A 57,671-nucleotide genomic window follows, 5' to 3' on the forward strand; every position below is an offset into this window, starting at 1 on the left:
ATTAAGGCAATGCCCCCCGGAATTAGCAATTTGCGAAACGCTTTACGAGCGGCTTCTTTACAGACCTCACCGGCTAACACTTCTTTACTAACCGAGTTAATCATTTGCACACCATGGCTCACACCGATGGCAAATACGAGGAAAGGTACTAGAATTGACATAGGATCAAGACCGAAGCCAATCACTGTAAGTAAGCCCATTTGCCAAACAACGGCTATCACCGAGCATAACAATGGCAATAACGTAAGCATGATTGAGCGAGAAAAGAAGAACACCATTATCGCGGTAATCGCAATGGCAATAGCAAAGAAGATAACCACATCTTTCGCACCATCAGCCACATCACCTATCATTTTGGTGAAGCCGATAATATGAATGCTGGTACTTTCCGTTTCAAACTGGCCTCGCAGCTCAGTCTCAAGCTGTCCTGATAGCTTAAGCGTATCTAGCTTGTCTCCGGTTTTTGGATCTATATCCATTAACTGCGCACTTACCATGGCACATTGGAAATCATCTGATACTTGTCGGCCCACAATTCCGGCCTTTCCAATGTTTTCAGAAACCAATTGCAATGCTTCTGGTCTATCAGGACTAAAATCGGCTGGAATAACAGGTCCACCGGCGAAACCGCCTTCTACAATTTCAGTGAATCTTGTTGAAGAAGAATACAAAGATTTAACTTGTGAGCGATCAACCCCCGGTATAAAGAATAACTGGTCATGCACATTTTTAAGGGTGACAAAAAAATCTTTGTTAAAAATATCGCCATCGCGGTCACACACTGCTACTAACACGCTATTTGCACCACCAAAGTCTTTGCGATGCTTCATGTAGTTTTTCATATACTCATGATTTAGAGGAATATTTTTAGTAAACCCTGCATCTAACTTAAGTTGTGTAGCTTGGAATAATAGGAAAAGAGTTGTTGCAGCAAACGCCAAAATCACTAATAAGCGGTTACGAAAAATAAACAACTCAAAAAGGTTGATAAGTTTATTCATTATTGACTTTGCCTCCCTGAGTTCAACGTTTTCACACCCACTTCTGACACTGCAATAACGTTACTATTGAAAAGTACCGCCGACACTAAAGCTTTACCATCTTTGGTTTTCCCGAGGTCAACTTCCCCGTCATGCAAACGCAAGGTTGTACCGTTATTCCCAAGTAATAAAGCCGTACTTTCGTTAATCGGAAGGATTGAGTTAAAAGTAGAAGTGGTTTTCGAATCAATACGTTTCCACTCTTCCATATCTTTGGAGGATTGATACACAGAGCCACGTAGACCAGCAGCTAAAATGTTTCCATTTTCCAATGTTTTAATATCGAAAAATGAACCATAGTAACCCATATCAATACGCTTCCATGTTTGACCATAGTCATCACTGTATGACACTAACCCGGCTTCTCCAGCAAGTAGTAACCTTCCATCGTGATACGAAATACGGTTCAAATGCGGCAAAATAGACGACATTTCTTCACGATAAAATTCGGGATCTTCGTCCTTAAGTGACTCTACGTAGTCTTTATCGTCTGGGTGCAAGAAGGAAGTATGGTACTCACGAGCCCAGGTTTCTCCGCCATCAGTCGTTCTAAAAAAGACACCATAGGAACCAACAGCAATGCCATTACTATCATCTTTAAAATGAATATCCAGCAATGGACGTTGCAACTTAGGTAAAAATTGCTTAACTGACCATGACTCTCCACCATCCTTTGAGCCTAGGATGATGGCATCGTGTCCTACAGCCCAAACCGTATTTCCATTAATATAAACACTGGTAAGTAATGATTGCGTAGGAACGGTTTTTTGTGCCCAACTTTTACCATCTTGAGAGACCAATATATGCCCTCTTTCTCCAACAGCGACTAATTTTGAAGAATCCTTGTCGATGTCCAACAAAAGTGATTTCGAAGCCAACGGCGCTATAAAAGCATCGCCATTTGCTTGAGTGTCAGATAATGCGGCTCCGACAAGTAGCGTCGAAGTGAGGTAACAGGATACCGCGACAAAATGAGTTAATTTCATATCAGATAATTAAGTAGAGGATCCGTAATGGACCGAATTATGTTAATCCAATAATTTCTTGGGCATGTAGACTGATTAGGGTTTATTCATGTTCTTTTCACACCATTCCAGAAACTAATAAACCACAAGGCGTCAATCTTTACTAACGCAACAGCGACAAAAGATAGATATCAATTGTCGCTGTTGTTGAAGATAAATAAAAAGTTAAGATGTATTAAATTGCCAGTGTTAACGGCGACCTTCTCTTCTCAAAGCTTGAGGAGTAAATTCAATATCATTTAATTCGATATCAAACTCGTACATCTTTTCTTCATTATCCAAGCCAACCGCTAAGTAACGACGAGCATTCAAATCGTGGTTAACATCAAGTGTTGACCAATGAGTTGGAATCTCGTAATAGTTGACACCATATGCAACATTCACTCGGTATAATTCACCGCGATTGTCATACATGTCGGCAACTTGAATCTGCCAGCTATCTTCATCAATATAGAAAACACGTTTTTCATATACGTGACGCAGCCCTTCTTTTAGCGTTGCTTCCACCACCCAAACACGGTGCTTCTCATAACGCGTTAGGTCTGGATTGATATGCCCAGGCTTCAAAATATCATCGTATTTTACGTCGTTGCTGTGTAATTTATAATTGTTATAGGCAACATACATCTCCTTTTTGCCTTTCAATTCCCAGTTATAACGGTCAGGAGCACCGTTAAACATATCTAAATCATCACTGGTACGTAAGCCATCAGACGCCGTTCCCGGAGCATCATAAGCAACGTTCGGTGCACGACGTACACGGCGTTGACCGGTATTGTATGTCCACGCCTGACGAGGTTGTTTAACCTGATCCATTGTTTCGTAAACCAACAATGCTGTTCCTGCTAAGCGCGCTGGGACGGTTACTTTTTGTTTGAATTTAAACAACATGTTTTCTTCAAACAAGGTTTCTGGCGTTGCATCTTTTTGTGAATACTTCACCATCAATACATCGTCAAAACCAATGATCGTGTAATCGCCTGAAGCCGTTGGTGCGGCTTGCCCACCAAAACGACGGACACCTTGACCGCGATAGCGTAAGAGGTGATTCCAAATAACTTCTAAACCATTTTGAGGAATTGGAAATGGAACCGCTTTTGATGCGTTTTTCACACCGTTACCGCCCTCAACCAATTCTGCATTCATCGCATTGACTTTCGCAGCATCATAAATCCACTCTGGGTTTGAAGCCGTTCTGCGTGAGGGATAAACTGGCATTTTGAACGTTTCAGGATAGGTCTCAAATAGTTTTACCTGACCTTCTGAAAGGTTGTCAGCGTATTCTTTGTAATTTTTACTGGTAATAGTAAAAAGAGGTTTATCTTCCGGGAATGGATCAGGATGAAAATCACCCTCAGTGTATCCCTTTGGAGGCGTTGTGATACCGCCATTCCACGCCGGAATACTACCGTCCTTATTACCCGCTTTAAGCCCACCTAGCGGCGTGAGTTCTGTTCCTAATTTTGCCGCTTCTTCTTTTGATACCTTAGCATCAGCTACAGATACACTCAGAGCCAAGGTGATAGCGCTTGCTACTAGAGCTACTCTCTTCATAATAATTTCCCCCTTGGACTAAATAGCGTATTTAAAATTCAATGAAATAAAGTCACGATCTGACAAACCATTAGCAGCACCACCACCCCAAAACGCATTGTAGGAGAAAGTAGCTGACATTCTGCTTAGGTAGTCAAACGTGAATGAAATGTTTGAAGACTTGCGTCCTTCAAAGAATAAGAACATTGGATTTGGTGTGTAACCATCAACATCGTGAGAGAAAGTTGCTCTCACTTGTAAGTTAACACCTGATGCTACGTTGTTAAAATCCGCTAACGCAAGTAAACGGTAACCCCACGCATCATCAGTGGCAAACTGCCCTTCTACTTCTGGACCGTTAGATAGACCAACATGCAAACCATTTCTGTTGGAAATGATGCTACCATCATCGGCTCTCAATGGCTCAAGGCCTCCAGAGCGGAAAGTGCCCGGTACTTCTAAACGTAATAAGCTCGGATCTGGCATGTCACGAATATCGACATAACCTACTTCACCCAATAATACGAGGTTATCTGTTCCCCACGTTGGTCCGAACAAATGGCTCACCGTAAATTGTGCCTGAACGGTATCAGACTCAATATAACCTTCTAAAAACTCGCCGGGAACTGGCGCACGACCAAGTATGTAATTATCAACTTGTGAAATACCTGCCAAATCTGGACGCAAACCCGCCGCAGCTAATTGCTCAGGAAATGCTGCATAGAGTACTTCTACATCGTCGATTTGAAGAGGTTCATCTACTCTATAGGCAATTTCACCCGCAACCGATGTTTCACCAATATTCGTATTAAAGCTGAAACCATAAAGCTTAATGTCTTCTGGGAAGAAGGCTTCAACCTGTGGGAACGCCGCTAAATCGGTGATATTTTCATAGTTAATTTCATTTGCAGCTAAATAAGCGACACCTTGGCCTAAACCAGCCGCTGTGTAATTAGCCGCCGTACCACCTAATAAAGGTCGCTTGCTGTGGTAGTTGATGTGATAAAAACCGAATTCAGTATCGTTCAAATCAGGCGCTAAATAACTTAGCTTAATACCGTACTGGCCTTGATCATCTGCATCGTTGTAGAAGTTATCGCTATAGCCGCGAATTGCTACTTTTGTTGCATGAGAAAGCAAGGCTGCAGCAGCTAATTGTGGGTCAAGACCTCCGCGAATTTGATCACCCAAGTTATTTAAAGAATTAATTAGGAAAGCTGCGTCGGTATCAGGGTTTCGAGTAAATGCCAATTGGATATTATTTAAATAACCACCATCACCTGCGAAATCGTTGGTAGAGAAATAGCTACCCGATGGAGGCAAGATGCTTCTCTCATATTGGTATTGATAATATGCTTCTAGGCCAATATTTTCAGTCAAACCAATTGAAGCGTACAACGTGCCTACAGGAATAAACACTTCTTTTAATTCTGCACCCGGCGCTCTTGCACGCGCAACGTCAATTGGGTTTACGGTATTAATACCATGCTGAATGAAGGTGCTTTCACCCCAACTAATAACCTGATCACCTAAACGAACAGAAATGGGCATATCACCAATATAAAAATCCGCGTAAGCAAAAGCGTCGAGTAAACGAATATCCTTACAGAGATTTTCACTTGCACGATCATCAGCACAAGGGTCGTTAGGCTCGTTAAATCCGGCTAACTGACCTGAAAGAGGATTGGTCCACGCACGAGTACCATCTTCAAGCTCCATATCGTAAAAATACAAAACACGGCTAAAGAAGCCGACATTTTTGTAATTTAACTCGATATCATGTGTGCCTTTTAGCAAGATAGAGAAGAACTCACCTTCATCAAAATTAAGATTGCCGTTGTCCGAGTTTGCAGAATAGGCCCCCACATCTGAGTTGATGGCCCATATGTCTTCACCAGAGTAAATAATGTTGTCGACCATGTTGTAACCGGTCCAATCTAAGTTGGGTTGGCTACTTTTTGCAATCCTGTTGTAATCGCGATCTTCAATACGCATTCCCGCGCCAATAGAGAAAGTCGAATCGATCTTAAAAGTTAGATCGCCTTTTTCCCATTCAACGGCTTGCACCGGCGCATGGATGGAAGCTAACGCAATAGCTAACCCCATTGCTAAAGGTGACTTTTTGATAAAACGTGACCCTATTTTCATATTATTAATTCTCCCCTGTCTTTGCAGGATGGGTTGGTGTGCTCTCGTTTCCAAAACCCTAAACCTTGAAGCCTAGCTGATTAGAAAATGTTCAAAACAGTCCAAATTCTCACTAGACACTTCAAAAAACTAAGGTTTAATGAGCGCCGGAGTCCCAAGATTCCTGAGCGCGCAAAAAGATTAACAAAATAATTACATCATTTTAAATCTTACGCAAGAACTAATCCTACCAGTTAGGATTTGCTAAGAAAACTCCTTAACATCAAGTACTAACTGACTTTTTCAAATGAACTTACCTTGTTATCCATGTCGGTAATAAGTCGAAACCGTCCTCTAATCCCCATTCTAGTAACAAATGGTCGAAGATTTGAAGAAGGTAAGCGAACTCTCTCCCCTGATTCCGATTGAATAAGAACAGAATTGTTACCAGGCATATACAAATTTTCGCATTCCGGGTAACTAAGGTTTATTGAAAAAAAGAAAGTAGCCACAAAAAAAATCCTTAACGATTAAATCTGTAATGCTTTAGTCACTTTTTCGAATATATCCGAGCTTAAATCGGGCTCATCAGCGATCCTAATTAATTGCCCCTGCATTAAGTCTCTACGTTCTCCCTGATATTTTTTCCATTGACTTAACGGCGTAATAATTCTAGACGCTACTTGAGGATTTATCCTGTTTAATTCGATAACTGCATCAGCGACATAGCGATAACCTGAACCATCATTCTTATGGAAGCCGAGTGTATTTCTAAAAGCGAACGCTCCCACCACTGCTCTTACGCGGTTTGGATTAGAAAGTGTATACTGTGCATGAGAACTAATTAGCGCGAGTCTTGACAAAATATCATCCGATTCCACCTCCGCATGTAAGGCAAACCACTTATCCAAAACAAGCACATCATCACGCCATTTTTGTTCGAATGAAGCCATTAAATTATCAAAGACCGGTAAGTTATGTTTCTGAGCAGCCTTTAATGCCCCTAAAACATCGGTCATGTTATCCGCTTTTTCAAATTGGTTAACAATAACGTTGGCGTTGTCTTGGTTACTCGCCAAATTTGATAAACAAACGTTTTTAAAACGACGCTGTGCAACTTGTGCAGGCTCATATTGATAATCAATTGCAGGCATTTGTAGGTATTCTTGTAACATTTTGTTAGAAAAATGTTTAGCGATACGCTGCTTCATATCCGATATTGCTGAATACAAGTGATCGACGTCGATGCTATCAAGCAATTGCGCGACAGAATCAAAGTTCGGCACACTGAAAAGTTCAGCTAATAATGCTAAATCAGCAGGCTTTTCAACCAACACTGTATCTAAAATTGATATTATATTTTCCGACTTCTCATTGTTAATGGCTTGTTTGTTTTCAACAGCCTCTAATATGGCGTCAAGATACAGCTTTTGCCCAGCTTCCCAACGGGAAAAATCGTCTGTTGAATTTCTAATAATATGAGAAAGTTCATCAATACTTTGTTCGAAATGCACTTTGACAGGGGCGCTGAAACTTCTAAACAGATCAACAACAGGCTTTTGCTTAAGATTTGAGAATTCAAACGACTGGGAATCCTGCGTTAACTCCAAGACCTGATGTGTATCGCCATTTGCATTTAGGGCTTCCGCTTCACCATTCGCATTCAGCAAACTGATGTCGACTGGGATATGCAGCGGGCTTTTCTCCGTCTGATCGGCTGTCGGTTTGGTTTCCTGAGTAAGCGTTAAAGTATACCTGCCGTTTGCATCATCAAAATCTTCCTTCACTGTCACTTCGGGAGTACCGGACTGGGAATACCAGCGTCTAAATAACGTCAAATCTTTACTATTCGCTTGTTCCATGGCCGACACGAAGTCATCACAAGTAACAGCTTGCCCATCATGTCGCTGAAAATACAAATCCATGCCTTTACGAAAACCTTCAACACCAAGCAAGGTGTGCATCATGCGAATAACTTCTGCTCCTTTGTCGTAAACAGTCACGGTGTAGAAGTTATTCATTTCGATCACTTCATCCGGGCGGATTGGGTGAGACATGGGACCGGAGTCTTCCGCGAATTGATGCTCTCGCATGACTTTTACTTGGTTAATGCGGTTAATCACAGGCGACGACATATCGCTAGAAAATTGCTGGTCGCGGAAAACAGTTAAACCTTCTTTTAGGCTTAATTGGAACCAATCACGGCAAGTAACACGGTTGCCCGTCCAGTTATGAAAGTATTCATGCGCGATAATGGATTCAACATTAAAGAAATCATCATCGGTCGCTGCTTGGCTATCAGCGAGCACACATTTACTATTAAAGATATTAAGCCCTTTATTTTCCATTGCCCCCATGTTGAAGAAATCCACTGCAACGATCATGTAGATATCTAGATCGTATTCAAGTCCAAACGTATCCTCATCCCAACGCATCGATTTTTTCAGAGACTCAAGGGCATGATGAGCTCTTGATGCATTGCCAATATCGACAAAAAGCTGTAACTGAACCTCCCTACCAGACATAGTAGTGTAGGTATCCTCAACAATATCAAACTGCCCTGCTACTAAGGCAAATAGATATGAAGGCTTCTTAAACGGGTCGTGCCACTTTACCCAATGCTTACCATTATCCAACTCGCCTTTTTCAATACAGTTACCATTGGCTAATAAAGATGGATACAGGGTTTTATCTGCATAAAGGGTGACACTATAGGTTGCTAACACATCGGGACGATCGAGAAAATAGGTAATTTTGCGAAAGCCTTCTGCTTCACACTGCGTACAAAACGTTCCGTTTGATAAATATAAACCTTCAAGACTGGTGTTATTTTCAGGATCAATCTGATTTTCAATTTCCAGCACAAACTCATCAGGCAACGCATTTAAAACTAATTTACCCTGTAGTGCTTGATAATCGGTATGGACTTCCCCATTCACCTTGACCGACAACAGAGTCAACTGCTCGCCATCAAGCACTAACGCTTCTTGATGCTCGCCATTTCGACGAACATGAGATTTCGCCATCACTTTCGTTTCATTTGGCTCTAGCCAGAATGTCAGGTCAACAGTATCAATTAAAAATTGGGGAGGAACATAATCCAATCGTTTTTTTGCCACGGGTGCAGTATTCGTCATAGACCTTTCTCCTGAATGCTAATTCGCCGTTTGTGCTACGTCTTTCTCAGCACTCTGTATAGGCGGCTCAATACGTAAAATTTTAATACCAACAAAAGCATAGATAATGGCTAAAACTGGATTTATCAAATTAAACAAAGCATAAATCGCATATTCGAAAGGATGGACCGCCAACACACTGTGCATATAAGCACCACAGGTATTCCATGGAATGAGCGGTGATGTTAGCGTTCCGCCATCTTCAAGGCTTCTCGACAAATTAAGCTGATGCAGCCCGCGCTTGGCAAATTCTTCTTTATACATTCTGCCCGGCATAATAATCGACATATATTGATCTGCTGTGATCAAATTCGTACCAAAACAAGTTAGGATAGTTCGAGTAACCATATCGCCAGCGGATTTTGCGCCTTTTAGGAAGGTGCTTACCGCGCGCTTCAATAGTCCGACTTTTTCTAAAACTGAGCCAAATGTTAAGGCGCACATGATCAACCATATCGTCGTTAACATATTCGCCATCCCGCCACCGCTTAATAAGTCGTTGAGTTCCGCATTTGAAGTATTAAACTCGACCCCCGCATACAGCGTTTGCCAAACCACGGTTAACCCACCATAGCTCGCTACGTCACTACGAGAAGCAACTTCCTGAATGACTTCCGGTTGAAATACAATTGCCCAAAGTCCACCAAGTAAGGCTCCAATAGATACCGCTGGGAACGCAGGCATTTTCTTAATCGCAAGTGTTAACAACACCACAAGCGGGATTAACATTTGCCAACCAATATTAAATTCTTGATTGAGCAGTATTTGCATTTCTGCGATTCGTTCAGAAGACGCTTCACTTGAGGCGTTAAAACCGATAATCGTAAAGATAATTAGTGCAATAAGCATACTTGGAATGGTTGTCCAAAGCATGTAACGGATATGTTCAAATAAGTCGGTTCCTGCAACAGCAGGAGCAAGATTCGTTGTTTCAGATAATGGCGAAATCTTATCACCAAAATACGCACCGGAAATAACAGCTCCCGCAGTAATGGCTTCAGACATGCCCATGCCATTTGAAACGCCCATTAACGCCACACCAACAGTAGCGGCGGTTGTCCAACTACTACCAATACTCATGGCCACCACTGCACAAATTATGCTGGTCGCGGTGTAGAACAAAGACGGGTTAAGTAACTCTAAGCCATAATAGATTAGTGTTGGAACCGTACCTGACAATAACCATGTGCCAATCAAGGAGCCTACAGCCAATAGAATAAGGATTGCACCCAATGAAACGGTAATGCCCTTAATTATTCCCTCTTCTATGTCTTTCCACTTGTATCCATTCTTCATGCCAATTAACGCACTTACCGCCATCGCTAGCAGCAACGCTATTTGGTTTGGGCCACTTGAAGAATCATTTCCAAAAAGAAAAACAGAGGAAGATAAAAGGAATACGAGAAAGATGATTGGGATCAAAGAATCAAGTAAAGAGGGTTCTTTATAATTCTGCGTCATAAATTTGAACTCTGGTTGCGTTTACAGCTAAAAAGCAAATGCAGGTAGTTGGAATTGCTGCCAAGTACCTGCTCGATGAAATTAGGGTTGTTATGGGTTTAGTACAGAACGCACAAACATAAGCAATATAACGATAGGACAGACAAACTTGACGTACGTGGGCCAAATCTTCCAAAACAGACTAGACTCAATGTCCTCATATCCCTTTTTAAGCTCTTGTAGTTTGCTGTTCCGATTCCATAACCATCCAACAAAAACACATAATATTAATCCAAGTATCGGTTGACTGTATTCAGTTGTTATCGACACCACAAGGACAAATAACGCATCGAAGTTTAACGCGATAGTAATACTAATTGCCATAATAATACCCGCAATTAGCCAAACCGCTTTCGGACGACTTAACGAAGTATCTTCCACGACATAAGAAACCGGCACTTCCAACATAGAAATAGATGATGTGAGTGAGGCAATGACCATTAGGGCAAAAAATGCTAAGGCGATGATGTTACCAATGGAACCCATCGTCTCAAACAAAGCGGGTAAGACAGTGAGAATAAGCTGATCACCGTTTATCAAACCACCGGATTCATTAAAAATCTCAACGCCGTTATGAAGTGCGACGTACATCGCAGGAATAATCAACAAGCCAGCTAAAATCGCGACGCCAATATCAACAAGTGCAACGGATGCCCCCAACACTGGCAAATTCTCTTTGTCGTTTACATAGGACGCATATACCAACATAGTTCCCACACCTAAGGACATAGAAAAGAACGCCTGTCCCATCGCACTGATGAGCAGTTCTGTGCTAAAAACAGCAGAGAAGTCGGGGGATAAATAAGCTTCGAGTCCGGCTTGTGCACCATCAAGGGTAGCAACATAAACGATCAGGATGGCAATGATAACAAAAAGCGTTGGCATCAACCTGACTGACCATTTTTCAATACCGTTGCTCACACCACCAACCACAATGCCGGCAGTTAACACAATAAAGATAGCGCTAAATATACTGTTTCTGGAATCCGAAAAAGCGCTCAGCCACTGAGAAATGTCTGTCAGTCCCGCAATATCAGTTAGCGCTTTTAAGCAATATGAAATCATCCAGCCAGCCACTATGGCATAGAACGACAGGATGAGAGAAACGGTAACAAAGCCCCAGAAACCAACGCCTCTAGACCACTTTTTCCCAGTAATTTTCTCAAAAGCATCTGCGGTATTTGATCTTGTTGCTCGCCCTATTACTAACTCAGCCATCAGAACAGGATAAGCCAATACAAACGCCAGAATAAGATAGACAACAACAAACGCTGCGCCACCGTTACTTGCCACTTGAGTCGGAAAGCCCCAAATATTTCCTAGCCCAACAGCGGAGCCCGCAGCCGCTAAAATAAATCCCAATCTGGAGGAAAACTCACCCCTATTATTCATTGATTATTTCCCGAATTAATTATTATTTTACACGGTTATTAAGTGGCTGAAATCCTAACCAATTTAACGAATTATTAACAGTTCCAGACCCAAAATAATTGCTTCGTCCCGCTGTAAACAAGGCTTTTTGAACAAATAACATTCAAAAAAAAGGCGAGCACTTAAGACTCGCCTAATAGATTTTTGTCATCCGCTAATGCGTGTTGATGGCATATTTTCCTGTTTCTACCACATCCAGCATAATAAGAGCAGTTTCATCTAAGAAAGCGTCTATTTCTTCCACTTCCTCAGGAACATCATCTAAATTTTCGACAGGCTCTTTACCCAATCGCTTTAAACGTTCATTGGTACGAGTTAATTCTCTTAATTCATCTTCTTCTTTATCTGCCAGACGCTCTGCCTCAACCAAAGAAATAAAGTCCTTATCTTTTATTTCTTGGTAACGGGCAATATCATCGTAGACATAGCTAAACTCAGGATTTTTAGCAATTCGACGCTGATGGCGTTCAGTTACCAATTTGATGGCATCTTCACTATTTCCAAACGTTGTGTAGGATGCTCGCTTAATACTATCCCAAGGTAAAGCCGACTCTGCCTGACTCTCTCCCCAATCATCTGCATCAATTGGTGACGGTAACAACACATCAGGAATCACGCCCTTATGCTGGGTACTACCACCATTAATACGATAGAACTTCGCAATTGTATATTGAACGTGGCCAAGTGGATTGTCATATAAATCGTAAATGCGACCCAATCCTCGATGTTGTTGAACGGTGCCTTTTCCAAAAGTTTGTTCACCAACAATCAAGGCTCGACCGTAATCCTGCATCGCTGCGGCAAAGATCTCAGAAGCAGAAGCGCTGTAGCGATCAACTAATACTGTTAACGGTCCTTCATAAAAGGTAACGCCATCTGTATCACTTTCAACGTCAATGCGCCCTGCACTGTCACGAATTTGAACAACAGGGCCTCTATCAATAAATAATCCTGAAACAAGTTTGGCTTCTGTAAGTGAGCCGCCCCCATTACCGCGTAAATCGATAATCACGCCTTCGACATCTTTTGATTTCAAGCTTTCGATTTCTTTTTTAACGTCTACATGCAAATTATTGTAAAAAGAAGGAATCGAAATAACGCCTACTTTCTTACCTTTATGCGCGCCATCTTGGGGAACGATAACATCAGATTTAGCAGCTCTATCTTCTAACTTGATTTTATCTCGCGTAATAGGAACAACAATTGGCTCACCTTCTCGCGTAGGTTTCACCACTTGAAGTCGCACTTCTGTGCCTTTTGGGCCTTTAATGAGGTCGACAACTTCGTCCAAACGCCATCCGATTACATCAACGAACTCTTCACCTTCCTGAGCAACCCCAACAATTTTATCTTTAGGTTTAATTTTGTTTGAGAGATCAGCTGGTCCTCCCGGAACGATACTGCGAATAACAGTGAAATCATCTTCGCTTTGTAACACAGCACCGATGCCCTCAAACGACAAATTCATTTCCATTTGAAAACGATCTGCTCGTTGTGGTGACAGGTAGCTAGTGTGCGCTTCGATGGTTCGCGCAAAGGAGTTCATAATCGTTTGAAAAACATCCTCACTCTTGGTTTGAGTTAGACGTTTACTAGCACGCTTATAACGCTTAGTTAATAAGTCTTTAATTTCTTCTTCAGATTTGCCTGCCAATTTCAAGTTAAGTGCATCGTACTTAACTCTCTGCCGCCAAACTTCATCTAGTTCCGCTTCAGATTTCGCCCAGTCTACATCTTCGCGATCATAGTAGTATTTATCGCCTTCCTTACTAAAATCAAATTTAGAGTCAAGTAAGGTCAGGGCATATTCAAAACGTGATATACGTTTCTCTAAGCTCTTTTGATAAATTGTATACGCGTCTTTCAACTTACCTTTATACAAGGCATCATCGAAGGCATGTTGATACTTTCTCATCGCATCAACATCGGCTTGTACAAAAATAGATTTATTAACGTCTAAAGATTGAATGTAACGCTCGAAAATCGCTTCAGAAAAGGAATCGTCTAGCTTTATTTTTTTATAATGCGTTCGCAAAAATTGTGCTGAGATCCGTTTAGAAGCGACCGCGTGTTGCGATTCTTGCTCTAAATTTGGCAGTGAATAGTCTTCCTCTGCCTGTTTTTCTTTAGCACATAAACTCGTGCTCAACAAAATTGATGTTGCAACTGCCGAGACGCGAAGCATTTTTTTCATATTACGACCTTTTAGCTTTTGCCAATCGCAACTTATCCTCTGTCACTCGAATTTGCATTCCAGATTGAAGTTGCACTTGGACTCCATCCTTACCAACCTCAGTAATCACAGCGGGCATAGGTGCTTTTCCTACTTTCACTGTTACTTCTGTACCACTGATTAATTGTTCAGCGGTTAATTTCTGAGGAATGACTTTAGTTGGTTTCGGTTTACCAGTAGAAGTTCCATTTAGTTTAGCTGGCTTATCACCGTTTTTCTTATTCGTTACCGGAGCTTTTGCGAATTTCTGCTTATTATTCGCCTGCTTACGGCGTTCTGATGCCTTTTGCTTGCTCTCTTTTAGTTGTAACAAAGCATGATCAGCATGTTCTTTCTCAACTAAATCTCCTTCATTACCTTGAAGATCTACACGAGCCACGCCTTCTTTTACAGAATAAAGATAACGCCAACTACTGGTGTAGTGACGTAATGCTGCTCTTAAGGTGGTCTTACTTAAGCGAGATTCTTCTTTTAACGCTTCTGCGAGTTCTTGGAAGATACCGATTTTTAGCGGTTTGGCCTCCCCTTCGATAGAAAAACATGAAGGAAATGATTCAGCCAAAAAGGCAATGACTTCTTTACTGCTGGAGAATTTCTCAGAACTATCCATTTGGTTATTTATCAACATTAATCTGGTTCAAATGAGTTTGCATCATCCCAAGTTGCCATCAAATGGTCAACCCAATCACTTAAATCTTGAGTATCAATATCCAGTAAATGCTGGTCTTCAAGCCAGACATCCCATACTTTTTGGATTTGATGTTCAAGAGTTTCGACGGGTATATCCTCTGGCGATCTGTCATAAAGCATAAACAATAGATCGTTTAATCTATCAGAAGCTGCTTCAGCCAGATCCTCCCAAGCGTCCAGATCAGCTGGCGTTGAGAGGGCAACATGGATGTCTAATAATGATTTCAAGCAATCGCCGCCTGCACGATTGCTACGACTTTTGATAGACCCTCTAAATCTTCGTTGTCAAAACGTGAGAATTTGGGACTATCGATATCTAAAACACCTTGCACTTCGTCGTTAACGACAATCGGCAACACAATTTCAGAATTTGAGGCTTGGTCACATGCTATGTGACCTTCAAACTGGTGGACATCCTCTACAATTTGAGGTTTTTGGGTTTTTGCGGCTGTACCACAAACACCACGTCCTAACGGAATTCTGACACAAGCAGGTTTCCCTTGAAAAGGACCAAGAACAAGTTGCTCGCCTTTAAGGAAGTAAAAACCTGCCCAATTAATATCCGGTAAAGCATTCCAAATCAACGCACTCACATTTGCTAAGTTCGCGATAACATCGGACTCACCTTCAAGCAACGCTTTCGTTTGCTCTTCTAATTCCACGTATAACTGCTGTTTATTTTTCGCCATATAATAAAACTCTTAATCATTGCCACCTGCGGCAACACTTACGTAAAGACCTAAGTTACGCAATCAATCATTCAACTAATATTCCAACTCAAATACCACTTCAACTCGCGCATGAAGATCGACCTCACCGGGCATAAAGCCTCCCGCACTATCAGCGACGGCCATACTCTTCTCTAGACGAGGTGCAAAACTTTGTGCAGAACCAAGCTCTTTTACACTAACCGCTTGGCCTATTTTAGCCCCTACGTTTTGAGCAATTCTTTCTGCGCGCAAAGCGGCATTTGTCATCGCCAAATCAACTGCTTGTAAATATCCCAACTGAGGCTGAGATACAGAATAATTGAAACCGTCAATTCCAGTTGCTCCGCCTTTTACAAGGCGATCAATGAGGTAATCAAATTTATCTAACTCATCAAAACTGACTTTTATCTGGCGATACAGACGAAATCCCTTATTTTCCCGTTGGTTATTCACATATTCATACCAAGGCATTATTTGAATATGTAACGACTGGATATGTTTTTCTTCAACGCCACTTTCTAATAATACTTTTACCAAATGTTCTGTTTTTTGAGATAGTGCTTTATTCAGCTTACTCACATGTAAGCCTTTTTCTTCTATGGATAAATTAAAATGAAATCTATCAGGCTGCTGTGAAACGTAAGCCTCTCCAATCACAGTGATGGTTTTGAGTGGCTCCGCGTAACTCACGAAAGCGATACATAACACCATTAACGACAAACTAATCTGTTGTGTAACACGCAATATTGACTGTCTCATTTTTTCACCTCTTACTATCTGGCTTATGTAGGGAGACAACTTTTAGTAAAAAGTATTAAGCTCACGAAGTTTGACCAGAAGACATAATCAAGCGGGATCGGGATATTACCATTTAAAGCCGAGCGCACAAGTGCTTTGTCCTTAAGATGTGTAGAAAGAAATGCAGAAATAAAAAAGGCCAGTCTGAAACCAGGCTGACCTTAATGTTATTGATAGGCTCAATTAACCACGGCTTTCAATTGGCTCAACAGAGCGCAATTCTTCACCTGTGTATTCCGCAGAAGGACGAATAATGCGGTTATCTGCACGTTGTTCAAATACGTGACCCGCCCAGCCTGTCACACGAGACATGACAAAGATGGGGGTAAATAACGGTGTAGGGATTCCCATGAAGTTGTATGCACTCGCGTGGAAAAAGTCTGCGTTACAGAACAGTTTTTTCTCACGCCACATGATTTCTTCACAACGCACTGATACTGGATACAACACCGTATCACCCACTTCTTCCGCTAATTTTTCAGACCAAAGCTTGATGATTTCGTTACGCGGGTCTGATTCACTATAAATGGCATGACCAAAGCCCATGATTTTGTCTTTATTTTTCAACATCGTCATGATGCCTTCTTCTGCGTCATCAGCAGAATTCCAGCGTTGAATCATTTCCATTGCGGCTTCGTTTGCACCACCGTGTAAAGGACCACGCAAAGAGCCAATGGCGCCCGTGATGCATGAATGTAGGTCGGATAATGTTGACGCACAAACACGCGCGGTAAACGTAGAAGCGTTGAACTCGTGTTCAGCATAAAGAATCAATGAAACATGCATGACTTTTTCATGCAGCTCAGATGGTTTCTTACCATGTAGCATGTGCAAGAAATGGGCACCTATGCTGTCGTCGTCCGTTGCCGTTTCAATCTTCACACCGTCGTGACTAAAGCGATACCAGTAACAAATAATACTTGGGAAAGCCGCCAATAAACGATCAGCTTTATCTTCTTGCTCAGAAAAGTCGGTTTCCATTTCTAAGTTACCGAGCATAGAGCACCCTGTACGCATGACATCCATTGGATGTGCTGATTTAGGGATCTGCTCCAATACTAACTTCAACGCTGCTGGAAGCGCTCTCATGGTTTTTAACTTAGTTTTGTATTCAGTCAATTCCGTTGCATTTGGCAACTTGCCTTTCAATATTAAATAAGCGACTTCTTCAAATTGACATTTTTCAGCTAATTCCTTTACGTCATAGCCACGGTAGGTTAAACCTGAACCGGATTTACCTACCGTTGATAATGCGGTTTTACCTGCTACCTGACCGCGCAAACCTGCGCCTGACAACTTCTTTTCAGCCATAATTGCTCCAAAAAATCGTAATTAAAGGTTTTTATTTTGAGCGAACAAAGCGTCTAGCTTTTGCTCATACGTGTGATAATCAAGGTAATCGTACAATTCCATACGTGTTTGCATCGCGTCCACAACATCACGTTGATCACCCTTTTCTAGAATGCTTTGATAAACCATTTCTGCGGCTTTGTTCATTGCACGGAATGCGCTTAACGGATAAAGCACCATATCCACGCCCCACTCGCCAAGTTGTTCTTTATTCCAAAGTTCCGTTTTGCCAAACTCAGTTATATTGGCAAGAATTGGAGCATCGACATCGGTAGCAAAGCGACGGTAGTGGTCTTCTGTTTGAACGGCTTCTGCAAAGATACCGTCGGCACCGGCTTCAATATAAGCTTGTGCTCTTTCGATTGCGGCATCTAAACCTTCTTGTGCAAATGAATCCGTGCGCGCCATAATGAAAAAGTTTTCGTCGGTACGCGCATCAACAGCAGCCTTGATTCGGTCAACCATTTCATCAACACTAACAATTTCTTTGTTCGGACGATGACCACAACGTTTTTGTGCTACTTGATCTTCAATATGCACTGCCGCAACACCGACTTTTTCCATGTCCTTCACAGTTTTAGCAATATTAAATGCTCCACCCCAACCGGTATCAATGTCCACCATTAATGGCAAATCCGTTACCGATGTAATTCGATTTGCATCGGCCAACACGTCATTGAGTGAGGTCATGCCTAAATCGGGTAATCCATAGGAAGCATTTGCAACGCCGCCACCCGATAAATAAATTGCGTTGTGACCGATTTTCTCAGCCATCATTGCACAGTACGCATTGATTGTACCGACAATTTGCAAAGGCGAATGTGCTTTTAACGCCTCTCTAAATCTTAATCCAGCAGATTGGCTCATGATTCAACCCCTTCTTCGTTTAACAAATTTCGCTCTGTATTCGCCCTTGATGAAGATATATGACGACGCATTAAAATCTCTGCGAGTTCACCATCCCCAACAGACAAGGCATGAGCAATGTGTTGATGTTCGAATAACGCTTGTTTAGCGCGGTTACTCACCATGCCAAATTGATAACGATACATTCGAACAAGGAAATACAGTTTTTCGCACAGCAAATCGATAAGCATAGGATTGTGACTTGCCTGAACAATCAAGAAGTGAAAGTCCATGTCTTTTTCTTCTTGAATATAAGCCTCACCAGCTTTCAGCTGAGCGCTGTGTTCGTGACTTTCAAGTAAGCTGTGCAAACGTGATAATTGTTCAGGTGTGATATTGGCGGCTGCAAGTCGGCACGCCATGCCTTCTAGCGCTTCCCGCACATAAAAAACTTCAATAAGGTGTTCGCTAGAAAGTTGGATAACGGAATAACCCACATTAGGTTGGCTTTTTAACAAACCAATGCTTTTTAAGCTGGCGAGTGCGTCGCGCAATGTACTGCGACTGACTTGAAATTGACTCGCAAGTTCGGGTTCACTAATTTTGTGCCCATGTGGGATTTTGCCTTCTATGATTTGTTGCCTTAAGGCTAAAAACAACTCTTCGGCACGTGTCATCCAACCTCACCATTGTCGACAATTTAAATAGATGGCGCGCATATTAACGCTTAAAACAGTGAATTGCCAACCAAATTGTAGACAATATCAAAATATTATTAGCAATGAATCAATTATCACTAACAAGAATAAGCTGGCGTGAACACACTTAAATTACCGATAAACAAACAATCAGTGTAGAACAGGAATGTCAATTTGGTCAGGTGGGATTGTCGACATGACGAGGTTCATTCCATGATTAACTAACTTAACCGCAGGATAACGAATAGGTGTAATTTTACCTGTAGGTTGAACTACCACACCTCCTCCTTTGGGCAGACCGAGCCCTTTTTGCCGATTTTCCAAATGCAACATGAGGTCTTTTAAATTGGTCCAGTCTCTGTCCTCGTCATGAGCATCTAGTGAAAACGGCAAAATGTTTAACATTTCAATGGGATATTCTTCCTCATCTGACTTATAAATATAAGCTCTTCCTAATTGAATCGCCCCCGCTGAAATTCCAATCAATACGGCGCCTTTTTCATACCTATTGCAAATAATGTTATCTAGTCCAGATGCCTCGAATGCATCGATACCTGCAAATACGTCACCACCCGCTAACAAAATAATATCCGCAGAAGCAACAAAAGCTTTCTCTTCTGGTGTTGGCTGGCTATGAATTTTCATACAATTGGTAACACCAATACCCGACATTGCAGCGGTAAAAAGTTGATAATATTCGTCGATATCACCGTTTGAAGCGCCAATGTAAGCGGCTTTAGGCGAGTGAGAGTCAATATAGTTTAGGATTTGTCTAGCAAAAAGCATTTCTCCATCCTGCCAGAATAACAAGCTACTGTCGGAAAACATGAATACAGGCTTTTTTTGGGACATTATTATCACCACTCTTTAAATAAATGGCAGGACCAATCGGATATTTACTTTCCCATTATTACCAAATGAAAAACGTAATGTCGAGCTTTGAGCTTGATTGCTTCATACATGATAGTTAGAGATAAAATATCATACCCTAAAAAAGGCTCAGGATTTCAATTTCTGATTAGCAAACAGATGGACATAATATCCAGAAGAACGCATGGTTTCAGGAGTTTTGAGAATTATCGGTTAAGAGTGATGACCCATTGTGGATGGGATGGAATTATTAATCGAACAAGGTATGAATGATAATCCCCCGATAATGGGGTAGAGCCATTTTCTTTTCAAAGGTAAGTGAAATAGATGGCGGAGTGGACGGGACTCGAACCCGCGACCCCCGGCGTGACAGGCCGGTATTCTAACCAACTGAACTACCACTCCGCAATAGGGATACTTAGTCAAACTCGCTGTTGCAAATAATGGCGGAGTGGACGGGACTCGAACCCGCGACCCCCGGCGTGACAGGCCGGTATTCTAACCAACTGAACTACCACTCCGCAGATTTGCAAAGCTTAGCTAATAAAAAACAAAATTGGCGGAGTGGACGGGACTCGAACCCGCGACCCCCGGCGTGACAGGCCGGTATTCTAACCAACTGAACTACCACTCCGCAGAATATTTTATTTTTCATCAGCTTAGGGGAAACGTTTTTAATGCTACTCCCCCTTGACTGCGGCGCAGATAATACGGTTTCGCCTTTATTGAGTCAATAGCTTTTTTTTGAAAAAGTGTCTGTAAGCTTCTTTTATAACCACTTTGTTTAATCTTTATCTCAAGTGGCGATTTAATCCACTTGCAGCACGACTCAATCACGGCTTTTCATTTTCTTTTTTAGACTTTTTCTTGGTCAATTTTCCTAATAGAGCAGTTAGCTGATGCTTAACTCCCGAAACATCTATTTTTCCTAATTTACCGCGTTTTTTCAGTGTCACTAGTAAAAACACAAGCCCTCCCCCAATCACAATAATTCCGAGGTTAATTCCTAGGATTAATTTAACGAGGGTTTCTGTGGGCATGCTCTCATCTTCCACAGTTTGCATCTTATCTTGCATCATCGGCGAGCTTGCGGGGCTATTGATTAACTGCTCTTCTAGGTCGGCGGGCATTGCAGCCGAAACCGCCATTTCTAATTCAGGTTCTTCTGCTAAAAACGTGAATTCTGGCACATCAAGAATAAAGTCTCGGCCCGTCGCCGTATTCCCATAAGCCGTTAACTTAACGCGATAAATACCGTATTCATAATTGACAATATTATACTGACGCACATCGCTAGATAACCGCGTAATTGAGAAGTTTTGAACATCACTATTGGGGTATTTCACTTTGCCATCAATAAGCAACGTATTGATGTCTATCATCTCTCGATTCGCATCAACTTTGAGTAAATGAAACCCTCGTCCAGATTGATCAAGTTCAACATCCACGGAGATAGGATTGGGATGCAGCACAATGGGTTCGCCAATATCCTCTCTCGAGAACATGGGGGTACTAACGGTAAAAGTAGGACGCCATTCGCCATTAGGAATAGACAGATTAAATTGCCCGGTAAAGGTGCCATCAAGGGGAATTTCATCCATGCCTTTACCGTTATCCTGAAAAGTTGCGACGATTTGCGTTTGTGCACCAAAGTTATTGAAATTGGGATTATTGGTGCTAGCGAACTCCATATTTAAATCAACAACATCTCTAAACTCGGCGTAATCAATTGGCTTACCGCCATTAGTCAGATAAGCGGTTTGTTTGAGGATTTCCCCCGAAAATAAGATTTCGGGCAGCGGCTCAGTGATGAGTTCAATATCACTGACCACCATCACTCTACTTTCAGGGAGAATTTCGCCAACAGCCTGCCATGGCCCTGGCATGGGTTCACGCATGCGAATAATGTCGTAGGTGGCAGCGTCATACCACTCTACATCGTTATCAATTGCTTGGGACTGAAAAATCTTACTGCCATCGGGTCTTACTAACACAATCGGAGCTGAACCGTACTTTCGGAAAAATACCATGGTGATTTCATCCACCTTGTAATCAATCCGAAAACGGTTCTGTAGCAACTTAATCCCGTTTTGATACTGAGAGCCAAGTTCTTTAAGTGGCGTTGTGTCAATTTGGGTGATAGCGGCATTCGCAACCGCCGATTGTGCATTAATGCCGGGTTGTTGTGCCCACACCTTAATGCTAAAAATTAGTAAAGCCAGAAAACACGCTTTTTTCATATTAACCTTGTAGTTCACGCCATAAACAACTACCGCCTTCTTTCTCTACAATATCAAGGCGTTCTTCATGCTGTTTAATTTCATCGGCGGAAGCACGAATAATCTTTAATGCTTTACGATCGTTACTCAGTCGGCGGATCCCTTCTTCACCTTGCTGCTCTTTATTATTACCCGACAAATTAAAGCTAGTTTGCCCGCCTGTCATCATTAAATAAACGTCGGCTAGGATCTCCGCATCTAGTAAAGCACCGTGCAATTCACGGGCGGAGTTATCTACACCATATCGCTTACACAAGGCGTCTAAATTATTTTTCTGCCCCGGATGCATTTGTCGTGCAAGCGTTAGCGTATCAAGCACGGTACAAATTTGATCGGTCTTTTTTACCGACGCCTTGCGACTTTTAGTAAATTCGTGGTCCATAAAACCAACGTCGAACGGCGCATTATGAATGACTAATTGTGCACCGCTAATGAAGTCGATAAAACTCTCTACAACTTCATCAAAAACTGGTTCGTTAGCAAGCCTTTCATTAGTAATCCCGTGAACTTCTATTGCTTCTTGCTCAATTTCACGTTGAGGATTGATATATTGATGAAAATGGTTTCCGGTTAGCTTTCTGTTGATGACTTCAACACAGCCAATCTCAATAATACGATGCCCTTGTTTTGGGTCGATACCTGTTGTTTCGGTATCCAATACAATTTGTCTCAACCTGATGTCTCCAGAAAATAACGGTGGTTGTTCACAGTCTTAAGCATAATGCGCGCATTATCCTCTTTCAATGTGGGAATTGAAACCACACTGACTGCCTTTCTCTTCTCTAAATCACCCAGCCCATGCGCATTAAAGTAACTCAATCACTTTCCAAATAATCGCTCAAGCGAATTAATATACGGTATGATGGACGACTTCATTCATTACAAATCACTAAGTCTACTTTGAAAACGATTCATATCTACACCGATGGTTCCTGTTTAGGTAATCCTGGCCCCGGCGGCTACGGTGCAACACTCATTTATAATCAGCATCGAAAAGAAATTTCCGGTGGATTCAAGAAAACCACCAATAATCGCATGGAATTGGTCGCAGCAATTAAAGCCTTAGAATCGCTTAAAGAGCCGTGTCAGGTAGAGCTTACGACCGACAGTCAATACGTGAAAAATGGCATTAATCAGTGGATTGAAAACTGGAAGCGCCGAGGCTGGAAAACGGCAGACAAAAAGCCTGTGAAAAACCAAGATTTATGGCAAGCACTAGATAGCGCAGTATCAAATCATACTGTCAACTGGCACTGGGTCAAAGGCCACTCTGGTCATCCTGAAAATGAACGCTGTGATGAGCTCGCAAGAGAAGCCGCATCCCAAGATAATCTTCCTGAGGATACGGGCTTTTCTGAATAGTTATAAAGTCTAAATAAATGAAGCAGTGGCGGATTAAACCGCCAAGTGCTTGTTAATAGGTAGATCGCGAATACGCTTCCCACTGGCATGGAAAATGGCATTCACGATAGCAGGGGCTACCGGCGGAGTTCCCGGTTCACCAACGCCACCAGGAACCGCATCAGATTCTATAATGTAGGTTTCGATTTTAGGACACTGGCCCATTCGCATCACTGGGTAATCATGATAATTGGATTGCTCCACTTGGCCTTTGTCGAAGGTGATTTCCCCCATAAGTGCAATGGATGAGCCGAAAATCATTGAACCTTCTTGCTGGGAGCGCACTCTATCTGGGTTGACTACAGTCCCAGCATCAATAGCTGAATGCAGTTCTAAAATAGACACCTTACCGTTCACCACTTTTACTTTTGCGGCCACGGCAACATACGTAACAAAACTGCGATGTACGCAAATGCCCCACCCTTCATTAGCTTCGGTTTGCTCATTAGCCCCGGATTTTTCCACCACCGTATTCAATACTTGCTTCAAACGTTTGGTATCGATGGGAAATACCTCCGGTGATTCACCATAGTTTTGATAATCAAAGCCATCTGCTGTGGGATCAACAATACGATCAGGGCCAATCAGTTCAAGCCACATTTCATGAGGTGTTTTTTTCGAATGTGTCGCGAGTTCATCAACAAACGAGCCCAACGCGAAGGCGTGTTGAATATTACTGACTGAACGGATCCAACCGATTCTCGCATGCGCAGTGGCTTTATGTTTTTCTAAGGATAGATTCGGTATATTAAAGGGCAAATCACCAAAGCCCAAAGACAATTCCGAGTTTGAAGGAATGTCGGTTGTTCCGGTAAATGTCCAGCTGATACTTGGAAAGGACGTGCGTTGCACCCAACTGGTAACGTCACCAGAGGAGTTAATGCCGACCTCAAAACGTTGTGCGCTGATAGCGTGGTAGTAACAATGTTGTAAATCGTCTTCACGAGACCAAAACAATTTCACCGGTTTACCAAATTGCTTGGCTAAAAGCGCGGCTTCAACAGAAAAGTCAGGTTTAGATTTACGCCCAAATCCACCACCGAGCAGCGTTACATTCACTTTTACCTTTTCTGGATCAAGTCCTAACGCTTGTGCCACATTGGTTTGCGTAGACTGCGGGGTTTGCGCACATGCCCATACCTCAACCATGCCATCTTTATAAACCGCGGTGGCGGCAGGTGGTTCCATTGGCGCATGCGCTAAATAAGGGACGGTGTATTCCGCTTCAATAATTTTATCGGCAGTTTCCAACGCCCGATATGCATTCCCTCGTTGACGAACGACTTCCCCCTTACTCGGTAAACGCCCTTTTAGCTCAGCTAAGTAATGACGCGAATTATGACGCTGGTTTTCGGCTTCACTCCATTGAATATTTAAATGTTTGCGTCCTTCCATTGCTGCCCACGAATTTTCAGCAACAACAGCCACCCCTGAAAGCGGTCTGAAAACAAAAGGTTTTTGCGCATCAGGTAATTGCCAAACACCAACCACCCCTTTTACTGCTTTTGCAGCTTCTTCATCGAAGCTTTTTACACTGGCCCCAACTACTGGCGAGCGTGCGATACAGGCATATAACATGCCTTCAATTTGAGTATCTTGCCCGTACACTGTTTTTCCTGTTTGTATATCTCGCATGTCAACAATGGGAATATCTTTGCCGATATAGCGAAACTCGTTGCTGTCTTTCAGCTTAATTTGTTCCTTAGCTGGTAAATCAAAGGTAGCAGCAATAGAGGAAAGTTGCCCGAAACTCAATTTTTCGCCAGAAACAAGGTTCCGTACAAACCCGTTTTCAGCTTTCACTTTATCCGCTGCCACTTGCCATGTTTTTGCCGCAGCTTGCTCCAACATTAAACGTGCTGATGCCCCCATTTCTCGCATCACTTGATAAAAGCGACGAACCGACCGTGAGCCATCGGTATTTTGGCTACCATACGCAGCATCCGCTAAACCTTGTATGACTTTTACCTTATTCCAGTCGGCTTCCATTTCATCGGCTACAACTTGTGGCAAACTGGTTCTAATGCCTTGCCCCATTTCTGAACGGTGACACACTATATTCACCGTGCCATCAGGCTCAACGCTCACGAATAAATTAAGCTCATTTCCTTGCGATTCAGCGGCATAGACTAACGAAGAAGAGCCCAGCGTTGTTGCTAACACTAACCCTGAGCCACTCACACCGACGAGTTTGAGAAAGTCTCGGCGACTCACATTTTGCACTTCGCTCATACCTCATCTCCTACTTGCTGAATGTGAACACCCAAATTCGCTTGTGAAGAGTCTGATCGCAGCATTTTTGCCGCACTTTTAATCGCCGCTTTGATTCTAGGATAAGTACCACAGCGGCAAATGTTGCCATCCATAAACTGATTAATTTCATCCTCTGAAGGATTGCTATTTTGTTGTAGCAACGCCGCCGCACTCATCATTTGCCCGGACTGACAATAACCACACTGCGGCACTTTATGCTCTGCCCATGCTTTTTGTACCGGATGAGAAGCATCCTCAGACAAACCTTCAATTGTAGTAATACGTTTATTCGCCACCGTTGAAATAGGCAGCACACAGGCGCGCACGGGTTGACCATCCAAATGCACAGTGCAAGCACCACACAAACCTTGGCCACAACTATACTTAGTGCCAGTTTCGCCTAGCACGTCGCGCAAAACCCAAAGCAACGGCATGTTCTCGTCAGTATCAACACTGACCTTTTTATTATTGAGTGTGAAATTCAGCATTATTCTTCACTTAGCCTTTTGGCTGGTTTTGTTTAACTATTTATTTTTAATACGGTTTAATTAATCACCGAAAACGGCTTTTTTGCAAACCGAAAGCTGATCAATCATGTTTCTAAATTTGTCTTATTCCACTGCTGCCAATCTTGTGGCGTATCAATATCGATTGCCGCATTTGGCAAAGAAACGGTTACAACTGAATCCGATTGTTGAATCACCTTACGCGCACCAACATCGCCTTGAAGTTGCATCAACGCGGGAAAATAATGCGCGGGGAAAATGGCTGGCGCACCAATTACGTCCTTATTGAGTAAAGCGTTTATTTGTGTCGATTGAGATTCGGGTTGAGTAGTGTGCTTCATTTGCACAGAAAACCGAGAAGCCACTATTTGCGAACGCCGCCTAATACTGTTTGCAATTAATGTTGTAAAATCTTGCTCCTGAAGCGCGACTTGATCGGCTAACGCCACCAGCAGGTGTGTAAAATCGAAAGGGGAAATATGGGAAACTGACTCTGCTAATGATTGCCCCATTCCAAATTGCCATTGGTTAATATCAATAAAAGTAACAAACTCGCTAAATGACGCTTCTTTTAACGCCAATGTAATGGCTTGATGGTGCGCGCCTATCGCTACAAATATTCGAGCACCTGATAAACCGGTTACTGCATAAGCAGATTCAATTTCCTTTACCGCCCTCTCAATTAACGTTTTGCCCCGACACGCCAGTAATTGCTTTGCAGAACCGAAGCGCTTGGCTTCTCCTGCGGCTAACAGCAAACAGGCCAAACGGTATTGTGGAGCATTATTAACTTCTGAATCGAGGTTTAGACTAACGGACACACATCGACTCCCCGTTGCCATCAAACAACACCGCGTGGATTTCAGCACAGGTTGCTAGCGCAATGGATTCAGGTAATTCTCCACCAAGCTTCAGTCCCATTGGATTCCAAAGAGCCTTTTTATAGTGGTTTGGCGCTTTAGCAATAGCGTTAAAAACCCGCTCTGTGCGATGCATTGGGCCAAGTAAACCAATATATTCCGCTGCGCTACTTTCCAATAATGCCAAAGCTTGTGCGTCTTGTTCTACACTGTGAGTCATGACCACTGCGGCGTTAAGTCGTTGCAACCAATCTTCTTGAGTTAACTCATGGCATGGCTGACGAATAATACGTTCACAGCCGGGAAAATAGGCGTCTCTAGCGTAAGCACTTCGGTGATCGACTAAATACACAATCCACCCCATATTCACCGCTAATGCCACCAGCGGACGCGCGTCCACTCCCCCGCCAAAAACGCCAAGCGCGACCTGAGGTCGATATTGGGTTATATGAATTTGTTCACTTGAAGAGGACGTTGAAGAAGCCAAAGGAGATAACAACGTTTGATTGAAATTGGCGTCTTCAACATTAACTTGGTAATAACAGGTTTTGCCTTGTTGCAAAGCAAAATGAAGACTTTCTAAAGCCAGATAATGGTTATTCCTAGCAATAGGTTGCAATAATATTTTCACTCTACCGCCGCAGCCTAACCCTAACTGCCACGCTAAATCGGCATCATCACGCATATCGTATTCAATCATCTTGTTTGCTTGTGACTGCAAACAAAAACGTGCATGACGCATAATATCGGATTCTAAACAACCGCCACTTAGCAAACCGTAGTATTGCCCTAAATCGTTAATTAGCATTGCCGCACCGGCTTTACGATATGAGGAGCCTTCTGTTTCTATGATGCTGGCAAGTACCCATTCTTGCTCATCTTTTAACGGATACCAAATAGATAAAATGTCGCTGATATGATTCGCCATAATGAATAAGCATGGTCCTTTATTGCCAAGTCGTAAAACAAAGAAATAAGCTAAATAGTTGGTTATCAGCCACCACGGAAATTCATCCATCGACACTCCGCAGCCCCTTTTGCTGCTATGCGCCGCTCTCCACTTCCTGAGAATGACTCATCGCTCTGCATGCACACTTTAGGTCACGCATTAAGGCAATAACCTAAGCGAAGGACACCCTACCAGAAAAGGAATTGAATCAGCCACCCTAATTACCCCATTAATTGATAATTAACCTCTGAACAATTCGACAAGATTAGCCCTTAAACATCGATTCTTGCGGGCGATTAGTCGCCGCTATTTCCTAAAGCGGCTCACGTCTGCTACTGGCGAAATACCAAATAATCGACTGTATTCTCGACTAAATTGCGATGGGCTTTCATAGCCAACTTTGTAACTTGCGGCGGCAGCTTCTAAACCTTCATGAAGCATTATTCGGCGCGCTTCGTTAAGGCGAATTTGTTTTTGGTACTGTAACGGCGACATCGACGTAACCGATTTGAATGCGTTATAAAAAGAGGACTCACTCATATTCGCAGTATCAGCTAAATCCTTGACCCTCAAGGATTCATCATATCGTTCTTTTATCAATTCGATAGCTTTACTCACGCGATTCGCTTGAGTATCGAACAGCAAGAATTGACGCAACTGGCAACCAATGGAGGTTTGCAACAGCCTGAAAAGCATCTCTCTTTTTAGCATGGGCAGTAAAATGGGAATATCAGATTCATTTTCCAACAATGACATTAACCGGGAAAAGACCGACATCAGCTCTTCATCGGTATCAATAATATTCAAGCAGCAAGGGTGCACATCCTTATTCTCAGAGATTTGCGCCATATCGATCACTAAATCCGCTAATTCGTGCATATCAATATTGATACAGAATCCTAAATAAGGCTTATCTGGCGTCGCTTTCACAACTTTGCCAATCACCGGCATCATTACCGGTACAATTAACATATTCAATTCTTTGAATGCGAATTCGTCGTTACCCACATAAATTCGCTTTTCGCCTTGCAAAAGCACACACAGCATTGGTTCATAAACAGTAGGAGAAGACGATAATTCAGTGCTACTTCTGATCAAACGAAAAGTAGGAATAATCGTGTCCAACGCTCCTTCTCCGCTGTGATAGCGCTTCACTTTTTCGATTAATTCTAGCTGATAATATTGAAGCCGAGTTGTCATAGTGTTTCCCCCCTTCTCTTTGAGTATAAACAAGAATTAGGCAATAGCACTATTTGTAAATCATCATTTTAGAGAACTAGGCAAGGAACTGACAGATTTAGGCAATCAACCATGGTTAAAATACAAAACAGCCGGGACACCACACCATAAGAGGGATTTGAATTATTTTATTAAAATAACCGCCTTCCTATAAAACTTAAGAAATTTACTTTCCCATTATTTAACCCTGTTAACCATTGAAAACCAGAAAAATAGAAATAGGCAATCAATAAAAAGGATTCGGCATTAAGTCAAACCCACTTTCCCTCTATCATTCTTTTCACACTATCTAGCGCTAATGCATTCACTCACGCATTCATCAGCGCATCTCGAGTTACATCATCTCTGAATACATAATTGAGGAAACTTACATGAGCCAATTTTATCGGTATTGGACTGTTACATTTAGCGGATTAGCGTTATTGACGCTTTCTGCTTGTGGCACATCCGACGGTAATAACCAACCAAGCGCAGCAACACCGCCAGAAGTGGTTGTTGCCCATGTGGTTAATGAACGCATCACCGAATGGGACGAATACACTGCTCGATTGCAAGCACCGAAGTCAGTTGTCTTGCAGCCACGGGTTTCCGGTTATATCAACAGTATTAACTTCCAAGAAGGAAGCTTAGTGAAAAAAGGTGAAGCGTTATTTTCGATCGATGATCGCACTATAAAAGCTGAAATCGAACGTTTAAACGCACAAAAAGTCAGCGCACAAAGCCGCCTCACACTTGCTCAAAGCGATGTCGTTCGCGCTAGAAAACTAGAAGGTAGCAATGCGATATCGAAAGAAAGCTTGGACAATCGCACCGCCGCGTTAGCGCAAGCACAAGGCGACTTAGCCGCTATTGAAGCCTCACTTAAGCGCGCGTACTTAGAGTTGTCTTTCGCCCAAGTAACCTCCCCCGTGGATGGCAAAGTAGCAAATGCCTTAGTAACCGAAGGCAATTACGTCAGCGCTGGACAAAGTGTATTAACCACTATCGTGTCGACGAAACACATGTACGCCTATTTCGATGTTGATGAACAAAGCTTTCTAGAATACACAAAAAGCAACCTGTTACGCAGTGACGCCAAAGACGCCCGACAACCCGTATTTATGGCACTGTCTGGCGAAACAGACTATGCCCACCAAGGCGTGATTGATTTCATTAACAATAGTGTCAATGAAACTACAGGCTCTATTCGGCTGCGCGCCACTTTCGATAATTTAGAGGGCAGCCTGATCCCCGGATTATTTGCCCGTCTACGTGTAGCAGGCAGTGAGTCCTATGTAGGCACCCTTATCGACGACAAAGCCATTGGCACCGATTTAAACCGCAAATATGTTTTAAAAGTTAGCCCAAACAATGAGTTAGTTTACCAAGCAGTGGAGCTAGGCGAAAAAATTGGCGGTCTGCGTATTGTCAAAAGCGGATTAAGCTCGGATGACACCATTGTCATCAACGGGCTACATCGGGTACGTGACAAAATGACCATCACACCTGTTGTACACGCTATGGCAAGCCAACAACAAATTGCCCACATTCGCAACAGACAAGCACGCATCGACGATGCCACAACGTTATTGGCATCCAACGCCTCTCAAACACTCGAATAAGCGCTGGAGAGTTCCTTATGTTTTCGCAGTTTTTTATTAACCGACCGATCTTTGCCAGTGTTATCTCACTGCTATTTGTGATCGTTGGTGGTATTTCGTTATGGCAATTACCCATCACCGAATACCCAGAAGTTGTACCACCAACCGTGGTGGTTACCGCGAGTTACCCCGGCGCAAATCCAAAGGTCATTGCACAAACCGTTGCATCCCCGTTAGAACAGGAAATTAATGGCGTGGAGAACATGTTGTATATGTCTTCACAAGCCACATCCGATGGCATTATGACGCTCACCATCACCTTTGCCATTGGCACAAACGTAGACCTTGCACAAACACAAGTACAAAGTCGGGTAGACAGAGCGTTACCGCGTTTACCTGCCGAAGTGCAACGCCTTGGTGTGGTTACGGAAAAAGCCTCGCCAAATTTAACCTTGGTGGTTCACCTATTCTCGCCTGATGAACGTTACGACATGTTGTATTTGTCTAACTACGCCAATCTTTATGTGAAAGACGAACTCGCTAAGATTAACGGTGTGGGATCCGTGCGTTTATTTGGTGCAGGTGATTTCAGCATGCGAGTTTGGCTGAACCCAGAAAAACTTGCGGCGTTAAACTTAACACCAAGTGATATTGCTGCCGCAATTCAAGAGCAAAACCAACAAGCTGTTGCCGGAAGCCTTGGCACACAACCGTCTTTAGCATCAGATTACCAATTACTAATTAACGTGAAAGGTCGTTTATCCAGCGTTGAAGAGTTCGAAAACATCGTAATTAATGTGGGTGAAAATGGTGAAATGAGCCAACTCAAAGACGTTGCCGAAATTGAGCTTGGCGCCGATTCCTACGCTTTACGTGCTACGTTAAACAATAAAGATGCAGTAGCAACCGGGATATTCCAAGCATCAGGCTCAAACGCCATTCAAATTTCCAATGATATTCGCGCCACCATGGACCACCTCTCAGAGAAATTTCCAGAAGGGGTTGCTTACGAAATTGCTTACGACCCCACAGTGTTCGTAAAAGGCTCGATTGAAGCCGTTATCCAAACTCTACTTGAAGCCGTGTTGCTAGTTGTGTTGGTGGTTATTCTATTCTTACAAACGTGGCGTGCTTCCATCATTCCTTTAGTGGCTGTGCCAGTATCGTTAATTGGTACGTTTGCGTTTATGCATTTACTTGGCTTCTCTTTAAATGCGCTGTCTCTGTTTGGTTTGGTGTTAGCCATAGGCATTGTTGTTGATGATGCCATTGTGGTTGTGGAAAATGTTGAGCGTAATATTCAAGAAGGATTAACGCCTACCGAAGCCACAAAAAAAGCCATGACAGAAGTTACCGGCCCAATTGTCGCCACGACTTTGGTGCTAGCCGCAGTGTTTATTCCTACGTCTTTCATGACAGGGTTAACCGGCCAATTTTACACACAATTTGCTTTAACCATTACTATTTCAACCTTTATCTCCGCCATTAATTCACTCACGCTTAGCCCCGCGCTTTCAGCTTGGTTACTCAAGAGTCATGATGCCCCGAAAGATTGGCTCACCCGCATGATGCAAAAAGGCTTTGGTCGTTGGTTATTTTCACCATTTAACCGTTTATTTAGCGCATTGTCGGCACAATACGGCGTGTTCATTACCAAGGTCATTCGTTTTGGTGGGATTGCAGGTATTCTTTACGTTGGTTTACTCGGGTTAACTGGCTTCCAATTCGCCAATACTCCAACCGGATACATTCCAGCGCAAGATAAACAGTATCTCATTGCCTTTGCACAACTTCCTAACGCCGCTTCGTTAGACAGAACCGATGCGGTAGTGGCAGAAATGACCGACATTGCGTTAGCGCATCCGGGTGTTGAAAATGCCCTCGGTTTCCCCGGCTTAAGCGTGAATGGTTTTACCAATGCATCGAATAGCGGCATCGTTTTCGTGATGTTGGACGACTTCGATAAACGCACAGATAAATCATTAAGCGCTGCCGCCATAGCTCAAGAATTAGGAAAACAATATCAAGGCATTGATGAAGCCTTTATTGCTGTATTTCCGCCCCCGCCCGTGATGGGACTTGGCACAATTGGCGGCTTTAGGCTGCAAATTCAAGATAGAGACGGCTTAGGTTTTGAGGAGCTAAACCATGTCACTACACAAGTGATTCAAAAAGCCGCTCAAGCACCAGAACTTGTGGGAGTATTTACAGGATACCAAGTGAATGTGCCGCAAATAGAAGTGGATGTAGATCGCATTAAAGCCAAGCAACAGAATATCGATTTATCTGCCTTATTCCAAACCATGCAAGGTTACTTAAGTTCCACCTACATTAACGATATCAATCTGTTTGGCCGTACTTTTCAGGTGAACATGCAGGCACAACAAGCATACCGCCAAAATGCCGAGCAAATCGGGCAATTAAAAGTACGTAACGCCAATGGCGAAATGGTCGCCTTTGATTCCATCGTGGAGGTATTTACCGTAGCGGGACCGGATCGTGTAATGCACTACAACGGCTTCACTACTGCGGAGATAAACGGTGCACCCGCCCCCGGTTATAGCTCGGGCGAAGCTGAAGCGGCTATTGCCCGCATCTTAGACGAAACCCTACCAAATGGCATGACTCATGAGTGGACGGAACTAACCTACCAACAAATCATAACGGGTAACAGTAACCTTTTGGTATTCCCCTTAGTGATACTGTTGGTTTTTATGGTGTTAGCAGCACAGTACGAAAGCGTTCGTTTGCCAATGGCAATAGTGTTAATCATCCCGATGACACTGCTATCCGCGCTAAGTGGCGTGATTTTATATGGTGGTGATAACAACATACTCACGCAAATTGGCTTTATTGTTTTAGTGGGGCTTGCCACAAAAAATGCCATTTTGATTGTGGAATTTGCCAAAGAATTACAAGAGCGCGGCCTTGACGTAATGGACGCCATATTAGAAGCCAGCCGCTTGCGCTTGCGTCCCATATTAATGACCTCTATCGCCTTTATTATGGGCGTTGCGCCATTAGTTTATTCCTCTGGTGCAGGGGCAGAAATGCGCCAAGCAATGGGCGTGTCGGTATTCTCAGGCATGATAGGTGTAACTGTCTTTGGTTTATTACTCACACCGTTGTTTTATTACGTACTTGCCAAACGTACATCCAAGTCGCAGTAAGGATTATTCCATGAAAGTATTGATTAAAGCCGCGCTGGTTGCGGCTATCTCTGCCAGTCTACTCAACGCATGTGCCGTTGGGCCAGATTACAAAAGACCAACACAGGTTGGCGACATCACGATTCAAGCCTCGGCCATAAAAAACGATGCAAACGCTGATGCCCTTCAAGATAACTTACTCAACTGGTGGCAACAATTTGAGGACGACAGTCTCAACCTTCTGGTACGCACAGCCATGGAAGAAAACCGAGATATTCGCCAAGCTCAATGGAACGCCAAACGAGCTTACGCAGCCTTTTCGCAGCAATCATTGCAACAAATTCCACAAGGTGACATCAGTGCATCTAGCCGTGCCATGCGAAATGCAGACGCTGCCAGCGTCAACCAAAATATCCTACGAACGGAAAACTTAAACCTAAATTTACGCTGGAACATGGACATATTCGGCAAGCTTCGGCGGGCAAGTGAAGCGGCCTCGGCCCGCGCTGAGCAGGCCAACATACTGTGGCGAGAAGCGCAACTTCAAATTATCAGTCAAGTGGTGAGCAGTTACGCGCAATACCGAGGTGCAGAATTACGCTGGGTTGTTGCCCAGCTCAATTTGCAGTTTTTACTGCAAAGCCAAGAAATTATTGAGGCGCAAATTGAAGCCGGGGTTGCAACCAACTTTGAACTGGCACAGATGCAAGCACAGGTAGAGCAAGTAAAAGCCAACATTCCTCGTATCAAACAGCAAGAGTTCACTGCAAAGGCAACACTGGCAGCATTGCTTGGCAAGTCAATGAACGGGTTAACCATTGCAAAAACCAGCCACATTCCAAAGCTGGATAAACCCATTACTGTTACCTTAGAAAAGGACTATTTGCAATACCGCTCGGACATCGCCGCCGCAGAGCGCGCTTTAGCGGCCAGTTCCGCCGACATTGGCGTGGCAACCGCAGACCTGTATCCCGACATTTCCATCAGTGGATTTTTGGGATACCTCGGTTCGCCTAATTTGGCTTTAAACAGTGGCAATGAAAGCTGGTCTGTCGCACCAACGCTCAATTGGAGCGGACTAAACTATGGACGTGTAAGAGCCGGTATTAGCATCGCCAATGCCAATGCTCAAATCGCACTGAATGAATTTGAACAAACCGTTATTAATGCCATAAATGACATGCAGTTATCCCTGAAAAATTATGCATTGAGCCAACAGCACATATTAATTAGTGAACGACATTTTAAAGCCACAGAAAACGCGGTAAACATTGCTAGAGAGCGCTATAAAGCGGGTACTATTAACTTTTTGCAAATGCTGGATACAGAACGTGAGTTGCTCGCCAGCCGGGACCAGCTAGCGCAATCGCAAGAACAAAACTTTTTGCACTTAGTCGATGTTTACCGCAGTTTTAACGGTGCGTTACAAGTCAACCAATCAATAACACCAGTAAACAATATTAAAACAGGTCATTAAACATGAATGGGAGAACGCAAGGGATGGCCGAGCCCGAAGTCAACGCTGTGCAACACTTATTGCAAAGCTATCATCAAGCAATGATTGATGCAGACATAAAGACATTAAAGAATCTGCTTTGTATTCACTTCAACTTGGAACATGTAACAGGATATCAGCAATCCATGTTGGAGTGGCTCAATCGCATCGAAACTCGCTACTTTGCCTATCACAGCATCAGTATTGACGACGACTCTCCTGCTATATTTGTACAAAAGACAACAGCGGCGATCATCGGCAAAGCAACGTTTAACGTAAGCATTTGCGGAATAACGTCGCCTTGGCATCTGCAATTTGTTGTCAGATGCGTTAAACAAAATACGCAGTGGTTAATCGAAAACGCGCAATACGCAACTTGTGCTATATCAGCTCGCCATTCCTAATAAAAACCTCTCTAAGATAAAAGCCAGTAAGGTTAAAAAAGCGAACGTTGAGGAATGAACATTACCTATCCAGACATATTTATTCACATTATCAATCTCACTAAGATTTAGTTTTTTTAACCACTATTGCCTTATACCTGTACAGAGCAGAAACCACCCAAGTACAATATCCTATTGTTTTATATCAACATTTTTTATTGGCACGATGAATGCTCTACAAACTTCCTCAAACTATTAAATCAAATGTAACGTTAATTGTCTGAATGAGACTTTATATTTTCTATCAGGCAAAATACAATCGAACAATAAATCTTGGGGACAAAAATGCGTCAGCTCATGAATAAAAAATGGAAACATGTCATAGCAACCTCCTTCATTTTAGGAAGTTTAATTGGCTTATCAGGTTGTATGGATGCGGAAGCTGAAAATAAAGATAAAAAGAAAGCGCCTGAAGTTATTGCCATCCCCGTTGAAGTTGCCCTGCTTAAGCAAGGCGATATTTCATCAAACTATATCACCACCGCCACACTAGAAGCGAAAGAAGAGGCTTTTGTGGTAGCGCGAGCATCCGGCATTATCGAGGAGATTTTTGTTGAAGAAGGTGACTATGTTAAGAAAGGTCAACCACTTGCCAAATTAGAACAAGAACGTTACATCCTCACATTAACCCGAGCAAAGGCAGATTTAAGAGGCATAAAGAAAGAACTCGACAAAATCAACAAGGTTTATGACAAGAAATTAGTCAGCGACGATACTTTCGATAAACTAACCGCTCAATACGAATCGGCTAAAGCGAGTGTAGAATTAGCTGAACTAGACTTAAAAGAAACCACCATTGTCGCCCCAATCTCCGGCTTTATTGCAGAACGCAACGCTAAAGTCGGAAATTTAACCGAGTCATTCCAACGCCAACGCATGTTCCATGTGGTCCAACAAAAGGAACTGCACGGCATCGTTCACTTACCAGAAAAAGAACTCCCTCGTATTCATGTAGGACAACAAGCATCGCTTAACCTCATCGCTCTACAGAACAAAAAAGTAACCGCAATTGTTGAACGAATCAGCCCTGTAATTGATGCACAAACAGGCACCTTTAAGGTTACTCTGCGGGTTCCTAACGAGGAAAACACCCTAAAATCAGGTATGTTTGCCCAAGTTAAACTGAATTACGACACCAAGCACAACGCTACCTTGCTACCCAGACGTGCTCTACTTCATATCGACGATAAAATTAACGTTTTCGTCGTTAATCAAGGTAAGGCTGAGAAAATCGCAGTGCAAATTGGTTACGAGGAAGGTGATTACGTGGAAATTACGCAGGGTTTAACGGGTGACGAACAAGTGGTTATTACCGGACACCAAAACCTGAAAGACCAAGCACCTGTTGAAATTGTAAACAATTAAGCTGGGGAACAATCATGAGTATTGTAGACATCGCGGTCAAACGACCTGTCGCGATTTGGATGTTCACCTGCGCCGTTGTTTTATTTGGCTTGGTTTCGTTATCGCGCTTATCCATTAATTTATTACCTGAATTAACTTACCCAACACTCACCATTCGCACCGACTATAACGGTGCGGCTCCCGGAGAAGTTGAGCAACTCGTTTCCAAGCCCATTGAAGAAGCTATCGGGGTGGTAAAAGGTGTTCGAGATGTGAAGTCAATCTCCAAATCCGGTCAGTCTGATGTGGTACTCGAGTTTGAATGGGGCACTCGCATGGATTTAGCGAGCCTGGAAGTTCGGGAAAAACTAGATGTTATCAGCTTACCTTTAGACGTCGATAAACCTTTATTGCTGCGCTTTAACCCTAACACTGACCCTATCATGCGATTTGGTTTGGGAGCGGTAGTCGAAAAGTCACAACAAACCGCACCACTTTCCAGCGCCGATGTGAATGCCCTTAAGCAACTTCGCGAATACGCAGACGAACAAATCAAACGCAAACTAGAATCTGTTGAAGGTGTAGCTTCTGTTCGTATTGGCGGTGGCTTAGAGCAAGAAATTCAAATCTTAATTGATCAGCAAAAAGCCAGCCAACTTGGCTTAACAATGGCGCAAATCGTAACGCGTTTGAAAGAAGAGAATGTCAATGCAGCCGGGGGACGTTTAGAAGACGGCTCTCAGGAATATTTGGTGCGCACGCTGAATCAATTTCAAACCTTAGATGACATCAAAAATGTATTTATTGCCACACGAGAAGAGAAGCACATCAAGCTCAACGACATTGCCACGGTAATTGATTCATACAAAGAGCGCTCGTCTATCAACCGCTTTAGTGGTTTGGAAGGCGTTGAAATGGCCATTTACAAAGAAGGTGATGCGAATACCGTTGAAGTAGCTAAAAACATTCGTAAGCGTGTTGCTGAATTACGCAACGACATTCCTGCGAAATACAAATTACAGCAGATTGCAGACCAATCTGTGTTCATCTCAAGTGCGATTGATGAAGTTAAGTCTGCCGCTATTATTGGTGGCATTTTGGCGATGATTGTTCTGTATTTCTTCCTGAAGAATATTTGGACGACACTGATCATTTCCATTTCTATTCCGGTGTCCGTCATCGCCACGTTTAACTTGATGTATGGCAATGACATATCATTAAACATTATGAGTTTAGGCGGCATCGCGCTGGCGATTGGGTTACTGGTTGATAACTCCATCGTGGTGCTGGAAAACATCGATCGCCACAAGAAATTACAACCTAACGAGGTCAGTTCGGTTGCCACGGGAACAAAAGAAGTATCGACGGCGATTATTGCCTCCACGCTAACAACTATCGCGGTGTTTTTCCCCTTGGTTTTTGTAGAAGGCATTGCCGGACAACTTTTCTCCGACCAAGCACTGACTGTCACCTTTGCGTTAATCGCTTCCTTGGTAGTGGCATTAACCATTATTCCTATGATGGCAGCCACGGACATTCGAGCAAAACAAGCCGACACTTTGGATTTAGGCTCATCAAGCCCTGCCAAAAAGCCAACGAATAAACTTTTACTTCCATTGTTTTATCTAAAAAAGGCCATTGTGTTTTTGATCAAGTTGGTCATTTACTACTTACCGATGCTGATTGTTACGGCGGTAACACTGCTGTTTAGAGGACTTAAAAAAGTATTAGGTCTGTTATTTAAACCATTGTTATTTATCTTCGATAAGCTCTTTTTCGCGACGGAATCTGGTTATCAAAAATCGCTGCAAAAGGCACTTAAGCACCGTCTTTCCGTTGTTGCCATCATTATTGCCGTTTCACTTAGTGCCGGTTTATTGGTGCCTCGATTGGGTGTTGAGTTAATTCCAGATATGTCACAAGGTGAGTTTAATGTTGAAATTACCTTACCAACTGGCTCTCCGCTCAGTTATACCGACAATATGCTAGCGAAGCTCGCCCACTATACTGATGCTCTCCCCGGCGTTGAGCGAACTTACTCCCTTTCTGGCACAGGAAGCTTGATGAATGCCTCACCTTCGCAAGGTGGCGATCATTGGGGCAAACTAAATGTGGTTATGCAAAAAGGCACAACAGCGGAACAGGAACTCGCTGTGCAAGCATCAATGCGTGAATTTTTGCGCTCACAGGCAGGTGTAACAGGAAAGTTCGGAAAAACTGAGTTGTTCAGTTTTAGTACCCCACTTGAAATAGAATTAGTAGGCTACGATTTAGCTCTGCTTAACCGCTATGCCACTAAGCTTGTTTCACTGCTAGAGCAAGATAATCGATTTACCGATATTCGCTCATCACTTCAAGCCGGTAGCCCAGAACTCAAAATCCACTTCGACCATGCAAAATTGGCGCAATTAGGTTTATCGGCGCCTAAGGTATCTAACCTTATTGCCTCGAAAGTTGCCGGTGATTTTGCCAGTAAATATTCCATCAATGATCGAAAAGTCGATATTCTTGTGCGGGCGCAAGAACAACAGCGCGACTCACAACAAGATATTGCACAGATCATCGTCAATCCAGACTCCGAGCGCCCGATTACTTTGGATACAGTAGCACGAATTGACACCTCAGTTGGTCCAAGTGAAATTACCCGTATCAACCAAGAGCGCGTAGCCATTGTATCGGCGAATCTGGCTTACGGTAATTTGGGCGAGGCGGTAAACGTTGTAAATTCACTTTTACCCGATATTGGTATGCCGCTTAGCATGACCGCACGAGTTACGGGGCAAAGTGAAGAAATGGATGTTTCGTTCCAATCGTTAAAATTCGCCCTACTCCTTGCGATTTTCCTAGTGTATTTAGTAATGGCATCGCAGTTTGAGTCGCTATTACACCCCTTCCTTATTCTTTTCACGGTGCCTCTTGCCTGTGCAGGATCAATTTATGGGCTGTACCTGAGTAACACACCTATTAGTGTTGTCGTCTTTATCGGCTTAATAATGCTAGCCGGGATTGTGGTAAACAACGCCATTGTTCTTGTCGACAGGATTAACCAAAATCGGGCTAATGGCGTGGATAAAACACAAGCCATTTTTGAAGCCGCACAAAGCCGCTTACGTCCAATATTTATGACCACACTAACCACGACACTCGGCCTATTACCCATGGTGATTGGTATTGGTGACGGCGCAGAATTGCGTAAACCTATGGCGATTACCGTTATTTTTGGCCTACTGTTTTCAACCGCGTTAACCTTGTTCTTTATTCCTGTGCTTTATAGCCTGTTTGATCGAAAACAGTTTGCAGCAAAAGCAGGAGACACAGTATGAACAAAGTGATGTCTTTTGGAGAAAAACTGGCTCGGTTGGCGCTAAAGCGCCCCGTGACCATCATGATGCTATCAGTTTCAATGCTGATTACAGGGTTATTTTCGAGCCAGCTTTTGCCGCTTGAGCGGTTTCCGGGAATTGATATTCCTGAACTATTTATTCAAATCCCTTACCGTGATGCCACGCCAGTTGAAGTTGAAACAATGATCACTCGCCCGGTGGAAGAAGCCATTGCCACCATGTCGGGAATTAAACGTTTGCGTTCTAGTTCAAGCGAGAATCAAGCCGAAATACATGTGCAGTTTGGATGGGGACAAAACATCACCGCCAAAGGAATAGAAGCACGTGAGAAGATAGATGCTATCCGCGCTACCTTACCCGATGATGTCGAACGCGTATTTTTGTATCAATTCAACACAACGGACATGCCCATTTTTCGTTTACGCGTATCCAGTGAACGCGATTTATCGAACGCGTATGACTTACTCGATAGAAACTTAAAGCGACCATTAGAACGCATTCCGGGGGTGTCTCGGGTAACGCTATACGGCGTTCAAAAGAAGCAAATCAGTATTAGAGTAGACCAAAGTCTGGTAACAGCGCTTAAGATTGATACCGCACAGCTTGTTCAGACTTTGCAACAAGCCAATTTTTCGATGACCGCCGGCAACATTCAAGGTGGTTGGCAAACTATCCGAATCAATCCTGTTGGTGAGTTCCAGAACTTAGACGAAATACGCAACTTATATATAAAACAGGGCGTTCAATTAAAAGATATTGCAACCGTGGAATATGAAACGCCGCCTAAAGAGGAAGGCCGACACCTTGATCGTACTTTCGCCGTTGGCTTCGATATATTCAGAGAATCATCCAGTAACTTGGTGGATGTGTCTCGCCGTATTTTGGAGGTGATTGATGAAGCAAACGACAATCCAGCTTTCCACGGCATCAACTTAATGGCTATGGATGATGAAGCAAAATCTGTCACCACCTCACTTCAGGACTTGTTAGAAGCCGGCTTAATTGGCGCGTTATTATCCTTTGTGGTGTTGTATCTCTTTTTGCGTAACTTGCTTAGCACGTTAATCGTGGTGCTCTCTGTGCCCTTTTCTATCTGTATCACTCTTGGCTTCATGTTCTTCTTTGGTTACAGCATCAATATTTTGTCGTTAATGGGGCTAATGCTGGCCATTGGCATGCTAGTTGATAACGCTGTTGTGGTGACAGAAAGCATTCACTTAGAACAGCAATCTAACAGCGATAAAACCCAAGCCACCATTAAAGGTGTCACCAAAGTCAGCCTTGCCATGATTGCGGGTACAGCCACAACCGCTATCGTTTTCTTACCCAATATTATTGGTGAGAAAATTGATGTCACCATCTTCTTAGAGCACGTTGCCATTGCAATTTGTATATCGTTGATTGCTTCATTGGTGATTGCACAAACATTGATTCCGTTATTAATTAACAAGCTTCCCGCCCCCAAAAAGCGAGAGAAATCAAAATCACTGGTTTGGCAACAGAAGTATCGCGCTTCACTCGCATGGTGTTTAAAGCATCAAGCATCCACCGCTTTCATTGCAGTGGCTATTTTAGTGAGCACGGCTATTCCATTTTCACTCACCAATTCTGATTCCGATAACAACGATGATCAAACTCGCATCTGGTTAAACTACAACATCCAAGGCAATTACTCATTGGAAGAAGTTGAAGAAACCGTGAATAAAATGGAGGCTTTTTTATATGACAATAAAGAACGCTTCTATATTGATACCGTTTACAGCTATTACCGTTCAGGTCAAGCTACATCAGGGCTCACCATTGCAGACGATGCGCCTGTCGATGTTAAAAAGATAAAAGAAATGATCAAAGAGTCGTTCCCCGTGTTCGTTCGCGCCAAACCCACCTTTCAATGGTCAAGCAATGCTGGTGGCGGTATACGAATGACATTATTAGGTCAATCCTCGGAAACACTGGTAGAGCTAGCCGATCAATTAGTCCCGGTATTTAACAGCATTGATGGTTTAACTGATGTGCGAGCAGACATTGACGCCGACCAACGTGAGTTGCAAGTGATAATTGATCGCCAACGCGCCTACCGTTTTGGTTTAAATATACAAGACATTGCAAACAAAGTGGGAATGGCATTGCGTGGCACCAACTTACGTACTTTTCGTGCCAGTGAAGAAGGTGAAATCGCCATTCGCTTGCTCTTTGATGAATCATTACACCAATCCATTCAGAAACTGAAAAACCTGCCAATCAAAGAAGTCGATGGTCAAAACGTCACACTTGATATGATTGCTGACATCAATGTTGAAACCCGTTTGGGTCAAATCAGGCGCTATCACCGCCAAACGGCCCTTGCGATAGGCGCTAATTTAACGCCCGGCACCACTCTAGAGCAGGCCAAAAAAGACATTAAACGCATAATGCAAAGCATTGAGCTTCCATCTGGGTACGAGCTCAGTTTAGACGGAAGTTTCCGCAACCAAGAGCAAGCAGAAAGCACTATGATCACCAATATGATTTTAGCAGTTTGCATGATATACATTGTCATGGCAGCCTTGTTCGAATCGCTATTGTTGCCAACTGCGGTCATCACCTCCCTGATTTACTCCATTACTGGCGTATTTTGGGCCTTTTTGATCACAGGAACTGCAATGTCGGTAATGGGGATGATTGGCATGTTGGTGTTGATGGGCATTGTGGTCAACAATGGTATTGTACTCGTCGATAGAATTAACCAATTAATTGACGAAGGTTACAGTGTTCATGATGCGATATTAGAGGGCGCTTTTAATCGGGTCCGCCCAATTCTAATGACGGTGCTTACCACTGTCCTTGGTTTAATACCGCTCGCTCTTGGGGATACCAAACTTGGTGGCGATGGCCCCGGCTATACTCCTATGGCTATCGCGATTATTGGAGGCTTAACCTTCTCTACGTTAACTAGCTTGTATTTAGTGCCTATGACTTATTTACTGCTGTTAAAGATTAGAAGAAAAGCTAGCCACTTGGTTACGCAAAGTAAGCAAATCGCGTCTCGACTTATTCAAGCCTAAGCGCAAAAGGATGGTGTTGCGCTACCAAACGCGCCACCATCCTCGTTTATTTGTTGCAGGATGCACATCTCGCTCACACAAGTTTTGCATCAGCAGCACTTCATCTCGGGTCATGTTTTCAGGCGGCAGTTGCAATAATACTTGATAGAGTACGCCACCGACTCGACGACTCGTGACCACCAAATCTTCTGATTTCGATACTAAGTCCCAACGAATATAATCTTTATCTTGATATGAGCCTAATTGACACACTCGCTTCCCAGCCCGGTTCAATAAACGGGCCTGTTTGCGCTGTTCAAGGGTGAGAGGCTTAGCTTTTTCTTTTGTCGGTGATGAGGCAGCATCGAGAACTTGTTGCGTAAAATTAGCCGCGTTAAATTTGGTTTGTGTCGCAATAAATGCCCCTTTTAACGACGGCACCCGCCTAATACTCGCAAGCGCTTTGCTGGCTTGTGCTCGAGTCGCAAACTTACCCACCGTAATATAACTCATGCCATTGTCACTATTTCGATAAATTGCGGTAGAAAATGGACTTCCATCTTCCCGAGGAGGGATCGCGTTTAAAATGACAGGAGCGGAGCGCGCTTTTTTATATGCGCCGACTTGTACAAGATACCCAAGCGTAGGGGTTTTCGTTTGCGCAGCTCCAACGGCTACTTGTTGACTCTTTTGCGGCGCTGTAAATTCGGAAGTGGATTTAGCCTGTGCATGCCGTGTAAGAATTAAGTCCGACAGCCAAATAATATCTCCAACCTCTTCCACTTCAATCACTTCTGGCATCGCTTTGATGTGCAATGACTTTTTAGCTAGATAGTCAGGATCCACACTTATATGATATTCCCCCGGGGATACTTTACTAAATGCATAGTAACCGTCCGTTTCGCTTGTGGCCTGATAAGCAATAGTTTCCCCTTCGAGCAAACGGATAGGCACCCCCATTGCACCTCGAGTTCCAAAGTCATCTTCCACGTAAACGCTACCTTCAATATCACTAAAGGACAGCACAGGTAACATTATACGATTCAATCCCCCAGGGTGCGTTTTTACCGCCAGCTTTTCATGAGTAGGATACAAGAATGGGTCTTGTAAAGAGGCGAGATCGACCCCAACTAACTGCTGACCGGACACCGACGCGCCCATCAAAATAGCTTGACCATATTTGTCGGTTGAAACCGACTGCCAATCACTATTGCCGGCAAACTTAACATTCTGCAACGCATGATCCCCAGCGGTAAGCTGGTGATTTCGGTCATGATCAAGGAACGCCAACATATGTAAGTTACCGGAATTGGACGATTTTTTATGTGAGAAACGTGGCACTTTCTTCACATAATCATACCCGATAGAGGTAACAAAACCAGCGCTGAACTCCCAATCACCATGTTCATTAACAGTAACGCCGGAAGTTAATGTGAATTGTCTTGTACGCCAATTTAACTGATGGTTTAAGCGATATTTATCGTCACTATCGGGAAGGTACTGCAAACGCGTGATTTGAAATAACCTATCATCAGTTGCCCAGCGAGCTTCTATGTTGCCACTGTTGATATCCATCCCATCAAAGGGATACCAGTTTAAACCAACGGATAACGAACCAAATCGCGTATTTTGAACCCAATATAAATTATTATTAAGACGATCAAAACCATTTCGCTGATTGTAACTAAAGCTTGATGAGAGTGCGCCTGAGGGCAAACTTTTGGTGGTTGAAAATAGAGCTTGCAGGTTGTCTTCACCGGTTTCATTGAATTGCTGAGCTAAAGAAGCGTTCCAGCCAAGCCCTCCCCACCAGTCGGCACTGCCTGATATGCGCGCACGCAGTTGCGTTTCTAGGTCGGAACTATCAGAGCGCAATTGGCTGGTAAAGTCGTGATAATGGGCAACATCAAAACTGACGTTATATTTGTTTTTCCAATAACCACTGTACCCACCGAAAATCCCGTATCCATCACCAAGTTCACTGCCTAGCTCTAAGTTAAACGCACCCGGACCATATTGTTTATAAACCGAGGCCGTTACATAGTTCTGCATGCCATCGGTAATATGATCTAGCGACTGAAAGGCAATGCCTGCCGTCAAGTCTTGCGAGACACCGTAATTTACCCCTACTTTGTTTGCCTGCGTATAAATTGAAGATAGGTTACTGTCATTATCAATGAAGTTCTCGCCGGGGTTAACGCTATATACTTCAATATCGAGTTTGTTTTTAACTAATTGATCACGGCCCATCTGGTAGGTTCGAATGCGAGTTTCCTCCTGGCCATCAGGACCAAATAGACGCAATTCATAGCGGTTTGGGCCAAAAAACGCAGGAACTGAATTGAATACCAGTTGGTTTTCCTCATTGGCATTTTGCGCCTCAATAAACTGCCCGTTTCGATATAGCTCACCCCGCCAATTTGGCGAAACGGTCTCTTGAATGCTGATAGAGTTAAACGCGTTAAACTGGTTTTTATCGCCAGTGTATAAAAACAGTCCTGCCCCCAAATTACTCCCGGCAATCAGATTATCAGGCGTTGTGAAAACATCACCCAACTCATAACCAATATTAGAAATTGGCGCACGTTCCCCACCTAAACGGACATCACGGAAAAACTTCAAGCGCTGAGAGCTAGTGTCATCCGTTTCATTCAAACGCAGTTCGGTGCCATGATATAAGGTATCGAAATAAGCATTAACACGAGCATTGTAATCGCCATCGGCATTCTCATCTTTATATCGATAGCGTAGGTCTACATCTGCGGTGGGAAACGTCGATAAATGATACTGGTCATCAATGAAATATTTGGGCTTAGCACGAAGAATATGGGTTTGGGGTCTAGCCGATTTTTGTTGATTAGCCAATGTAACCGTTGCGTCTGTTTCAATCGTTACCAGCAAAGCCGCTAGCGAATGTGTCGCTTTTCCTTGGAAAAGTGTTTCTAAGAATGCCGTATCAAGATAGATGTCGAACTCATCTTGAGCCCACAACTTCACATCGCTTTGAATGGGCATTGCACCAAGGTCAAAGGGTGATTTCTGTAACGTAATGGCTAATTGGCAATGCTCGTCTGTTCCATCAATAACAAGGTTGTCATTGTTAAGCATCACCTCTAAACCAATGGCTTCTGCAATAAGAGAAAGAGGCAGGAGAATGCGGCCATTAACAGCGTAACTGTCTAACCCTTGTGAAATAAAATAACGCCCAATTTTCAACGCGTTCACTTGCTGGACGTTTTCATCAACGTACACTCGTTGTAGCGTTAATGGCTCGCAGTGAGATGGCTCAGCGGCATATCCCGTTTTCCATAGTAGGGAAATTAGACAAACGTGTAGGAATATACCAAGCCGTTTCATTCGTTTTTATTTTTTGTTATGTGTCGTTACTGAATATCAAATGTTTTGATTACTGTTTCTGTGCCACCAAATTCTTTTAATTCTTCATACTTTACAGTGACTTGACGCGTTACTGGACCAGTTAGTTCTATATCTACAGAACGTTGCGTCAATGGTTCGTAAACAGAAATACCTTTGGTTAAACCAATTTTTTCTCCTCGATCATTAGTGATGGTAAAACTACCAAACAAAGAACGATTACCTTCTCGCTTCACTAAAATCGACATAGCAGGTTTACTATTCGCGCCCTCTTTTATCCCTAAAAACGCAATATCTGCGGTTGCTTCAGTTTGCCCATGACGAATAATAACAGGCATATTATAGGCAATACGCGCAGCTAAGGTATTTTCGTCACCTAACAATCCTCCTTCCATGCGCAATTGACTGCGATACTCACCGCTTTCGAGACCAGCGGGTTTTCTAACTGTGAAGCGCACTATTTGAGAGCCACCCGGTAAAATAGTGCCACTGCGAGGCGAATAGCGGAGCAACTTTTTAGCAGATTGTTTAACCGTTGACTCGTCCTTAACCGGCAAGACTTTCCCTTCCTCTGTCATATAAACGTGATTAACCTTGATGGTATAAGCCACCGGCGCAGAGGAGGTATTACGTAAGGTTAAGGTTTGAAAGCGAATATTTCGGTCGAAATATAAACGGGTTTTATCAATTGAAAAATGCGCAAAAACGGAGGATGAGAATAAACTAAAAAGTAAAATGAAATGAGATAATCTGAACATATGTATAAGAGGTCGTTATTGTTTTGCTCAGATTATCATTATTTATCACTAAAACCCATATTATTGATAGGTCACATCGAGTGTGTAGGTTGTGGAGTAATTTTGCCCGCCGGTTAACGCTGTTGCGACATCTAACGTGCCATAAACCGTTGCTACAATATCTTCCGCAGTACCCGCAGTAGTGGCTAAAGGTGCAGACTGAACTCCATCTGCTAAGGTAGCTTCAACACCCGCGTTACCTGAGTTCATTTCTAACTCTGCCGCTGCAAGAAAGTCGACTTCGCTGTTATCGTTTTCACCTGTAATTGTCACCAACACGTTTGATGAAGCTGCCAACCCAGAAACGGTGATTTGCCCAGCTTGCTGAACACTGCCAACGTTAGTACAAGGACCGGTCACTGCGCCAGCATTATCCATCACACATGTTGCCCCAACTGAAGGTGGAATCTGTCCGAAATTAACAACTAAATCTTCAACAAAGTTTAAAGAAGCAAAAGCCGTTACGTTGACGTTTCCAGTTGTAACGTCTCCCACACTTGGCGCACTGACAACAAGGAAACTCAGGGCCGAGAATGCTTTCCAATTGCGAAATAGCGACATTGTAGTATTACCCCATAAATTAAATGTAGTTCACTGTATGGCTATCGGCAGCAACAGTGAAAGATTTAGAAAAAATACTTAGATATTCCAAATTGCCACTTTTTTCATCAACAAAATAGCTTTTTTCACATTTTAGTTCATTTTGCGAGAAATAATTTTGTCATAATAAAATTATGCTCGCTATACTGAGTTCTTAACGGATTGATAACTTGATGTTTACAAGCACCGTTTTGTCAAGCTATTGGCAACCTACTTACGCCAAAAACACAATCACCGAGAGAAAATCCAACAATAATAGGGTTGAACAATATGAACAACGATTCGCGCATTCCAAGAAGTAAAGAGAACGATTACAGCAAAGAGCTCGCCACCATGCGACGCAACTTTATCAAAGAAAAAACCGGCGAAGCGCTTGATTACACAGGTCAATACACAATCGACGAAAGTGTTTTACCCGGCAATATTGAAAACTTCATTGGGATAGTCCAGATGCCAGTTGGTGTCGCGGGACCGATTCGAATCAATGGTGAGCACGCACAAGGTGATTTCTACGTGCCACTCGCAACAACTGAAGGCACCTTAGTTGCTAGCTACAGCCGGGGAATGCGAGTCATTAGTGAATGTGGCGGCGTGACCACCACAGTTGTTGAGCAGTTCATGCAACGCGCACCAGCCTTCTTATTTGATAATGCAAGAGAAGCCCGTGAATTTGGTAACTGGGTCAAAGAAAACTTTGAGTCAATTAAAGCCGCAGCAGAAACCACCACAAGCGTTGGTAAATTAAAGCATATTCACCAGTGGTCTGTTGCCCGCTCTCGTTACCTTCGTTTCAATTACACAACAGGTGATGCAGCAGGTCAGAACATGGTAGGTAAAGCAACGCTGGCGGCCTGTGAATGGATTAAACGTAACTACCCAGGCGGTGCAAATTATTTACTTTCTGGCAATATGGACACCGACAAAAAGCACTCCCACTTAAACATGCTGCACTCTCGTGGTAAGCGCGTGATCGCAGAAGTGGTTATCAAAAAAGAAATTTTACGCGAGGTTATGGGCGTTGACACCAAAATGCTAGCCAAAGCAACGGTATTGGCTAACACTGGCGCCTTGATGGCAGGTGCAGCATACAACGGCCCGCATGCCGCTAACGGGATAGCAGCACTCTTCATCGCGACAGGGCAAGACGAAGCAAACGTGGTTGAATCTCACGCGGGTTTATTCTCACATGAGCTTTTAGATAACGGTGACTTGTACTTGGCGGTAACACTTCCTTCGTTAATTGTTGCCACTTTTGGCGGCGGTACCGGTTTACCAACACAAAGAGAATGTTTGAATATGTTAGGGTGTGTTGGTAAAGGTAAAGCCGATAAACTTGCTGAGATAGTTGCAGCAACCGTTTTGGCGGGTGATATTTCCCTAGGCTGTGCAGTTATTTCTGGGGATTGGGTAAGCAGCCATGATGCATTAGGCAGAAATCGCGGCTAAACCTGCTACGAATAAACACAAAAAAAACGGGTACTGACTGTGCCCGTTTCTATGTTGTTTTTACTATAACTTGAAGTGCTACTTTCTTATTTTTTCCACTTCTTCACTGTTCATTTCTCTGGCTTCACTTTGCAACATGACCGGAATATCTTCCGTAATGGGAAAAGCTAGACGGTCAAAGACACATACCAACTCATGTTGCTCTGCTTGATAGATAAGTTTTCCCTTGCACACAGGACAAGCCAAAACGTCTAACAACTTCTTATCGAAAGCCATATTTTCAATGCTCCAGTTCTAAAATACTAAGCCAGCTACGCCGAAATCTTGCGTAACTTCTGCGAAAGATGATCAAAAAATGTGTCGGGAAGCTTACCTTCAACCGGTAAATACCACCAGTTATCTTTTGCAAACTCACGACATTTCACTGCATCTTTCTCCGTCATTATCACCATTCCATCGAAGTGTGGAATATCAGTCGGCTGAAAGTGATGATGATCAGGAAAAGACAGCTGAGTTTCAACATCAATTTGGTTTTGCTCAAGGGTCGTAAAAAAACGCTGAGGGTTGCCGATACCTGCAAATGCCAACACGGAATCGGATACCTGAGACACTGGCAGGCGATGTTCACCATGGTTGATATTCACCAAGTCTCCGGCTTGTAAATGCATAGGGAATTCACCCGCTCGTGCTTCTCCTCCATTCACCAACACCGCATCCACCGAAGACAAACGCCATGGACCTTCTCTTAATGGTCCCATGGGCAACAAATAACCATTTCCGTGACGTCTTTCACCGTCAATAATCACCAGTTCAATATCTCGCTCAAGCGCGTAGTGCTGCAACCCATCATCACAAACAATAATGTTACACGCACATTGCTCAGTTAAATATTTCGCACCTCGTCGGCGCACAGGGTCAATCACCACAGGCATTTTCAAACGCTGAAACATTAAGAAAGGTTCATCACCGACAAACTCGGAATGATCTTTTGAAGTAATGAGATGCGGGAACGTTTTGCATTTAGCACCGTAACCACGACTAACAATCCCAGGGGTATAGCCTTGCGATACCAAAAATTCACACAAAGCAAGCACGGTTGGAGTTTTACCGTTGCCGCCAACACTGATATTGCCAACCACTATCACCGGCACATTCGGCTTACCAGAGGCTTTTATACCCAACCTAAATAGCGCGCGACGAATACTTGAAATAAGGAAGAACAACAATGACAGCGGTGCCAATAGCCATACCCATTTACTGCCATCAAACCATGCTTTCTCAATTGCTCGCATTGATTCCCCTATCCTTCAGAGAACTGTAATGCGTGAAGTTGATAATAAGCCCCCTTTTGAGACAACAACGTATGGTGATTTCCTTGCTCAACAATTCGGCCCGCTTCCAGCACTATAATAGAATCCGCAGACTCAATGGTAGACAATCGATGCGCGACTACAATACTGGTTTTATCTTTTTGCAATCGCGTTAACGCTTCTTGAATATAGCGCTCAGATTCAGTATCCAGCGCGGATGTGGCTTCATCTAAAATTAAAATCGGCGCATCTTTTAAAATAGCGCGAGCAATGGCGATACGTTGTCGTTGCCCACCAGATAGTGCCAGCCCATTTTCACCAATAATGGTATCCAAACCGTCAGCTAATTTTTCCACAAACTCCATAACATGCGCGGTTTTCGCGGCCGCAATAATATCGTCACGAGAAGCTTTGTCCTCCACACCATAAGCGATATTGTTCGCTATAGTGTCGTTAAATAAGGTGACATGCTGAGATACCAGCGCGATTTGGCTGCGTAATGAGCGTAACTCAATATTATTGATGTCTACACCATCCAGCAGAATCTCGCCTTCTTTATCCGAATAAAAACGCGTAATTAAGCCCGCAATTGTTGATTTTCCACTTCCTGACTTGCCTACCAAAGCCAAGGTTTTTCCGGGCTGTAAATGAAAAGAAATGTTTTCTAACGCGTTGTCTTGTTTGCCCGGATAGGCAAAGTTAACGGCGTTAAATCGGATGTCGCCTTGGCACTGTTTAAGCACTTGTTTACCGTTATCTTTTTCTTCCAGTTCATCCAGAACCGAAAAGATACTCTCACACGCGGCCATGCCTTTTTGGAACTCACTATTCACCGTAGTCAGTTGCTTAAGCGGCTTTAACAACATGGTCATGCTTACCACTATCGAGGTAAAGACCCCTGCTGAAAGCTGCTCTATCATCCCCGGAAAACTCGAAATATACAGGACAACAGCTAATGCAATAGAAGCGATAACTTGAATGCTCGACACACTTAAAATCCGAGCCACGATTAGTTTCATGTTCTGATGACGGTTATGGTTATTTTTGTCAGCAAAACGCTGGCTTTCTTTGTCCTGACCACCAAACATCAGAACCACTTTATGACCTTTTAGTAATTGCTCAACGGACGTTGTTAAATCGCCCATCGCTTTTTGAATATGATTACTGACCAAACGAAATCGCTTACTGACAACCGATACAATGACAGCCACTACCGGGCCAATCAACAAGAAGACTAAGCTCAGCTGCCAAGATTGATAAAACATCAAACTTAACAAGCCAATGACCAAAGCCCCTTCTCGCACAAGTGTTAATAATGCCTTACCTGCGGCATTCGACACTTGCTCTGTATCATAAATCACCTTTGAAATGAGCAAACCAGTTGAGTTTCGGTCATGAAATGAAACCGGCAAATGCAAGTATTTACTAAACAGTTCTTGTCGCATCTGCATCACAACCATGTTGCCAATCCATGACAACGTATAGGTTCCCATGAAATTGAAAATGCCGCGCAAAAGGAAAATAGGAACAACAAAATAAGCGGCTAAGCGCAAATATCCGTAGTCGCCTTTCACTAGGCTGCGATCAATAACGGGTTGTAGTTCGGAAATAAAAAACACATCGATTAAGGAGTAACCGATCATGCCAACAAGCGCAGCAGCAAAAGCCATGACATAGGGCTTTAAATACACACTAAATCGCTTAAAAACGGTAGACACGGATTGATGTTCAGGCATTGATAATTCTTTATCTAAATTATGGGCTAAAGGAGAAAATTAGAGCTGCGCATAGTACCCCATCGCTGTTCGACAAGGAAGAATGAGTCCGGCTTATTTACTGAAATACCAATACGGCGCCCAATCATTACGATAACTTTCGATGTTAATTCCATCATAAAATGTCACCCGAATTTGCCCAAGGCTGGAGGTTTGTAACGTTGTAATTGAATGCTTTTGATAACGTTGCAGCACATCTTGATGAGGCATATTCCATCGGTTCTTATAACCTTGGCTAAAAATAACAACGTTCGGCGCAACAGCTTGAATAAAGCCTTCTGTAGACGAAGTTTTACTCCCATGATGCGGAGCAAGTAATACATCGGCTTGCAACACATCAGGTTGTTTCTGGTATAAAGCTAATAAAGCCCGCTCGGCTTGCGCCTCAATGTCACCGGGTAACAGCACCGACCACAACCCAAAGTCTGCTTTAATAACACAGGATAAATCATTTTCAGACCATGCCTGTGATGCCTGTCTCGCTTCATTCGTTGGCCAAAGTGCTGTAAATCTTGCGCCCGAAAATTGCCATTGTTTGCCAGCCACGCACGAAGAGTCGCTATCAATAAATTCGTGAACATGTTGCGCTGCTAAAATGACTTTTTGCCCGCCAGCGTGATCGTTGTCTTTGTGGCTAATAATTAATGCATCTAAAGTTGAGAGATTTTCTCCTCGAAAATACGGCAGTAGAACAGATTCAGCCATAGAAAAGCCACTGTCAAAAGCGGCTCCGGTATCGTATAAAATAGCTTGAGACCGATGCTTACCTTGCTGGCTTAATAACACCGATAGCCCTTGCCCAACATCGAAAACATCTAATTGCCAAGAATGTCGTTGGTCATGCAATACTTCACTTAATAAGGGCAGTAACAAAATAGGCGTGATCTTTTTCGAAATAGGAAGCGCTGGTAGCGCCAAAATGATGATCATTCCAAAAGCAAGCAACCAACTAATCGAAGAAATTGCATTGATTGTTATTGCTCCCCACTCAATATCATTCACCCACTGTAAAAATACAATTAACGCCGTAAAACTAGCATCGAGGCCCTCAAATAACCAAGTGACGATTGAGGCATCAAACAACGTTAGGCAGGTTGCCAACAGGGTTAAGGGTAATAGAAAGAAGCTCATTAGAGGTATTGCAATTACGTTTGCAAAACTGGAAGAAAAACTAACAATCTGCATCTGCCAAGCAACCAAAGGCAGCATTAGCGCACTCAGCATAAGTTGCATTTGGATAGCAAGTTTGCATTTCGCCCACCATGATCTTTTTTGATCATTCCGACCATAGCGCCACAATAAAAACCCAATAAAACTCACAGCAGAAAAACTCAACCAAAAGCCTATTGAGAGCACACTTAAAGGCGAAATCACAAACATCAGTGCCATACTCATTAACACAATGCGCCTAAATGACCAATGCCAGCCGAATTGATGCGCCGCTAACACAAGCGTTAACATAACCAATGCTCGAAGCGTTGATACGGAAAATCCAGCCAACCACGCATAACCCAGTGCGGCAAACCAACCACCATACAAAGCTATACGATGTAAGCTGATTCGATCGTGTAATCCACTTATGGCAAGAAAGGGATAAATGAAAATAGAAGCCAGAAAGTATCCCGCAATCGCAATCATGCCAACATGTAATCCTGATATTGCAATTAGATGCGCGGTCCCGGTACGTTGCAATAAGTGCCAATCATCAGGCGACAACTGGTCGCGAAAGCCAAGGGATAAAGCGAGTATCCACGCCTCATTTTGTAACGAATAATTGCTGATTCGAGTTAACACTGTCTGACGCAATGTTTGTTCTTTATTTAACCATTGATTGTCGGCGTGAAGAATAACGTAGCCTGTCGCTTGGATCCCTTGACTTAGTAACCAAGGTTCGAGTTTAAATCCATGTTTATTGGCTCGCCCTCTAGGCGCTTTAAGTTTTGCAACCAAACGCACCTCTTGACCTTGTTTCAATGACCAAGGAGAATCAAACCACGACAGGCGTATCCGGGGCTTTAACACATGAAACGATTGCTTTCCGATGGCGTCTGCTCTGAGAACGAACTGAGATATTGACTCGGGCTCTTCAAGAGTTTCAATCGTTCCTTGTACTGTTAAAGTTTGTTGATAATAGTGGTGTGGGAGTTGCCAATGCGTGTACCAATGGCCTACACTCCCCATCCAAATTATGCCTAGAGTAGCCGCTATAAGATTAAGAGTTACTCCAACATACCGAGAAAATAAACGTCGAGAGCCGAGGGCAATAACAGTTACGAGTATGATGAGAAGGCTCGAAATAGGTGGCAACTGATGCCACAGTAGCGTTGAGCTACACGCTAAAATAAACGTTATAAGTAAACTATCCATAGTCAACACCTGCATCCTGCAAATTAATTGGCTTTAAGAATTATTGAACCTGTAGATTCCTTTAGACGACCTAAACACGACGATTAAGTATGCCAAAGAAAATCATAAAGAAAATACTACCTGATCATCAAAAGATCAAAGAGCAAAAAGTCTTATCGATTTTCGGCACCTTGTTACATGATGCAAATTTGTGGCACTTAAATCGAAAGTCAGCCTGTGGCGCCATCGGCATCGGTTTATTTTTTGCCTTCTGGCCAGTTCCATTTCAAATGTGGTTAGCCGCAGCTCTCGCCATTCCACTAAGGGTCAACCTTCCACTGTCGGTCGCCACGGTTTGGATCACGAATCCATTTACAATGCCCCCTATTTTCTACGGTGCTTATTTGATCGGAAACCTAATACTAGGTGAATCATCCGCCCCCGAATTTCATTTTGAATTAAGCTGGGACTGGTTAATGCAAAGTGCTAGCACCATTGGTCCAGCATTCCTGTTAGGCTGCGGGGTCTGTGCTGTTTTTTTCGGATTAGTAGGCTACTTTGGCTTAAACATTCTTTGGCGAATTTCGGTTGCAAAAGCGTGGCAAAAACGCCAGCAGCGTTATAAAAAATAACGACCATTTTCACATATACGAAAATCCACACATCACGGCACTCGTGCTATCTTAGTCCCTCTAAATCTATACACTTTTACATTGCCCCCCTTCAAAACTAAGCGCTAAGCAAGACATCGATAGCCAGTTTTATGAAACACTTCACTTTTAATGAAGCACCACAAGACTTGTTTTTTGCTTTTAATGGATCTAAAATTTTTTCCCTTATTTATGAAGTTGTGTATTATGAAGTTAAAGCTGTTTCTTATTAGTATCTTGATACTGCTGTTTTTAGTTGTACCACGCTATATTCTAGGATTTTCGATTTGGCATTTAGGCGATGCGATCAATGTTGCAGCCAACATGGGGGCAAAGCTAGCTTGTTCTGGGAAATTCATATCACAACTATCGCCTCATCAAATTAAACAAGATCTACTCTCTTATTCGCCTGCAAACTCTCTTGTTACTTTTGATTACAATACACAAGAGCAATCCGTTACAACGGATCTATACGGCCTCTCAACGGCAACAGCCAAGCTTCACCCTGCACTCGGGTGTATTCTTCAAATGGAAGATGCGAGCCCGCTTCCCCCCATTGAAGTCAACCGCAAACCTGCCAACACCGCTCTTTGGCCACAGGGTGGAACAGTTAACACCATTCCAGAAAAACAAGCTGCTCTTGATGCGCTGCTTTCCCAAGACAATGAAGCAGACTTACAAACACGCGCATTAGTCTGGATCGAAAATGGCGAATTAATTGCGGAGTCTTATGCATCAGGATTTGACTCCAATTCAATGCTTCTCGGTTGGTCAATGGGCAAAAGCCTAAGCGCAATTATGTTTGCACGTATGGAACAGCTAGGCTTGGCAGACAGAAACCAAAAGGCACTTTTTCCTGAATGGGAAACAGATAAGCGTCGCGAGATTACCCTCGAATCACTTTTACGTATGTCTTCTGGATTAAAGTTTGACGAAACTTATGCTCCCGGCAGTGATTCCACCAAAATGCTATTTCTTGCGCCAAGTGCCTCGGATGTCGCCTTAACCGCGAGCGCAGAACACGAACCCAATACTTATTTTTCTTACTCATCGGGAACCACCAATATCCTTAACCGATGGATGCATGAGCAATTGGGAGCAACACCTCGGTCTAGTTATCAATTTTTAAATGACGAAATTTTTGACAAGTTGAATATGCGTCACTCTATTCTCGAGACTGATCCTAGCGGTGTATTTGTTGGTAGTTCATATATCTATGCTAGCGCACGAGACTGGGCCAGATTAGGTCAATTGATGTTAGACGAAGGTCGTGTTGGCAACGAGCAGCTCATTCCCAAATCTTGGGTTAAAGCTGCATCTCGTCCAAATCACTCTCAAAACTACGCCGCTTATGGTTATCAATTTTGGTTAAATCAAAATGCAGAGGGCTTGGAATACCCTGATCTGCCAAAAGATGCCTACTTCATGTTAGGCAACCGTAAACAAGCCGTCATGATTGCCCCCTCTCAAAATACCATTA

Annotated in this window: 42 protein-coding genes and 3 tRNA genes (2 of these 45 running past the window's edge); 11 read left to right on the forward strand and 34 right to left on the reverse strand. The window is 43.2% G+C overall.

Annotation, left to right across the window (positions count from 1 at the left end; genetic code table 11):
- From HJG39_RS00525 to dnaQ, 22 genes are all read right to left on the reverse strand, one after another.
- On the reverse strand, positions 1-1,001 hold the beginning of the coding sequence (locus HJG39_RS00525) for an efflux RND transporter permease subunit (protein WP_268405502.1). The gene continues 1,324 nt to the left of window position 1, outside the view; the window shows 1,001 of its 2,325 coding nt (coding positions 1-1,001); it begins with the start codon at positions 999-1,001; its stop codon lies beyond the left edge, outside the window.
- Positions 1,001-2,026, reverse strand: a complete 1,026-nt coding sequence (locus HJG39_RS00530; protein WP_268405504.1) for a YCF48-related protein — start codon at positions 2,024-2,026, stop codon at positions 1,001-1,003. The genes HJG39_RS00525 and HJG39_RS00530 overlap by 1 nt, the downstream gene beginning before the upstream one ends.
- Positions 2,027-2,254: 228 nt before the next feature.
- The gene (locus HJG39_RS00535) at positions 2,255-3,619 is read right to left on the reverse strand and encodes a DUF1329 domain-containing protein (RefSeq protein WP_442780985.1); all 1,365 of its coding nucleotides are present in this window, start codon (positions 3,617-3,619) and stop codon (positions 2,255-2,257) included.
- A gap of 18 nt (positions 3,620-3,637) precedes the next feature.
- Positions 3,638-5,746 (reverse strand): DUF1302 domain-containing protein, encoded by a 2,109-nt coding sequence (locus HJG39_RS00540; RefSeq protein WP_268405506.1) that lies wholly within the window; start codon positions 5,744-5,746, stop codon positions 3,638-3,640.
- 269 nt (positions 5,747-6,015) lie between these two features.
- The gene (locus HJG39_RS00545; protein WP_268405508.1) at positions 6,016-6,237 is read right to left on the reverse strand and encodes a DUF2835 family protein; all 222 of its coding nucleotides are present in this window, start codon (positions 6,235-6,237) and stop codon (positions 6,016-6,018) included.
- An 18-nt stretch (positions 6,238-6,255) separates the two neighbouring features.
- On the reverse strand, positions 6,256-8,862 hold the full coding sequence (pepN, locus tag HJG39_RS00550) for an aminopeptidase N (RefSeq protein ID WP_268405510.1): 2,607 nt from the start codon (positions 8,860-8,862) through the stop codon (positions 6,256-6,258).
- Positions 8,863-8,880: 18 nt separating this feature from the next.
- Entirely contained in the window at positions 8,881-10,362 is a 1,482-nt protein-coding gene (gene nhaC, locus HJG39_RS00555) for a Na+/H+ antiporter NhaC (protein ID WP_268405512.1), read from the reverse strand.
- 90 nt (positions 10,363-10,452) lie between these two features.
- Complete coding sequence (locus HJG39_RS00560; protein WP_268405514.1) at positions 10,453-11,793, reverse strand: sodium-dependent transporter; 1,341 nt, start codon at positions 11,791-11,793, stop codon at positions 10,453-10,455.
- Positions 11,794-11,986: 193 nt separating this feature from the next.
- Positions 11,987-14,026, reverse strand: coding sequence for a carboxy terminal-processing peptidase (gene prc / locus HJG39_RS00565; protein WP_268405516.1), 2,040 nt, complete (start codon positions 14,024-14,026; stop codon positions 11,987-11,989).
- A 1-nt stretch (position 14,027) separates the two neighbouring features.
- Complete coding sequence (proQ, locus tag HJG39_RS00570) at positions 14,028-14,675, reverse strand: RNA chaperone ProQ (protein WP_268406248.1); 648 nt, start codon at positions 14,673-14,675, stop codon at positions 14,028-14,030.
- Positions 14,676-14,692: 17 nt separating this feature from the next.
- Positions 14,693-14,983, reverse strand: coding sequence for a hypothetical protein (locus HJG39_RS00575; RefSeq protein ID WP_268405518.1), 291 nt, complete (start codon positions 14,981-14,983; stop codon positions 14,693-14,695).
- Positions 14,980-15,444 (reverse strand): GAF domain-containing protein, encoded by a 465-nt coding sequence (locus HJG39_RS00580; protein ID WP_268405520.1) that lies wholly within the window; start codon positions 15,442-15,444, stop codon positions 14,980-14,982. Before HJG39_RS00580 ends, HJG39_RS00575 begins: the two co-directional genes overlap by 4 nt.
- Positions 15,445-15,519: 75 nt before the next feature.
- Complete coding sequence (locus tag HJG39_RS00585) at positions 15,520-16,224, reverse strand: SIMPL domain-containing protein (RefSeq protein ID WP_268405522.1); 705 nt, start codon at positions 16,222-16,224, stop codon at positions 15,520-15,522.
- A gap of 222 nt (positions 16,225-16,446) precedes the next feature.
- On the reverse strand, positions 16,447-17,574 hold the full coding sequence (gene prpC, locus HJG39_RS00590) for a bifunctional 2-methylcitrate synthase/citrate synthase (protein ID WP_268405524.1): 1,128 nt from the start codon (positions 17,572-17,574) through the stop codon (positions 16,447-16,449).
- A gap of 21 nt (positions 17,575-17,595) precedes the next feature.
- Complete coding sequence (prpB, locus tag HJG39_RS00595; RefSeq protein WP_268405526.1) at positions 17,596-18,480, reverse strand: methylisocitrate lyase; 885 nt, start codon at positions 18,478-18,480, stop codon at positions 17,596-17,598.
- On the reverse strand, positions 18,477-19,136 hold the full coding sequence (locus tag HJG39_RS00600; protein ID WP_268405528.1) for a GntR family transcriptional regulator: 660 nt from the start codon (positions 19,134-19,136) through the stop codon (positions 18,477-18,479). The genes prpB and HJG39_RS00600 overlap by 4 nt, the downstream gene beginning before the upstream one ends.
- Positions 19,137-19,307: 171 nt before the next feature.
- Positions 19,308-20,009: a Type 1 glutamine amidotransferase-like domain-containing protein gene (locus HJG39_RS00605; protein ID WP_268405530.1), complete on the reverse strand. Its 702-nt coding sequence runs from the start codon at positions 20,007-20,009 to the stop codon at positions 19,308-19,310.
- A 346-nt stretch (positions 20,010-20,355) separates the two neighbouring features.
- Positions 20,356-20,432 (reverse strand) — tRNA-Asp (locus tag HJG39_RS00610).
- Between the two features lie 39 nt (positions 20,433-20,471).
- A tRNA-Asp gene (locus HJG39_RS00615) sits at positions 20,472-20,548 on the reverse strand.
- Positions 20,549-20,584: 36 nt separating this feature from the next.
- Positions 20,585-20,661, reverse strand: a tRNA-Asp gene (locus tag HJG39_RS00620).
- A 199-nt stretch (positions 20,662-20,860) separates the two neighbouring features.
- Positions 20,861-22,267: a TIGR03503 family protein gene (locus HJG39_RS00625; protein WP_268405532.1), complete on the reverse strand. Its 1,407-nt coding sequence runs from the start codon at positions 22,265-22,267 to the stop codon at positions 20,861-20,863.
- A gap of 1 nt (position 22,268) precedes the next feature.
- Positions 22,269-22,979 carry a DNA polymerase III subunit epsilon gene (gene dnaQ, locus HJG39_RS00630; RefSeq protein ID WP_268405534.1) on the reverse strand — a complete coding sequence of 237 codons (711 nt, stop codon included), beginning with the start codon at positions 22,977-22,979 and terminating at the stop codon, positions 22,269-22,271.
- 227 nt (positions 22,980-23,206) lie between these two features.
- Between dnaQ and rnhA the strand changes: the two genes are divergently transcribed.
- Positions 23,207-23,668, forward strand: coding sequence for a ribonuclease HI (gene rnhA / locus HJG39_RS00635; protein ID WP_268405536.1), 462 nt, complete (start codon positions 23,207-23,209; stop codon positions 23,666-23,668).
- A 33-nt stretch (positions 23,669-23,701) separates the two neighbouring features.
- Here rnhA and HJG39_RS00640 read toward each other — a convergent pair whose 3' ends face one another.
- The 5 genes from HJG39_RS00640 to HJG39_RS00660 form a co-directional block, all read right to left on the reverse strand.
- On the reverse strand, positions 23,702-25,939 hold the full coding sequence (locus HJG39_RS00640) for a xanthine dehydrogenase family protein molybdopterin-binding subunit (RefSeq protein WP_268405538.1): 2,238 nt from the start codon (positions 25,937-25,939) through the stop codon (positions 23,702-23,704).
- Positions 25,936-26,448 (reverse strand): (2Fe-2S)-binding protein, encoded by a 513-nt coding sequence (locus HJG39_RS00645; protein WP_268405540.1) that lies wholly within the window; start codon positions 26,446-26,448, stop codon positions 25,936-25,938. The genes HJG39_RS00640 and HJG39_RS00645 overlap by 4 nt, the downstream gene beginning before the upstream one ends.
- 104 nt (positions 26,449-26,552) lie before the next feature.
- Complete coding sequence (locus HJG39_RS00650; RefSeq protein WP_268405542.1) at positions 26,553-27,287, reverse strand: nucleotidyltransferase family protein; 735 nt, start codon at positions 27,285-27,287, stop codon at positions 26,553-26,555.
- Positions 27,277-28,344 carry an XdhC family protein gene (locus HJG39_RS00655; protein WP_326849229.1) on the reverse strand — a complete coding sequence of 356 codons (1,068 nt, stop codon included), beginning with the start codon at positions 28,342-28,344 and terminating at the stop codon, positions 27,277-27,279. Before HJG39_RS00655 ends, HJG39_RS00650 begins: the two co-directional genes overlap by 11 nt.
- A gap of 237 nt (positions 28,345-28,581) precedes the next feature.
- Positions 28,582-29,475 (reverse strand): AraC family transcriptional regulator, encoded by an 894-nt coding sequence (locus tag HJG39_RS00660; RefSeq protein WP_268405544.1) that lies wholly within the window; start codon positions 29,473-29,475, stop codon positions 28,582-28,584.
- 410 nt (positions 29,476-29,885) lie between these two features.
- Between HJG39_RS00660 and HJG39_RS00665 the strand changes: the two genes are divergently transcribed.
- The 7 genes from HJG39_RS00665 to HJG39_RS00695 all read left to right on the forward strand — a co-directional run bounded on the left by HJG39_RS00665 (position 29,886) and on the right by HJG39_RS00695 (position 43,913).
- Entirely contained in the window at positions 29,886-31,115 is a 1,230-nt protein-coding gene (locus tag HJG39_RS00665) for an efflux RND transporter periplasmic adaptor subunit (RefSeq protein ID WP_268405546.1), read from the forward strand.
- 17 nt (positions 31,116-31,132) lie between these two features.
- Positions 31,133-34,264: an efflux RND transporter permease subunit gene (locus HJG39_RS00670; RefSeq protein WP_268405548.1), complete on the forward strand. Its 3,132-nt coding sequence runs from the start codon at positions 31,133-31,135 to the stop codon at positions 34,262-34,264.
- Between the two features lie 10 nt (positions 34,265-34,274).
- Positions 34,275-35,720, forward strand: a complete 1,446-nt coding sequence (locus HJG39_RS00675; protein WP_268405550.1) for an efflux transporter outer membrane subunit — start codon at positions 34,275-34,277, stop codon at positions 35,718-35,720.
- Between the two features lie 2 nt (positions 35,721-35,722).
- Positions 35,723-36,142, forward strand: a complete 420-nt coding sequence (locus HJG39_RS00680; RefSeq protein WP_268405552.1) for a nuclear transport factor 2 family protein — start codon at positions 35,723-35,725, stop codon at positions 36,140-36,142.
- 336 nt (positions 36,143-36,478) lie between these two features.
- On the forward strand, positions 36,479-37,546 hold the full coding sequence (locus HJG39_RS00685; RefSeq protein ID WP_268406252.1) for an efflux RND transporter periplasmic adaptor subunit: 1,068 nt from the start codon (positions 36,479-36,481) through the stop codon (positions 37,544-37,546).
- A gap of 14 nt (positions 37,547-37,560) precedes the next feature.
- Positions 37,561-40,848, forward strand: a complete 3,288-nt coding sequence (locus HJG39_RS00690; RefSeq protein WP_268405554.1) for an efflux RND transporter permease subunit — start codon at positions 37,561-37,563, stop codon at positions 40,846-40,848.
- Complete coding sequence (locus HJG39_RS00695; RefSeq protein ID WP_268405556.1) at positions 40,845-43,913, forward strand: efflux RND transporter permease subunit; 3,069 nt, start codon at positions 40,845-40,847, stop codon at positions 43,911-43,913. Before HJG39_RS00690 ends, HJG39_RS00695 begins: the two co-directional genes overlap by 4 nt.
- A gap of 21 nt (positions 43,914-43,934) precedes the next feature.
- Here the strand turns inward: HJG39_RS00695 and HJG39_RS00700 are convergent, their stop codons facing one another.
- From HJG39_RS00700 to HJG39_RS00710, 3 genes are read right to left on the reverse strand one after another with little or no spacing between them, the layout of a single operon-like run.
- Entirely contained in the window at positions 43,935-47,249 is a 3,315-nt protein-coding gene (locus HJG39_RS00700; RefSeq protein ID WP_268405558.1) for an SPOR domain-containing protein, read from the reverse strand.
- A 26-nt stretch (positions 47,250-47,275) separates the two neighbouring features.
- Positions 47,276-48,025, reverse strand: coding sequence for a hypothetical protein (locus tag HJG39_RS00705; protein ID WP_268405560.1), 750 nt, complete (start codon positions 48,023-48,025; stop codon positions 47,276-47,278).
- 60 nt (positions 48,026-48,085) lie between these two features.
- A complete protein-coding gene (locus HJG39_RS00710; protein ID WP_268405562.1) occupies positions 48,086-48,625 on the reverse strand; it encodes a hypothetical protein in 540 nt (179 codons plus the stop codon).
- 309 nt (positions 48,626-48,934) lie between these two features.
- Between HJG39_RS00710 and HJG39_RS00715 the strand changes: the two genes are divergently transcribed.
- Positions 48,935-50,110, forward strand: a complete 1,176-nt coding sequence (locus tag HJG39_RS00715; protein ID WP_268405564.1) for a hydroxymethylglutaryl-CoA reductase — start codon at positions 48,935-48,937, stop codon at positions 50,108-50,110.
- A gap of 78 nt (positions 50,111-50,188) precedes the next feature.
- Here the strand turns inward: HJG39_RS00715 and HJG39_RS00720 are convergent, their stop codons facing one another.
- The 4 genes from HJG39_RS00720 to HJG39_RS00735 all read right to left on the reverse strand — a co-directional run bounded on the left by HJG39_RS00720 (position 50,189) and on the right by HJG39_RS00735 (position 55,562).
- Positions 50,189-50,386, reverse strand: a complete 198-nt coding sequence (locus HJG39_RS00720; protein WP_268405566.1) for a Trm112 family protein — start codon at positions 50,384-50,386, stop codon at positions 50,189-50,191.
- A gap of 35 nt (positions 50,387-50,421) precedes the next feature.
- Entirely contained in the window at positions 50,422-51,402 is a 981-nt protein-coding gene (gene lpxK / locus HJG39_RS00725) for a tetraacyldisaccharide 4'-kinase (protein ID WP_268405568.1), read from the reverse strand.
- Between the two features lie 8 nt (positions 51,403-51,410).
- Positions 51,411-53,156 (reverse strand): lipid A export permease/ATP-binding protein MsbA, encoded by a 1,746-nt coding sequence (gene msbA, locus HJG39_RS00730; RefSeq protein WP_268405570.1) that lies wholly within the window; start codon positions 53,154-53,156, stop codon positions 51,411-51,413.
- Between the two features lie 93 nt (positions 53,157-53,249).
- Positions 53,250-55,562 carry a DNA internalization-related competence protein ComEC/Rec2 gene (locus HJG39_RS00735; protein ID WP_268405572.1) on the reverse strand — a complete coding sequence of 771 codons (2,313 nt, stop codon included), beginning with the start codon at positions 55,560-55,562 and terminating at the stop codon, positions 53,250-53,252.
- 89 nt (positions 55,563-55,651) lie between these two features.
- On the opposite strand from HJG39_RS00735, the gene HJG39_RS00740 reads away from it, so the two are divergent.
- Both HJG39_RS00740 and HJG39_RS00745 read left to right on the forward strand, forming a co-directional pair.
- Positions 55,652-56,173, forward strand: coding sequence for a DUF2062 domain-containing protein (locus HJG39_RS00740; RefSeq protein WP_268405574.1), 522 nt, complete (start codon positions 55,652-55,654; stop codon positions 56,171-56,173).
- A gap of 225 nt (positions 56,174-56,398) precedes the next feature.
- Positions 56,399-57,671, forward strand: the 5' portion of a protein-coding gene (locus HJG39_RS00745; RefSeq protein ID WP_268405576.1) for a serine hydrolase domain-containing protein. Its footprint extends 71 nt past the window's final position; 1,273 of the gene's 1,344 nt are visible here — the first part of the coding sequence; its start codon is at positions 56,399-56,401; its stop codon lies beyond the right edge, outside the window.

The sequence above is a fragment of the Alteromonas sp. a30 genome, assembly GCF_026788005.1.
Lineage (GTDB): Bacteria > Pseudomonadota > Gammaproteobacteria > Enterobacterales > Alteromonadaceae > Paraneptunicella.

Coding starts and splice junctions, on each gene's coding strand:
- HJG39_RS00670 (WP_268405548.1), top strand. CDS start 31,133: ATGTTTTCGCAGTTTTTTATTAACCGACCGATCTTTGCCAGTGTTATC.
- HJG39_RS00690 (WP_268405554.1), top strand. CDS start 37,561: ATGAGTATTGTAGACATCGCGGTCAAACGACCTGTCGCGATTTGGATG.
- HJG39_RS00560 (WP_268405514.1), bottom strand. CDS start 11,793: ATGAATAATAGGGGTGAGTTTTCCTCCAGATTGGGATTTATTTTAGCG.
- HJG39_RS00585 (WP_268405522.1), bottom strand. CDS start 16,224: ATGAGACAGTCAATATTGCGTGTTACACAACAGATTAGTTTGTCGTTA.
- HJG39_RS00665 (WP_268405546.1), top strand. CDS start 29,886: ATGAGCCAATTTTATCGGTATTGGACTGTTACATTTAGCGGATTAGCG.
- prpB (WP_268405526.1), bottom strand. CDS start 18,480: ATGAGCCAATCTGCTGGATTAAGATTTAGAGAGGCGTTAAAAGCACAT.
- msbA (WP_268405570.1), bottom strand. CDS start 53,156: ATGCCTGAACATCAATCCGTGTCTACCGTTTTTAAGCGATTTAGTGTG.
- HJG39_RS00700 (WP_268405558.1), bottom strand. CDS start 47,249: ATGAAACGGCTTGGTATATTCCTACACGTTTGTCTAATTTCCCTACTA.
- HJG39_RS00695 (WP_268405556.1), top strand. CDS start 40,845: ATGAACAAAGTGATGTCTTTTGGAGAAAAACTGGCTCGGTTGGCGCTA.
- HJG39_RS00640 (WP_268405538.1), bottom strand. CDS start 25,939: ATGAGCGAAGTGCAAAATGTGAGTCGCCGAGACTTTCTCAAACTCGTC.
- HJG39_RS00740 (WP_268405574.1), top strand. CDS start 55,652: ATGCCAAAGAAAATCATAAAGAAAATACTACCTGATCATCAAAAGATC.
- nhaC (WP_268405512.1), bottom strand. CDS start 10,362: ATGACGCAGAATTATAAAGAACCCTCTTTACTTGATTCTTTGATCCCA.
- HJG39_RS00530 (WP_268405504.1), bottom strand. CDS start 2,026: ATGAAATTAACTCATTTTGTCGCGGTATCCTGTTACCTCACTTCGACG.
- HJG39_RS00735 (WP_268405572.1), bottom strand. CDS start 55,562: ATGGATAGTTTACTTATAACGTTTATTTTAGCGTGTAGCTCAACGCTA.
- HJG39_RS00540 (WP_268405506.1), bottom strand. CDS start 5,746: ATGAAAATAGGGTCACGTTTTATCAAAAAGTCACCTTTAGCAATGGGG.
- HJG39_RS00710 (WP_268405562.1), bottom strand. CDS start 48,625: ATGTCGCTATTTCGCAATTGGAAAGCATTCTCGGCCCTGAGTTTCCTT.
- proQ (WP_268406248.1), bottom strand. CDS start 14,675: ATGGATAGTTCTGAGAAATTCTCCAGCAGTAAAGAAGTCATTGCCTTT.
- HJG39_RS00685 (WP_268406252.1), top strand. CDS start 36,479: ATGAATAAAAAATGGAAACATGTCATAGCAACCTCCTTCATTTTAGGA.
- pepN (WP_268405510.1), bottom strand. CDS start 8,862: ATGACGAATACTGCACCCGTGGCAAAAAAACGATTGGATTATGTTCCT.
- HJG39_RS00645 (WP_268405540.1), bottom strand. CDS start 26,448: ATGCTGAATTTCACACTCAATAATAAAAAGGTCAGTGTTGATACTGAC.
- HJG39_RS00705 (WP_268405560.1), bottom strand. CDS start 48,025: ATGTTCAGATTATCTCATTTCATTTTACTTTTTAGTTTATTCTCATCC.
- lpxK (WP_268405568.1), bottom strand. CDS start 51,402: ATGCGAGCAATTGAGAAAGCATGGTTTGATGGCAGTAAATGGGTATGG.
- HJG39_RS00580 (WP_268405520.1), bottom strand. CDS start 15,444: ATGGCGAAAAATAAACAGCAGTTATACGTGGAATTAGAAGAGCAAACG.
- HJG39_RS00625 (WP_268405532.1), bottom strand. CDS start 22,267: ATGAAAAAAGCGTGTTTTCTGGCTTTACTAATTTTTAGCATTAAGGTG.
- HJG39_RS00605 (WP_268405530.1), bottom strand. CDS start 20,009: ATGTCCCAAAAAAAGCCTGTATTCATGTTTTCCGACAGTAGCTTGTTA.
- prc (WP_268405516.1), bottom strand. CDS start 14,026: ATGAAAAAAATGCTTCGCGTCTCGGCAGTTGCAACATCAATTTTGTTG.
- HJG39_RS00675 (WP_268405550.1), top strand. CDS start 34,275: ATGAAAGTATTGATTAAAGCCGCGCTGGTTGCGGCTATCTCTGCCAGT.
- HJG39_RS00660 (WP_268405544.1), bottom strand. CDS start 29,475: ATGACAACTCGGCTTCAATATTATCAGCTAGAATTAATCGAAAAAGTG.
- prpC (WP_268405524.1), bottom strand. CDS start 17,574: ATGGCTGAAAAGAAGTTGTCAGGCGCAGGTTTGCGCGGTCAGGTAGCA.
- HJG39_RS00680 (WP_268405552.1), top strand. CDS start 35,723: ATGAATGGGAGAACGCAAGGGATGGCCGAGCCCGAAGTCAACGCTGTG.
- HJG39_RS00715 (WP_268405564.1), top strand. CDS start 48,935: ATGAACAACGATTCGCGCATTCCAAGAAGTAAAGAGAACGATTACAGC.
- HJG39_RS00655 (WP_326849229.1), bottom strand. CDS start 28,344: ATGGATGAATTTCCGTGGTGGCTGATAACCAACTATTTAGCTTATTTC.
- HJG39_RS00600 (WP_268405528.1), bottom strand. CDS start 19,136: ATGACACGTGCCGAAGAGTTGTTTTTAGCCTTAAGGCAACAAATCATA.
- HJG39_RS00535 (WP_442780985.1), bottom strand. CDS start 3,619: ATGAAGAGAGTAGCTCTAGTAGCAAGCGCTATCACCTTGGCTCTGAGT.
- HJG39_RS00720 (WP_268405566.1), bottom strand. CDS start 50,386: ATGGCTTTCGATAAGAAGTTGTTAGACGTTTTGGCTTGTCCTGTGTGC.